The organism is Taibaiella helva (assembly GCF_003545695.1).
Taxonomy (GTDB): domain Bacteria; phylum Bacteroidota; class Bacteroidia; order Chitinophagales; family Chitinophagaceae; genus Taibaiella; species Taibaiella helva.
This window is the reverse complement of record NZ_QUZZ01000001.1, coordinates 230,687-288,357: the sequence shown is the minus strand read 5'-3', so window position 1 is coordinate 288,357 and position 57,671 is coordinate 230,687. Positions and strand designations below refer to the sequence as shown.

Genomic DNA, 57,671 nt, shown 5'->3' with positions numbered 1-57,671 from the left:
CTGTGCCAGCCAATAACCTACCTGGGCCTTCCGTAACCGGCGGTCCCATTGATGCATGCCGATGCTCCCGATAAGCTTGTCCTCACGGAAGATGCCGAAAGCGATGCTTTGCTGGTCGTACTGTTCCTGACGGGCGTTCCGGATATATTCCAGCGAGTGCATCTCCTTCAGTGTCGCATCCACCCATATCAGCCATGGTCGCAAATGGGTCCTGTTCTCTTCTACTGCGGCAAACAGCGAAGCGGCATCCTCTTCCTGGTAATTCCTTAAAACGAGACCCGGTTCTACTGTTAGTGTCATGGTGTTTGAGCAAGCTGAGCTTACCAGTCGAGCCAGAAGTTATCGTTGTCTTTTGAATTTTCGCGTTTCTCCTGCGGATGCGCCTGCTTTTCCTGCGGATGGCTATGCCTTTCCTTAGAAGTGCCATGCTTGGGCTTGTGCGCTGCAGGTTTTTCCTTTGACAGGTGCGGCTCTTTTGCGGGGGCCTGCTTTTCTTTTGCAGCAGGCGCAGGTTGGTTCCGGGAACTTTCGGCTTGCCGCTCATCCCTGGCCGGCGCCTTCTTCTTGTTGTGACGGGAATGGCGGTCCCGGTCGCCTTGCGGTGCGGGCACAGAATTGGCCGGGGCTACCGTTGCTTTGTTCTTCGGCGCGCGGAATTGTACCATCTCCGATGCCGCCGGCAGGAAGGGATGCGCCTCCACCACCGGGATGGCAAAGCCGATCAGCTTCTGGATAGCCTTCAGGTTATCTTTTTCTTCCTCGTCGCAGAAAGCGATGGCAATACCGCTGTTGCCTGCACGACCGGTACGGCCGATACGGTGCACATAAGTTTCGGGCACATCACCCAGGTCGAAGTTGATCACGTGGGTAAGATCGTCGATATCAATACCACGGGCGGCAATGTCCGTAGCGATCAGCACGCGGGTGTGGAACGATTTGAAATTACTCAGCGCCCTTTGCCGCGCATTCTGCGATTTGTTGCCATGTATGGCCTCTGCGGCAATACCGGCCTTGTGCAGGTCTTTTACCAGCTTATCGGCGCCGTGCTTGGTACGAATAAATACCAGCACCCTTTCTATCGACTTATCCTGCAACAGGTGGATCAGCAGCTTTTTCTTTTCTTTCTGATCGACAAAGTACAGGGATTGACCGATGGTCTCGGCGGTTGAAGAGACCGGAGTCACCTCTACTTTTTCCGGCTTCACCAATATGGTATTGGCCAGCTTCTGTATCTCGGGAGGCATGGTTGCTGAGAAGAAGAGGCTTTGTCTTTGTGCGGGCAACTTCGCTACCACCTTCTTTACATCATGAATGAAACCCATGTCCAGCATGCGGTCTGCTTCATCGAGCACGAAGATGCCGATGTCCTGGAGCGAAATAAAATTCTGCCCTATCAGGTCGAGCAAGCGGCCGGGAGTAGCCACCAGCACGTCGATACCGGCCTTCAGGGCCTTGACTTGAGGCCCCTGCGGCACACCTCCGAAGATAACGAGGTTGCTTACTTTAAGGTGTTTGCCATAAGTCGAGAAGCTTTCGCCAATCTGTATGGCCAGTTCGCGTGTAGGCGTGAGCACCAGCACTTTTATTTTGGGCACGCCGGGCTGCCGGGCTTGCGCCGACATGAGCTGGAGAATGGGAATGGCAAAAGCAGCGGTCTTACCGGTGCCGGTCTGCGCGCAGCCCAACAGGTCTTTTTGCCGCAGCACTATAGGTATGGCCTGCTCCTGTATCGGTGTCGGGTGGGTGTACCCTTCTTCGGATACGGCTTGCAGGATGGGGGCGATAACGCCCAGCTGATCAAATGTCGTCTTAGTCATTTTGTGGGGCGGCGGAATACTCCGGCGCCATATTATGGATTAAAAGAATAGCGCCGCGCACCGGAGCTCCGGGCGCAGCAGGGAGCAAAGGTAGGCTAAATACCAGGGATATTCTTTTTACAGTGGCAAGAGCCTATTTGAACATCTTCTGGATCACGCCGAACAAGGTGCGTACCACCGACCGCTGCACCTGCTTGCCGGCCGAGCTGTTGATGGCCCTTTCCAGCCAGGATTTTTCTTCTTTGGCTGCGGGTGTGCGCCGGGCGGTCGTTCCTGCCGGTGGCGCTACAGGAGCAGGCTCCTGCGCAGCCGAAGCTTCCATTTTCCTGTTCAGCATTTCATAAGCGCTTTCCCTGTCGGTGCTTTCATTGTATTTAGGAATAAGCTTTGACTCCCGGGTGAGGTTGTCGATCTCAGCTGTGCTGAGCACATCCATTCTTGAGCGGGGAGAGACCAGGAAGGTATGTGCCAGGGGCGTAGGCACACCTTTCTCGTTCAGCAGCGTAACAAGCGCCTCACCAATGCCCAGCTGGGTGATCAGGTCTTCCGTTTTATAAAAAGTGCTCTCCGGGTAGTTTTCGGCGGTCTGCTTAATGTCTTTGCGGTCGTTGGCGGTAAAAGCCCTCAGGGCATGCTGCAGCTTGAAGCCCAGCTGGCTCAGCACCGCGGCTGGTATGTCCTGCGGGTTCTGAGTACAAAAGAAAACGCCGACGCCTTTACTCCGGATCAGCTTCACGATCGTTTCGATCTGGGAAAGCAGCACTTTGGTCGCTTCCTTGAAGATCAGGTGGGCCTCATCAATAAACAGCACCAGCTTCGGCTTGTCCATATCCCCTTCTTCGGGCAGCGTAGCATACAGCTCGGCCAGCATCTGGAGCATAAAGGTAGAAAACAGCTTGGGCCGGTCCTGCATATCGGTAACCCTGAGCACGTGGACCATACCCCGGCCATCGGGCGCTGTACGGATCAGGTCCCGCACCTCGAAGGAGAGCTCCCCGAAAAACTGGTCGGCGCCCTGCTGCTGCAGCTCGATCACTTTACGCAGGATGGTTCCGGCAGAGGTGGTAGAGATCTTACCATAGTCTTTTTCCATATCTGCCTTTCCTTCGTCGCTGGCGTACTGGAGCACACGGCTCAGGTCTTTGAGATCCAGCAGCGGCAGGCCTTTGTCATCACAATATTTGAACAGCATGGACAGCAGGCCGGACTGGGTGTCGTTCAGGTCGAGCACCTTGGCCAGCAACACCGGGCCGAACTCGGAGACCGTGGCCCTCAGGCGGGCGCCTTTTTCCTGGCTCAGCGACAGCAGCTCCACGGGATAGGCCGCCGGCTGGTAGGTTTCCTTCAGCAGCTGGTAACGCTCCCTGATCTTATCATTTTCAACGCCGGCAGCGGCAATGCCGCTCAGGTCGCCCTTGATGTCCATCAGCAGCACCGGCACACCGGCATCGCTCAGGGCCTCGGCGATCACCTGCAGGGTCTTGGTTTTCCCTGTGCCTGTGGCGCCGGCGATCAACCCGTGGCGGTTCATCATGCCCAGCGGAAGATGCACATCAGCACCGTCAATGACAACACCGTCCAGTATGGCAACGCCTATTTTGATATGTGCTCCTTTGAAGGTATAACCGTTTTGAATAGCAGCGAGAAAAGCCTCCTGATTGGCCATAGTTCAGAAATTGATCCGTTAAAACTGGTGAGATAACCCGTCAAATTTAGAATTTATCGTTTAAACCTGCGTTAAGAATCCGGCCTTCCTTCTGCCCGCCTGCGGCAAAAAATAGCAAGAATGAACAATTTTAGCGGCCATTAGCGCGTTTATCTCCCATTCGTTAAGCCACCGGAGCAATTGAAGCGCATATGAATCATCCCTACGTAATCTTTCGTAGCAGATCATAACGCTATTTTTGTAACTTTGCCCACTTTTGTAATGACGAAAGCCTGAAATGGACAGCAAATCTTTAATAGATACTACATACCTGCCGCAGCACATTGCCATCATTATGGACGGCAACGGGCGTTGGGCCAAAGAAAAGGGTGAAGACCGTATCCATGGCCATCAGCAGGGCGTAATAAGTGTAAGGGAAGTGGTGGAAGGCTGCGGTGAGATCGGTGTGCAGTACCTTACTTTATATGCTTTCTCCACCGAAAACTGGAACCGGCCCAAATACGAAGTCGACGCGCTTATGGAATTGCTGGTCAGCACGATAAGGAAGGAAGTAGATGACCTGAAGAGGAACAATGTGCGGCTCCGCGTGATCGGCGATTTTGCTTCGCTGCCCGAGATCTGCCAGCAGGAGCTGACGGAAGGCATGGAGATCACCGCCGGATGCACCGGGCTCAATCTTATCCTGGCACTCAGCTACAGCTCCCGGTGGGAGATACTGAATGCGGTACGGCAGGTAGCCGACGCAGTGGCCGGGGGCAGCCTTACGCCGGATGGCATCGATGCCGGTACCTTCTCCCAATTCCTTTGCACCAGGGACTATCCTGATCCTGAATTGATGATCAGAACAGGAGGAGAGCACCGTATCAGCAATTTCCTCCTCTACCAGATGGCCTATACCGAACTGTACTTCAGTGATGTTCACTGGCCCGATTTTCGCAAGACCCACCTGTTCGACGCCATTTTGAACTACCAGCAGCGGGAAAGGAGATTTGGCAAAACGAGCGAGCAGGTGAAGCCCTCCTGAACCGGCAAGATCATTCAATACTTACACACCCAACGATAAAATAGCTTAACGATCTCAATGCACACTTTCAAATTCCGCTATTTCCTCAGCGTCCTTATCCTGCTTCAGTGTACCGCTTTTGTGACCATAGCGCAGATAGGAGGTGTCAGCTCTTCCAAAAATGCAGACCTGGTGATCGGGGACATCAGCGTGTCCGGCGCCAAGTATATGGATGCAGAGCTGCTGAAGACCGTTACCGGCCTGGCTCCCGGCGACAAGATCAAGCTTACGGATGACCCGGCTATCGCCAAAGCCATCCGCAATCTCTGGAACCAGCAGCTGTTCTCCGACGTATCGATCAATATTACCAAGGTGGTGGACAACAAAGCTTCGCTTGAGATCGTAGTGGCCGAGCGTCCCCGTCTCAGCCGCTTTACCTTCCGGGGCATTTCGAAGTCGCAGGAATCGGAGCTGAAAGAGAAGATAAACCTGGTGCAGAACAGGATGGTAACCGAAGCAATGAAGAAGGATATCGAGGAAAAGGTCAGGAAATTCTTTTCCGATAAAGGCTTCGTGTCAGTTAAAACAACCATCAGGGAAATAAGGGATACCGGCGCTGTACATTCGGTTGCCTTGATCATAGATATCAACAAAGGCAGCAAGATCCATATCAACCAGATCATGTTCAGCGGTAATGAGCATGTGACCGATGCAAAGCTGAAAGGCAATATGAAAGGCACCAAGGAAATGCCCCGTATCTCGCTTAAAGCCGCCGATGATAATTCGGTCTATAATGCCAACGAAAAGCGTTCCTTCAAGAACTACCTCAGGAACCAGGGCTACCTTTCCCTGAGCAAAACACTGGACGCCCTGAACCCCTATTTCCGCTGGAATATCTTTGCCGGCTCCAAATTCAATCCCAAGAAATTTGAAGAGGACAAGAGCAGCATCCTCGCTTACTACAACTCCCAGGGTTATCGCGATGCGCAAATCGTAGCGGATACCACCTATACTGTGAGCAACGGCAGCCTCAATGTGGAGCTGAAGCTGAAAGAAGGACGCAAGTACTACTTCGGCGACATTACCTGGAGCGGCAACACCAAGTATTCCGATTCGGTGCTTACGACGCTCCTGGGCATTAAAAAGGGCGATGTATTCGACCAGGAAAAGCTGGATAACCGGCTGGGCGGTATGCCCAGCATGGATGGCAGCCAGGATATCGGCAGCCTTTACATGGATGACGGCTATCTTTTCTTCCGTGTAGAGCCCACCGAGAAATCGATCGTAGGGGATACGATCAATTACCAGGTGCATATCCAGGAAGGTCCTCAGGCCACGATCAAGAATATCGGCATTTTCGGCAACGACCGTACCAACGATCACGTATTGCGGAGGGAGTTGTTTACCCTGCCCGGTTATAAATTCTCCCGTACCGACATCATCCGTTCGATACGCCAGATCTCCAACCTCGGCTTTATCGATCCTGAAAAAGTAAATCCCGTACCCAAGCCTAATCCTGCTGATGGTACGGTGGATATCGATTATAATGTAGTAGAGAAATCCAGCGACCAGCTGGAGCTCTCTGCCGGCTTCGGCGGCGGTATTGGCTTCACCGGTACCATTGGTATCGTGTTCAACAACTTCTCACTGCGCAATATCCTGAAGTTTAAAGAGTGGGATCCCCTGCCGATGGGCGATGGTCAGAAGCTGTCGATCCGTTACCAGTCCAATGGTAAGTTCTTCAACTCGGCCAACCTGTCCTTCACAGAACCCTGGCTGGGCGGCAAAAGGCCTACAGCACTTACAGTGAGTGCTGTGTACGGGCGCCAGTCCTATTCCGACGGCGGCTACTACTCAGGCGACCCCAACGATCACTACTTACGCAACTTCGGCGGTGGTGTTACCCTGAGCAAACGTTTGAAATGGCCCGACGACAACTTCGTCTTTTCCTATGGCATCAACTACCAGAACTACCTGCTGAAGGATTACGACTATTTCGTAAGTGACTTCCGCAATGGTACTGCCAACAATTTGTTTTTCCGCCTTACCCTGGCGCGTAATTCAGTAGACCAGCCGATCTATCCCAGGAGCGGTTCCAACATTAATTTCACGTTCCAGTTCACGCCGCCCTATTCACTGTTCAGCAGCACGGATTACGCCGATGCAGCGCCGTCGACAAAATACAGATGGGTAGAATACCACAAATATCGTTTCACCGCAGAATGGTACCAACGTATTGTGGGTGATCTCGTATTCAAGTTCGCAGCCAAATACGGCTTCCTGGGTTATTACAACAAGGATATCGGCTACTCGCCCTTCGAGCGTTTCAACGTGGGTGGCGATGGCCTTTCCGGCTTCAACTATTACGTGGGCCGCGACATCATTTCGCAACGTGGCTACGAATCGGGATACCCCACAGCATCGGGCTATACACCCGGGAACAACGCGGTTATCTTTAACAAGTACACCGCCGAGATCCGTTATCCCTTCTCGCTCAACCCCAGCGCAACCATTTTCGGCCTGGCTTTCGTAGAAGGTGCGAATGGCTGGCAAAGCTTTAAGGAATACAATCCCTTCAAGCTGTATCGTTCCGCCGGTGTGGGTGTGCGCGTGTACCTTCCGATGTTCGGCCTGCTGGGTCTCGACTATGGTCTTGGCTTCGATCGCCTGGGTGACGGGGTGAAATTCGGCGGCGCTACCAAGTTTACCTTTATGTTAGGTTTTGAACCGGATTAGCAGGTACGGATCCTTCCCGAAAAACGAAAAAGAAGGATTCCCTCTTAAGGAAGTACTAAGATTTTGAACTGTGCTGAGCGATCCATTAAACTTGATCTAACTTCGTCGATCTAACAAAACCATTAAATTACGAGAACCTATGAAGAAAATACTGTTGGCTATGTCGCTGGTGCTGGTAACCGGCCTGGCCGCCAAAGCGCAACGTTACTGCGTGATCGATTCGAAATATATCCTCGAAAAGATACCGGAATATACCAATGCCCAGAAACAGCTGGATGCTGCTTCCCAGGGTTGGCAGAAAGAGGTGGATGCCAAAATGCAGAACATCGACCAGATGTACAAAAGCTACCAGGCCGAGCGTCCTATGCTGTCGGAAGACGCCCGCAAAAAGCGCGAGGACGAGATCGTAGCCAAAGAGAAGGAGGCTAAAGACCTGCAGAAGAAATATTTCGGCTATGAAGGCGAGGTGTTCAAAAAACGCCAAACCCTGGTGAAGCCCATCCAGGACAAAGTATACAATGCCGTGCAGCAGTATGCCCAATCACGCAGCTTCGATATGGTATACGATAAGGCCGGCGGTATCACCATCTTTTACGCGGACCCCAAGCTGGATAAAAGCGATGAGATCCTGAAATTGATTCCGGGTGTAAAATAATTAGTGTAACTTCGCTGCAATTTTTAAAAATTCAATATAACAAAAACCACGTTCCACCCCCGGGGGTAAAAGGAACAGTACACAAAAACAAGAGATTACAAAATGAAGAAAATCATTTTTTTGCTTGCTCTCGGAATGACTATTGGTTTTGGAGCCAGTGCACAGAAAAAAACAGGCTACATTAACTCTCGTGAACTGCTGGAAACGATGCCTGAAGCCCGTAAAGCCGACTCCAGCCTGACCAAATACGGCAAGGAGCTGGAAGATCAGCTGAAAGCCATGGCAGCGGATGCACAAAATAAATTCAAGGCCTACCAGGACGGGGCAAAGACCATGTCTGACGCCGTAAAAGAAGTGAAGGAAAAAGAGCTGACCGATCTGCAGAACAGGATCGAAGAGTTCAGGCAGGGCGCCGACGAAAAAATGGGCAAGAAAAGAGAAGACCTGTTCAAACCTATTCTCGATAAAGCCCAAAAGGCAATTAAAGACGTGGGCAGCGAAGGCGGCTACGACTATATCTTCGACGGCACACAGCTGCTGTACGCCAAAGAAAGCGAAAACATTATGCCCCAGGTAAAAGCTAAGCTGGGTATCAAGTAATCACCTGTTTTTTTAGAAATAAAAGAAGTCAAGTTTTCATGAAAACTTGACTTCTTTTATTTTCAGTAATTCCCGATTGTGAAATAACTTTTCCTGATTTTGATATTCTTTACAATCTCGTGACATTAGTTTTGTGGCAATAGTTTAAATCGAAAAATATTGCCATGCTTCGTAAGCTCTTCTCTCTCGGTCTGCTTTCCATTACCTTATACTCCTGCACCTCTGCAACCGGCGAGCAAGCCGGCAAAGAGAAAGAAGCAACCGGTACATCCAACGTACGCATTGTTTCCCTGAGCGGCGCCGTATCCGAAACACTGGCCGCCCTGGGTATGGAAAATAACCTGGCCGGTATCGATGTTACCAGCACCTACCCTGCTTCTATCCAATCCAAACCTAAGGTCGGTAATACCCACAACCTGAATGTTGAATCCATCCTGGCGCTTAAGCCCGATTATGTGATCGGCATGAAAGAGAGGGGTATTAAGCCCGAACAGGCTACGCAGCTGCAGCAGGCGGGTATCAAGGTATGGGTCATCGAGCAGGAATATTCTGTAGCCGGTACCAAAAAATTCATTACCCAGCTGGCCGACTCTTTCCATCGGGAAGACGCCGGTAAAAAGCTGCTTGCTGCAATTGATTCTGCATACGCCGTACTGCCCGCCTATACTGCAAAGCCATCCGTGATGTTTATTTATGCCCGTGGCGCCGGCGCTTTGTCGGTTTGCGGCCGCAATATGCCGATGGCCACTATGATCGAGCTGGCAGGTGGTACCAATGCCGCCGGCGATGTAGAAGGATTCAAGCCGCTTACTGCCGAGTCGGTGGTTAAAGCGGATCCCGATGCGATCCTGCTGTTCAGCTCGGGCATGCAAAGCCTGGACGGTCCCGAAGGTATGCTGAAAGTTCCCGGCGTTGCCCAGACAAAAGCCGGCAAGAACAAACATTTTATCGTGATGGATGGAGAGCTCCTTTCCGGCTTCGGCCCCAGGGTCGTGGATGCCATCAGGGAGCTGGGCGAAAAAATACATGCTGCCGGGGCAGTGCAAAAAGTGGCTGCGAAGTAAGCAGGCATACATCTTGGATTCAGAAATAGTATTTGTTGAAAGGGTTCTTTGTTTTATTGACCGTATTGCTGATCGGCGCTATGCTCTGGGCTATCGGCGCAGGTGCCTTAAGCATCAGCCCGGCCGAGATCTTCAGCATCCTTTGCCATAAAGCAGGCTGGGAAACCGGTATCCCCTTTACGGAGCAGCAGGAGAATGTGCTATGGATCATCAGGCTGCCAAGAGTGATCATGGCCTTGCTTATCGGTGGTACCCTATCCATCTGCGGCGCAGCAATGCAAGGCTTGTACCGTAATCCTATGGCCGATCCCAGCCTTATCGGCATCAGCGCCAGTGGCGCCACCGCTGCGGTGATCATGATCGTGCTGGGCGGCAAGCTCTTTTCGGGCTTCCAGTCGGTGCCGGGACAGTACAGCCTTAACCTGGCCACCTTTGCCGGCGCTTTGCTGGCCACAGTGCTGATCTACCGCCTGTCGCGGATCCAGGGCAAGACCAATGTCGGCATTATGCTGCTGGCAGGCGTAGCGCTGAATGCTATATCCGGCGCGATCACAGGCTTTGTGACCTTTCTGGCCAACGATCAGCAGCTGCGCAGCGTTACCTTCTGGATGATGGGCAGCCTGGGCGGTGCGACCTGGATCAATGTAGCGGGCATATTGCCTTTCTGCGCCTTGGCCATTATCGGCCTGCCGTTGATGGCCAAGGCGCTCAATGCCTTCAGCCTGGGCGAAAGCGATGCTGCCTATTTAGGCATCCGTACCGAAAGGCTGAAGACGACGGCCATGCTGCTCTGCGCTATGGGTGTAGGCGCTTCGGTGGCAGTGGCCGGCATTATCGGCTTTGTAGGATTGGTGGTGCCGCATATCGTGCGGATGGCCATAGGGCCTGAGCACAGGAGGCTGCTGACAGCATCGGCTTTGTGCGGGGCAGCGCTGCTGACCCTGGCCGATCTTATGAGCCGCACCATCGCACCACCGGTAGAGATACCGATAGGGATCATCAGCTCCCTTTGCGGGGGACCCTTTTTCCTCTACCTCCTGATGAAGGAAAAGAAGAAAAACTCATTATTATAAAAACGAGCATGCTCCAGGTAAATCATATATCGTACCAGGTACAGGGCCGCCCCCTGCTGACGGAAGTATCGGCCGCCATCAGGCCCGGTGCGCTTACAGCCCTGATGGGTAGCAACGGCGCCGGCAAATCCACGCTGCTCAAGCTTATCAGCGGCGCCTTGCAGCCTTCTGCCGGCCATATTACCTGGCAAGGTAAAGCGATGAAGGACTGGGATCAGCGCGCGCTGGCCAGGACCCGGGCAGTGCTGCGGCAGCAATACAGCGTGCAATTGCCCTTCAGCGTGTTTGACATTATTGCTATGGGCCGCTACCCGCACTTCCGCAGCAAGCTGACGGAGCAATGCCGCAATGTGATTGCCAAGGTAGCTGCCTATACCGGTACGGAACAGCTGCTCAACCGGAATTACCTTACCCTCTCGGGCGGCGAGCAGCAACGTGTTCAGCTGGCCAGGGTACTGGCGCAGGTATGGGATACGCCCTCCGATCAGAAACTGGTGCTGCTCGACGAGCCGGTGAGCGCGCTGGATATCCAGTACCAGCATCAGCTGCTGGCCCTGGTAAAAGGGTTGACCCAGGCGCAGTTCACCGTTATTGCCGTACTGCACGATCTCAACCTGGCCATGCAGTATGCCGATGACGTGCTGCTGCTGAAAGCGGGGCGTACCGTTCGTTTCGCAGCCAAAGAAGAAGCCCTGGATGCCCCGCATATTTATGAAACCTTTGGCGTTAAAGCCGCATTGCACCAGGCAGAAGATTACCCGCATCCGTTCATTACCGTATGCCCCGTACACCAGCAATACCAGCAATGGTAGCTGGGAAGTATCAGGAAACCAAATATCAAGAACCAAGTACCCGATCTTACAATATCTAACATCTAATATCTAACGTCTAATATCTAATATTCTGAATAATGAGTACAGCAACAATCTCTCTGAAAGAACAATGGGAACAGCTGAAGGCCGAAAACCCCAAGCTGCGGATACGCGATGCGGCCAAACAACTGGGCGTAAGCGAAGCGGAGCTGCTGGCTACCGGTACATCAGTTACACGCCTGGAAGGCGACTGGAAAGCCTTCCTGGTTGAAGTCGCTGTCCTGGGTAAGGTGATGGCGCTAACCCGCAACGATGATGCCGTACATGAGCGCAAAGGCGTGTACAATAACATTACCTTCCAGGGACCTGTAGGCACAGCCCTGAATGAAGATATCGACCTGCGCCTGTTCACGATGCACTGGAGCAGCGGTTTTGCCGTAGCAGAAAACGATCGCTTCAGCTTCCAGTTCTTCGACAAGAGCGGCGAAGCCGTCCATAAGATCTATTGTACCGCCGATTCTGATATAGAGGCTTACCATGCGCTGGCTGCGAAATATAAAGCAGCCGATCAGGAAGCCGCCCTGGAACTGGCTCCCTACCCCGCTGCCGCTCCTGAGAAAGCCGACAGCGAGATCGACGTACCCGCCTTTCATGAAGCCTGGAAAGGCATTAAAGACACACACGAGTTCTTCGGACTGCTGGGCAAGCATGGTGTAAGCCGCCTGCAAGCCATGCGCCTGGCGCCTGAAGAATATGTGAAGGCAGTAGCCAACGATACCGCCCGCAAAGTGCTGGCAGCCGCAGCCGAAAGGAATGTACCCATCATGGTATTTGTAGGCAACCGCGGCTGTATCCAGATCCATACCGGCGAAGTGAAAAAGGTAATGGAAGCCGGCCCCTGGTACAATGTTATGGACCCCGACTTTAACCTGCACCTTCGGGAAACGTCGATTGCGCATACCTATGCGGTAAGGAAGCCTTCTGTAGATGGTATGATCACTTCCATCGAAGTGTACGATCAGCGCGGCGAGATGATCGTTCAATTCTTTGGCAAGCGCAAGCCCGGTATTCCCGAGCTTACTGAATGGCGCCAGCTGGTACAAGACCTTACTCAATTTTAAAAAACAAGCAAGATGATTGTAATGACCATATTAAGTGCAGCCACCCTGCTGGTTTTCATAGGCGCCGGTGTGCTGGGCGACAAGCTGCTCCGCTTCAGGAGCAGGAACTGATCATCGGTAAGTCGATGAAGAGCTGTTCGCAGGCCTGTGGCCTTCGGGCAGCTCTTTTTTATGGTGTCACCTGTTGCGCCCGCCGACAAAAAAGCGCGCTCATGGCGTGATATCGATTCTTTCAGGAGAAGGGGCAATTATAGTTTACCAGATCCGGGAAGAGAACGGTATTGGCGCTTTCAGGCGATGCAAGGATGATGACAGCTTCGCAATAAACTGCTTTTGCTTCAGGTTGATGAGGTCTGCAGGCACATACCTGCAGGCCTTTTTATTGCCCAGGTCAGTCCTCAAATTTCGAGGGGATGTGGCTGCCATCACAATACGGCTTGTTATGCGACTGGCCGCAGCGGCAAAAGGCCGTGACCTTGCTCCGGTGGGACTCGTGGCCATCTTTGTCCTTCACCGTAATGTTACCATAGACCAGCAGGGGGCCGTTGGATGAGACCTCTATCCGGGTTTCCTGGCTTACCGTTGTTTCTTCGGCCCGCTGCTCATTATAAAAAGCGCTCAGGGCGCCGCTGGGGCATTTCTCCACCTGCGCTGCGATACGGGCAGAATCGGCGCCTTCGATATGGATCCAGGGCTTTTCCCTGGGGTTGAATACATCGGGCAAACCTGTTGCCTGCTTCCAGCATACGGTTGAATGAATGCACATTGCCGGCTTCCATACGACGGTAAGCTCACCATTGGTATACTGCTTTATAATTTCCTTTTCCATAACCCTTTAGAAAAACACTGCCTTAAAATTAAGCAATATCGGGCTAAGTAAATATATACGTATTTCTACCCGTTTTTGGCAGTAAATCCCCCTATTATGTATAATAATTAAAAATTTGAGAATATCTTTAACAGGAAATGTTAGCGCATTTCTGACAAAAGCCAAACCAGCGGGCGCCCAACCCGCCTTTTTATGAAATAAAACCATCGCTTATGAAGCATCATTACTTCAGGCTCCTTCTTGTCCTATCGGGTCTATTCCCCTGCATTAAAACAACAACAGCACAGGTCAGTATAACGGCAACAGCCGGCGCTACCGGTCCTACTGCGTATACGACCTTAAAAGGCGCTTTTGATGCGGTCAATACCGGAACCCATCGTGGTGTGGTCACCATTGTCATCAACGGCAATACTGCCGAAACCGCAACGGCAAGCCTCAACGCCAGCGGCAGCGGCAGCGCCAACTATACCTCCGTAACCGTAAAACCCGGAACCGGCGCTACACCGACTGTAAGCGGCAGCATCAGCAGCGGGCCGCTTCTCCGGTGCAATGGCTCCAGCAACCTGACCATCGACGGCTCCAACAACAACAGCACTTCCCGAAACCTGACGTTAACCAATACCAGCGGCACATCGAGCAATGTAATACAATTGGGCTCTGCGGGTACCACACCGATAAGCAATGTGGTGATAAAAAATACGATACTGATCAACGGCACCAATACCAGTACCACCGTTATCGTCGGCGATGCGGGTGTTGTGGGCAGCCCGGGTTACTTCAACAATATCACTTTCCGGAACAATGATATCCGGAAAGGCTATATCGGCTTGTATCTCTATGCGACAGCAGCTCCAGGCAATGGCAACAATACGCTCGTTACCGAAAATAACCTGGATGCTACCGGTACTGATGCGCTGCGCCTGGTAGGTATTTATGGGCAAGGGCTTACCGGCCTTACCATCAGCGACAATACCATAGGCAACTTCGACCCAGCCTCTGCAGAATTCGACCGGGCCATCTGGCTGGCCACAGGGACCATCAATACGACGATCTCCGGCAATACGATCACGGGATTGAACTATTCAGGTACCAGCTCCTATGCGCCCATCGGCATCAATGTATCGAGCGGGGTAACCAATGCCAGCATTACGGTAAGCGACAATATCGTCAGCAACCTGAGCTCGTCGGGCACCGGTACTGCTATGGGTATGTTCCTGTATAGCGCTATGTCGGGTGTTACCGTCAAAGCCAATAAGGTAAGCAATATCAGGAATACCAACACCGGGGGCTACGGCGCCGCCGGTATGCTGATGGCGACCACCATTAACTCGTCTGCCATAAAGATCAACAATAACTTCATATGGGATATAGCAGCTTACGGTTCCAACAACTATTCCTCGGGCGACAATGGCAATGGCATCGTCGTCGATGGCGGCGGCGGTATCGATATCGATTTCAATACTGTAGTGCTGAACACGGAACAGACGCTTACAGGCGGCCACCGGGCCTCCTGCCTGCTGATCACTGGTAATGTAGCCGCTTCAGGAAGCATTAACGTAAGGAACAATATCCTGGCCAACCTGCAGACGGTAGGCAACAGCGACAGCCGCCTGGCCCTGTCCAACCTGGCCACTTCGGGTTCCGGTGTTTTCGGAACGATCAATTACAACAATTACTACAGCACCAGCACCAACCTCAGCAGCACGGGCACCAATGCTTCGATCACCAATACCCTGGCACAGCTGCAGACCAGCCTGGGCGACAATGCCAACTCTTCTGTAGTGCAGCCGGTGTTCCTGGGCGGCAACAACCTGCACCTGAGTCCGGCCAATCCCGGCCTGAGCAACAATGGTAATCCTGTAAGCAGCATCACTACCGATATCGACGGCCAGACCCGTAGCGCTACCACCCCCGATAAAGGCGCCGACGAATTTACCCCCTGCCAAACCGTGACTTTCAGCACCCAGCCGGCCAATGCGGCGGTTTGTGCCGGCAGCGATACGAGCTTCCGCGTGGTCTCGGGCAATGGCACAGTGTACCAATGGCAGGTCAATACCGGTTCCGGCTTTACCAATATTACCAACAACACGATCTATGGAGGCGCCACTACCGCTACCCTTACCCTGACCGGCGTTCCGGCCGGCTATGATGGCTATACCTACCGTTGTGTGGTTAATTATTTTACGGGCTGTACCGCCAGCAACTCCAACCCGGCAACCATGACCATTATTGCGCCGCCCACGGCGACGATAACACCCGGCGCAGCAGCTTTTTGTCCCGGGGGATCGGTTACCCTGAATGCCAACAGCGGCGCCTTTACCTATCAATGGCAACGGAACGGCGCCAATATTGCGCCACCCGCTACCGGTGCTTCCTACAGCGCCAGCAGTGTGGGCGATTATACGGTAGTGATCCGCAGCAACAGCACGGGTTGCCGTGATACCTCCAGCCCCGTAACAGTAACGGCCAACCCTGCACTTGCTGCGACCCAGAATGTCACCGTTTGCGCCAACCAATTGCCCTATACCTGGAACGGCCAGAGCATACCCGCCGCAGGTACGGCCGCAGCCACATATACCACGCCCTCGCTGGCGACGGGCTGCGACAGCACCACAACGCTGAACCTGACGGTTAATGCGGTTGTCGCTGTGACACAGAACCTAACGATCTGTGCAAACCTCCTACCTTATACCTGGAACGGGAAGATCATTCTTGCTGGCGGTACCGCGGTCGCCAGGGATACGAGCCTCAATGCTGCGGGCTGCGACAGCATTACCACGCTGAACCTTACGGTAAATCCCCTGCTGACGGCCACGCAAAGCCTTACCATTTGTCAAAGCCAGCTGCCCTATACCTGGAACGGAATACCCGTTGCTGCAGGCGGCACTGCAGCAGCGACCTACACCCGTTCGTCGCAGGTAACCGGCTGCGACAGCACCACAACCCTGAACCTGACGGTTACGCCTAACCCTAATGTCAGCGCCAGCCCTATGCCACAATCGATCTGCAGCGGTAGCGGCACAGCTATTACCGCCTCATCTACGACAAGCGGCGCCAGCCTGGCCTGGACCGTAACGCAAACCGGTGTGAGCGGCGCCAGCGCCGGCAGCGGCGGCAGCATTGCACAAACACTGACCACGGCCGGGCCCGCTATCGGGCAGGCGATCTATGCGATCACGGCTACTGCCAGCGGCTGCAGTACGACGATAAGGGATACCGTAACCGTGAGGCCTTTACCGGCAACGACGATCACCCCCTCTTCGCAGAACCTTTGCAGCGGCGCAGCAACCAGCCTGGCGCTGAGCTCTCCCGTTAGCGGAGCCACCTTCATCTGGACCGTTACACAAACCAATGTAAGCGGCGCCACGGCAGGCAATGGTGCAACCATAGCACAGAACCTGACGGCAACCACCAGCGCCAACGGTACGGCCACCTATACGGTAAAAGCCGCTGCCAACGGCTGCAATGGGGCCAATGCCACTGCTACCGTAACGGTAACGCCCATACCCGCCAATCCGGGAATGATTGCCGGGCCCGAGTCTCCCTGCGCAGGCAGCACACAGACCTATTCTATTACCACGACCACCGGCGCGACCAGCTATTCCTGGACCCTTCCCTCCGGCTGGACCGGGACCTCAACAACGAACGCTATAACAGTAACGGTAGGCAGCAGCAATGGCAACGTAAGCGTTGCTGCGGTGAATACCTGCGGCTCATCGGCGACTCCTGCTACCAAGGCCGTCATTTCAACGCCGGTACTGACACCTACAATCAATATCAGCAGCAACGCACCGGCTCTGCTATGCTCCGGTGTACCCGTTACCTATACGGCCACAACGACCAATGGCGGCACGACACCGGCTTATGAATGGCAGGTCAATGGCAGCACGGTGCCCGGTACCGGCAATACACTTGTCTACGCACCCGACGATGGAGACACGGTACGCTGTGTGCTGATCAGCAATTATCCCTGCGTATCTGCCAATAGCATTGTCAGCAATTTGCTGATCATGCAGGTTACGCCTTCTGTAACTGCGACGCTGAATATCTATGTGCCCGAGAACAATGTATGCTCAGATATACCAGTACACTTTGTCGCCACACCCGGCGGCACCGGCTTAGCGCCCGTCTATCAATGGAAGGTGAACAATACCAGCCAGGGTACCAACAACGTGAACTTTACCTATACACCGGCAGACAACGATGTGGTTACCTGCGAGATGACCAGCAGCGCGCTTTGCGTTACGCCGGCCAAGGTACTCAGCAATGCCGTACCCATGTCTGTAGAACGGGTTACACACCCGGCCCTCAGCATCTCCAGCTCACTCCTCAATGCCGTTACCGGCCAGCCAGTAACCTTTACCGCTTCCATAACCGACGGCGGCCCCGGCGCCCAGGTAACCTGGTACAAGAACGATGTCTATATCACTACTGCTTCGGGCCCGACCTGGACTGGCGTTGCCGGCACCGACTTCACCAGCAGCAGCCGCATACAGGCGCTGCTGCGCAGCTTCTCGCCCTGCGCCGATCCCGATACGGCCTGGAGCAATACGGTTAAAGTAAATGTCGGTACCAGCGGTATCGGCAATACCCATCTTCCCGACAACTTCAAGCTCTATCCCAACCCCACGTACAGTACCGTCAGCATCGAAGGCCTGTCGGCCGGAGACGCGCTAAGCGTCTATGATATGCTGGGGCACCGCATGATGCAGGAAACCATAAAGCGCAACGGTACCCATAAAGTAGATCTGTCGGCGCTGGCACAGGGCATGTATTGGTTCCGCTTTGAAAATGGCAAGGGAAAGCAGTGGCAGGTTAAAGTGACAAAGCAATAAAGAGGAATTCATCCGGTAAATAACCCACCCTAAAAAGGTATATTTTTTTCCATGATCATCCGTAGTAAATGCTGCAGATGATCTTTTATAGACATGTTCAATAGGGATATAATAGTGCCTCGTGCGCTTCTGTTTTGATCCGTCTTTTCCGTATCTTTGCGAACGGTTCTTTGAAAACCTTATACGTTTCTCAATTCCCATACGGGGCCGCCCGGTTTTGACAGCACCATGGCGGGGAAGGTGTAAGCATGCAGCGCGTTGTGTAATTAGCGCTTTAATCTGAATACTCAAACTTCAAATGGCAATACTCAGTATGCCATGGCTGCCTAATTAGTAATTAGATAGTCATTAGGGCCGCCCGGGCGGGTTTATCTGCTACCCAGCCCCGCCGCCGACTCAAAAAGAAAGCAGGTTGCTGTTGCAGAAGGCTGTGCCTGCAACTTAAGCCTATTCAGCTAAGCGATGGTTTGGTTTGTCCGCTCCCTGATCATCGCCTACAAGCAATAACGGAATAAGCATGTAGAAGACTTTTTCAACCGGTGTTTGGACGCGGGTTCGATTCCCGCCGGCTCCACCCAAACGGAAGCCGCTCCCAGAGCGGCTTCCATTTTTTTAAAAAAGGCCATATTTGATGTCTAAAAAGTGAAACACGCGCTGGCAAAGGGTTTCACCAGTTCGATTCCGCTCGGATTAAACCCCGTTTTTCAGTGATTTTACCCTTGTTTTTGCTGAAATGAACAATGGTGTCGAACCTTCCAATTTTCATAGTTTTACTATCCTTTTAGATTATTGGCTTCTATATAATTGTTGATTGCTGCCAGACTGCTCATAAAACGCTTCGAGGATTTATAGAACGTCTTTTCCGGCAAACTCTCAATGTTCAGATCAGATCGGTTCTTCAAGGATAGCTTTTTATACCAATCGGAGATATAGAAAATGGCTTCATTTACTCTGGGTATTCTATACTTATCGGTCTTTCGATCATAGTATAGCCCCTCTGGGAAAACTAAGAATTGGAGGCCTAGCCTTTTTCTGTAATTACTAAAATTCCATATCGTATTGAGTTTAGCTGAAAAGTCAATTGCGTTTCGCATCATTATACTTGAAGAGGGTAAGTCAGATTCTATCTGGTCCCACTCATTTTGTAGCTCTTCACCACATCCTGGAGGATTAATTCGGATATCGGTTACTTGTCCGCTTATGACGTCTTCTATTCCTTTATCTCTTGCGCCCAACTCATAATCATTCAGTACTGTTTTAAACATTTGAAGCAACTCATCCGCCCGTTTATTACAATGACAACCACGGGTGTTGCATTTGTAATAGTATTGCTGATTTTTCTTTGCTTTATATGCCCGGAGAAATTGCCCACATTGATCACATTTAATAAACCGTTTTAATGGTGTTTCTTCATTTGAAAGAGTGACGGAATACTTAGGCTTCTGTTTACCTAGTAAAATACTGGTCACCTTTAAAAATAAGTCTTTCGATACTGCTGGTTCCTGAATCCCTTCTATGATTTTTCCTTCAAGTGCTTTGTGAACGATCAAACCACAATAAAAGGGATTACGAAACATATCTGATATGCGTTGGCTGGACAGGTTAAATCCTTTCTTTGATAATTGCCTCCTTACCTCTTCATTGGTCAAACCAGCGAGCCTCAATTCAAAAGCATAACTGACAAGCTTACCCTTCCAGTTTAAGGTTATTTGTTTGGGCAGACCATGTCTACGTAGAATATCGTACCCAATAGGAACTCTGGTACACCAGATACCAGTGAGTAATTTTTCTCTTACTCCGGCCATACACTTCTCCCGACGAAGTTGGTTGTCGTACTCAGAAAAGATGAATTGAATGTTTTGTTGGAAGCTGCCGTTAGGTGTAGACGCATCTGTTGGTTGTGTCACCGCAAAGACGGCAATCCCCTGTCGTTTTAATTGATCTGCTATATAAACCGCATTGGCTCCTGAACGGCTGAATCGATCAACGCTGTAAACAATGATGATAGAAATTTTCTCCTTGCTCTTTTTAACAAATGCCAACATACGATTAAACTCTTTCCTTTCATCTGTTTTTGCACTTTCGTATGTTCCTCCAAAGTATCCTAGTACAGTTCTTTTATCATGTATTGCATACGCTTCGCAAGCTTTCAGCTGTATTTCCAAACTCATACCTTTTGTTTGCTCTTTGCTAGATACACGCGTGTATATAACACAATTAACGTTCTTGTCTTTTTTTGCAATTTTCCCTTTAGCAAATACTGTAAAAGCATCAAGTTCATTAAGAGCTGCATGTTTCATATTTCCTCCTTCGGTTAAGTGAAAAAATATCTTCGTAAAATCTTGCTTGGCTATTGACGCGATTAAAGGAATGGAAAATAGTTTGAGGCATTTGCAGAGTATACTTACAGAATTTTGTGCAACTAGTGGCTGCACAACTAGAGGAACAAAAAAACGACTTTAGAAATTTTAATGCACTCTTTAAAATGGATATTTCCAGAATTAAAAAACTTTTATCGTTTTGTTTATCATGCGAAAAGTAGTAGACTTAAAGCGAGTAAAAGCGTTTACTAAATTGGCATTTATATTTCTTGACCTGCTTTAATAGAAGTTTAATTGTTTCTTCAATTTTGTCGCTCTCAATTTTAGCACTATGATAGATAGTACTGTTCTTAGAAAACACAAGAAAATTTGTCGAAGTGAAATCTTGTACAGAAAACAAAAGGAACTCATCAACTACTTTCTTTGTATCCATTACAACACTTATACCGAGTGCATTGTCATATCTACGTGTCTTTTCTGAAATCAAAAAGCACCATTGGCAAAGAAATTCGTCCTCAATTTTGACACTAAAAATTATCGGCAGTTCCAATATTATTTCCTGAGCTTCAAATTCCGTTAAACCTTTTTCCGTTAACCATTTAAAAATGTCATTGCGAATGTTTTTTCTTGCCCTTTTGATCGCATTGATTCCTTTACGCCAATTACTCGGGAATATCCAATAAAGTCTTTCCTGTGCTTCTTTAAAGGTTTTCTCGTCAATAATAGCCTCAAAAGCATTGGGGACTATGATCCATTCCGAACGCGGGTTCCTGCGCGATTTTTGCTTTAACCTACCCCATGTTCTGTTATATATCCGGGTACCGATATAGGTTTCATCGGTTAGAATTTTTATAATCTTAGATTTATCCCACAACTTGTCATTTGCCGATAGTATTCCTTTTTGGTTGATGCTTGTAACAATATCAGGTATTGAGTAACGCTCTTTGACAAACAGAGAAAATATTTCTTTGACCATTTCTGTCGTTTCATCATTTCTTGGTGTGAAACTAACCCGCTCATTGGCAATTTGTTTATGCTCCCCCGTTTGTAGGATACGGATTGGCTCCTTCTTTACGTCTAACAACTGACGTGCCATTCCATAAACTGCTGTTCCACCAGCTGAATAGCCTTGCTCCGAAACTTTTACGCATCCGTTAAACACTTTTTCACTTAACTGGCGGCTATATTCTGCCGCCATATAACGCTGTATGGAAGTTTCCAGGCTTGAAATAAGTGGGTGTGTCTCATCGGGAAATCCCTTTGAAACATAAATTACTTCCTTGCCGCGTTTCTTACACAAATAGGTATAATATGCAGCTTCGTCGGGGTCTTGAAAACGTCCCCAGCGCGAAACGTCATAAACAAATACATACCTGAAGGGTGGTGCTTCAGGGTTTTCTATCCAATTTTTAAAGAGCCGCTCAAATGCCGGACGGTTAGCAAGTAATCCACTCTTACCTTCATCAGATTCTTCATGAATTATCTCAACGTTATTTCTACGAGCAAGCTGCTGGGCAAATTGTCGTTGAATGGCAACCGAGTTTTCCTGCTTATCTTCTGCCGAATGACGGTAATATGATACCGCCCTTTCATCGGTCTGTTGAGAAATATTCAGCATTGTTTACATGAAATTTTCCATAAGCTTATAGAGCTCGCCAAAGACCTGTTGCTCCTTTTCCGTCAATTTTACATTCCCGTTTTTCTTTGAACTTAATTCGTTAATTAAAAACTTGATTTGCGTTGAAAGCCCCGACAGCAGCGTCATCTCATACAATTCTGTTACGGATAGTTTGAGTTCTGTGAGGAAATATGTTAGTTCTTCTTCATGAAGTGAGGCATCTGAAAAAACTTTGGAGAGGGCAGTAAAATCACCCCTTCTATAAAGCAGTCCATCATTCATCTTTTTAAAAAGGATTTTCACAATGTCGTCAACTTCGTATTGCTTAATTTTTCGTAGCCTTGGTAACAGGTCAATAAATCCCATGCGTTGTGAATCCTTCAAATGGTATTCTGCCATTAGCTCGAGATAATCCAACCTGGTATTTCTTAACTCCTCAAAATGGAATATAACCTTTTGTCTTATTCCTATTAAATCAGCAATATCCCTTATACTCGCATTGCTGTATTCGGTCTTTATTTTATGGACGGCATTCGCTTTTTCAATCGGCCTCCATTCCCTGCGATTATTTTGCATTTCATACCTGCGCGCCTCAAATTCTCCTAAATTCATTTTTGGGTATATACGGCAGGGGGCAGTTTTAAACTTCAACTCCTTTGCACATGCAAATCTTCTGTGCCCGTCCATAATGACATAGCGACCTTCTTGAAGTTCGCATACTTTTAACGGGTCTTCAATTCCATAATGCGAAATTGATTTTAAAAGGCGGTCATAATCGCCACCCGCCCTGAGTCCAAATGCTTTCCGGGGTTGGTTAGGATCTCCTTCAATTAAGTCAATGGGCAGTTCTGCAAACCTAAAGGGATAAGGCTTTAACGAATTTATCAGACCGTTTTGCTCTTTCTCATTCATTGTGAATAAGTTTTAGGATTAATATTGACAATATGCTTATCAAACGATAGAATTATTATAAATGTGAGAAATTGATATAACTCAATGTGAAATCTTACAGAATATACAAAAGGGTAATAAAGAACTTCATTTTCTACAAGCGTAGACCCACTTCGAGACAAGACAAGATGAATTGAGAGAGCAAGAAATATTATACAATGTATTTTCGAAATTGACCTGCTACACGGCAGCCATTATTACCTAAAAATAATAATTCTCGCACCAGTGGTGCGAGATTGCAGGTAAGCATAATAAGCCATGAAAAGATATGAAAAATACTGACTAATCAAGATGGGAAGCACTAAAATAGCTCTGAACCCCAGGGAACTTCCTTTGCCCATTTTAAATTGCTCCGTATATCCTAATTGGTCTTAGCAATTACGAAGACCACTTTATAGTTGAAGTAAAAACTCTCAACATTGTTGAGAGTTTTGCAATTTATTCATAAATCAAAAGTAATTTCAGCAAACTTTATTTGCGCGATAACAGTACCAATCGTTCAACACATTTTTCACAGAGCTATTAGGGGGGATGATGTACAATAATTTCCCTACCTGTAAAACGCACTTTCATTTTTTCTATGCTACAGCGTTACGTAAACGGAATAGAAGTAGATTTCGTGGTCAGAAATTGACTAAATCTATAGAAAATCAAAAAAATAAAAACGGTGAAGTATTAGATAGGTATAAGCATCCTGTAAAAAACGAAACCCGCTAGCTTGAATTACTTCAGGGACTAACGGGAATAAGCTATCACAAATGTAAAGTAATTATCTAAAAAGAGTTGCAAAATGAGAATTCTCTCACCAATGGTGAGAGAATTAGAGAACGAAAGCAAATTTGCTATATCATAATTGCAATTTCTTTAAGAATTTTAAAAAATTCTGTTCTTGCATTGTCCTCGATATCCAAAGCTGCTATTGCCAATTCACCATAATACAGTGACTATTTACACTCTCTGCTAGTGTATTTTACTATATTTGACACTTTAAATTTAATTAGGCTTCAAATGAACCGAATTAAGGATGTTTTAAAGGAAAAAGGTATCTCTCAAGCTTGGCTTGCGAAAAAATTAGAAAAAAGTTATAATACGATTAATGAGTACGTTCGAAATGTAAGACAGCCTCGCATAGAAGACTTATATCGAATTGCGAAAATTTTGGACGTTAATGCTAAAGACTTATTGAACGAAGAATAATGAGCAAAGAAAATCAGATAGAAGAGGCCCTTATTGAGCAATTAAAAGGGTTGAAATATGTCCATCGACCGGACATTGTTGACAGGAACACGCTAGAGCAAAACTTCAAAACCAAGTTTGAAGCGCTTAACCGTGTTCGTCTATCCGAGAGTGAGTTTTTGAGGCTTAGAGAAGAAATAATTAACGCTGACGTTTTCACAGCGTCTAAATTTCTGCGTGAACGACAATACTTTCAGCGTGAAGATGATACCCCCTTGTATTATACCTTAGTAAACATCAAGGACTGGTGCAAAAATGACTACGAAGTTATCAGCCAGTTACGCATCAATACCGAAAACAGCCACCAACGCTACGACATTATTTTGTTGATTAACGGCTTGCCTATTGTCCAGATCGAATTGAAAAGAGGCGATATATCACATCGCAAAGCCATGCAGCAAATTGTGGATTATAAGAATGAGCCAGGCAATGGGTATAGTAGCTCTTTACTTTGCTTTATGCAATTGTTTATTACCAGCAATGTAGGGAGGACGCTTTATTTCGCTAATAACAAAAATCAACACTTTGCTTTTAATGCAGATGAGCAATTTCTGCCGGTGTATGAATTAGCTGACATTGACAACAAAAAGATCAATAATCTCCACGATTTCGCTGATAAGTTTCTGGATAAATGCACACTTGGTGAAATGATTAGCAAGTATATGGTGTTGGTGGAAAGCGAGCAGAAACTGCTTGTAATGCGCCCTTATCAGATATACGCAGTAAAGGCAATTGACGAATGCGTTAAACAAAACCGCGGGAACGGTTATATCTGGCATACCACAGGAAGCGGTAAAACCTTGACCTCTTTTAAAGCATCCACGCTGCTAAAGGATAACCGGGAAATCGAAAAGTGTTTGTTTGTTGTGGATCGTAAAGACCTTGACCGGCAAACGCGTGAAGAGTTCAACAAATTTCAGGAAGGCAGTGTCGAAGAAAATACGAATACCGAAACGTTGGTAAGGCGTTTGCTTTCTACAGATTACTCTGATAAAGTCATTGTTACCACCATTCAAAAGCTGGGACTGGCACTGGATGGCGCTAATAAGAGGAATTATAAAGAACGTTTAGAGCCCTTGAGCGATAAACGTATCGTGTTCATTTTTGACGAATGCCACCGTTCGCAATTTGGGGACAACCACAAAGCAATCAAAGAATTTTTCCCGAATGCGCAATTATTTGGTTTTACTGGTACGCCAATTTTTAGAGACAATGCAACCTATGTTGTGCGGGAGGGTGAAGAGGCTAAATACAAAGAAACAAAGGACATTTTTGAACATGAACTGCATAAATACACCATTACACACGCAATTGAAGACAAAAACGTACTACGTTTCCATATAGATTTTTTTAAGGGTAATGATGGGCAGAATGCCAGACCAGGCGAAGCCGTCACTCGGCAGGCGGTGGTTGAGGCTATATTGGAAAAACACGATGCAGCTACCAGCCAGCGAAAATTCAATGCGGTATTAGCAACAGCTTCGATCAATAATGCGATTGAATATTATCAGTCATTCAAAGAAAATCAGGATAAGCGCAAAACCGAAAATCCTGATTACAATCCCTTAAATATTGCTTGTGTGTTTTCGCCTCCTGCCCAATTGATAGCCAAAGAGGGCGACCAGCAAAGTCAGAAAAATGCGGCTGATGTAAAACAATTGCAGGAAGATTTACAGCAGGAAAAACTGGACAATCAAACCAATCCCGAAGAGAAGAAGAAGGCCCTAATAGACATCATTGTGGACTATAATCAGCAGTTTGGCACCAATCACAGCATCAACGAATTTGATTTGTACTATCAGGATGTACAAAGGCGTATCAAAGACCAGAAATACAGCAATAAAGACTACGCGCACAAAAACAAAATTGATATTACTATCGTTGTAGATATGCTGCTTACAGGTTTTGACAGCAAATATCTGAACACCTTATACGTGGATAAAAACCTGAAATACCATGGACTGATCCAGGCATTTTCGCGCACCAACCGTGTACTGAACGATACCAAGCCTTACGGTAATATTTTGGATTTCCGTTCACAACAGGAAGCTGTGAACCAGGCCATTGCTCTTTTCTCTGGTGAAAATAGTGGAAACGCAAGAGAGATTTGGTTAGTTGATCCTGCACCGTTAGTTATTGACAAGTTTAAAGTGGCGGTTGAGAAACTAGGCAATTTTATGCAGGAGCAGAGCCTTGTGAGCGAACCCGAAGAAGTGTATAATCTAAAGGGTGATGCAGCTAGGATATCATTCATTGAAAATTTTAAAGAAGTGCAGCGGTTTAAATTGCAACTAGACCAGTTCACTGATCTGAACGAAGCGCAAAAGGCAACAATCGAAGCTATTTTGTCCAAGGACACTTTTCAGGAATTTCGTAGCTCCTATATTGAAACAGCAAAGCAATTTCAGAAACGGCAACAGAAGGAGGGTGAAAATGCGCCACCTGAAATACAACAGCTGGACTTTGAATTTATCTTGTTTGCTTCTGCCTTGATAGATTATGATTACATCATGAATCTTACGGCAGAAAACCTGGGTAAAAAACCAGGCAAACAGAAAATGACTAAGGATCAAATAAAAAGTTTGCTCAAGTCAAACTCTAACTTAATGGCTGAAGAAGAAGATTTAAGTGATTTTATTGACCAACTGGATTGGACTGTTGGACAAACAGCTAGTGAGCTAAAACATAATTTTGAAAAATTTATTGACGACAAATACAACAAAGAGTTAGCGGGGATTGCGCAAAGAAGCGGACTGCAAACGGCGAACTTGAAAACCTTTGTGGAAAACATAATGAGCAGGATGATTTTTGACGGTGAGAAACTGACGGACTTATTAGAGCCTTTGGAATTGAGCTGGAAAGAACGCAGGGTAAAGGAACTGGCATTAATGGATGAACTTGTACCGCATTTAAAAAAATTAGCCCAAGGGCGTGAAATATCAGGATTAGCCGCTTATGAATAAGACAAAAAAAATGATCCCTAAGTTGCGTTTTCCTGAATTTTCGAACGATGAGGAATGGCAAAAAACAACAATTGACAAAATAGCAAAGGTCAGTGCAGGAGGAACGCCCGAAAGTACCAACCCTGAATATTGGAATGGAAATATACCTTGGATGAATTCAGGAGAATTAAATAATAAGAGAATTTATTCTGTATCAAATTATATTACTTCTAAAGGTCTAAAGGAATCAAGTACTAAATTAATACCGCCTAATTGTGTTTTGATTGGTTTAGCTGGTCAAGGAAAAACCAGAGGAACAGCAGCAATTAATTATATAGAATTGTGCACTAATCAATCTATAGGTTCAATTCATCCAAATGAAGATGTTTTTGATAGTGAATTTCTTTATCAAAAAGTTGATTCGATGTATGAAAAGCTAAGATATTTGTCAGCAGGAGATGGCGGAAGAGGTGGACTTAATTTGCAAATAATTAAGGAAATAGAATTATCGCTCCCGAAGTTAAAAGAACAACAAAAAGTCGCTGCCTGCCTTTCTTCTTTAGATGAAGTAATTGTCAGCCATAACCAAAAGTTGCAGCTTCTCAGAGATCACAAAAAAGGCTTGATGCAAACTTTTTTCCCCCGAGAAGGAGAGAAAGTGCCGAAGTATCGGTTCAAGGAATTTAAAGGAGAATGGGTGAAGAAGAAATTGGGAGAAGTGGCGACATTTATCAATGGTAGAGCATATAAACAAGAAGAACTTTTGGACGGTGGAAAATATCGTGTTTTGAGGGTTGGGAATTTCTTCACAAACAATAATTGGTATTATTCCAACCTTGAACTGGAGGAAGATAAATATTGTGACAATGGAGATTTACTCTATGCTTGGTCGGCCTCATTCGGTCCAAGAATTTGGAAAGGCGAGAAAGTAATTTATCACTATCACATTTGGAAAGTTGTTCCAAGCCAAAGCATAGACAAAGGCTTTCTTTTCATTTTATTGGATAATGAAACCGAAAGAATGAAAACACAAAACGCAAATGGTTTCGCATTGCTTCATATTACAAAAGGGACAATTGAAAGTTGGAAATGTTGTATTCCGAAATCCAAAGATGAACAACAAAAAATTGCTTCTTGTCTTTCTGACTTGGATGAATTAATAAATGCACAAGCAGAAAAAATAGAACAATTGAAATTGCATAAAAAAGGATTGATGCAGAGCTTGTTTCCACAAATGAAAGATTAGCAAATGGCAACAATAAATGAAATAGCTAAGCAACTGAAAGCCGGTAAACAGCCAATAATGCTGATTTATGCATTTAACTCCACAGGCAAGACGAAATTATCGGTCGAATATAAAAACATAACAAAGCAAGAAAGCGGCAAGCATTCAGGGGTATATTACAATGCTTATAGCGAAGATTTGTTTAGGTGGGATAATGATGAGGAGAATGGAAATGAGAACATGAGGCTTGAGATCCTCAAGAGCAGCTTAAATCCGTATTTCAGCTCCATCATTGAAAATCCCGATTTGCTTGATGTGAAGCTCGCACCCTATTTACCAAAATATACCTATGCATTTGATAGTAATTCCGATCCAGAAATTGGGATTGATGCCGTTCGCTTTTCACGAGAGGAAGCAAGCAATATAAAAATCTCAAGAGGGGAGGAGCGGATTTTTATTTGGTGCTTTTTCTTGGCATTATTTGAAGCTGATGCCTGGACAGGAGAACAAGATGCTCACTTTTTTATAGATGACCCTGTGTCTAGTATGGATGATCATAACATCTTCCTTACAGCTAACTCTATAATCAAGCTAATTGACGATAAAGTCACCGCAAAATCTGAAAAGCGTATCATTATTACAACGCACCATGTCGGCCTGTTTTCCATTTTGTCTGAAAGACTAAAGTACAGTACTCATGGCAATAACACAAAACGAAATATTTTAAGTTTCCGCGACAATGAATTGACGCTGAAGAATCACGATAAAGATGTATTTCTATATCACTTGCACTTGATACAGGTTTTAAAAGAATGCATAGATGAAAAAAAAGTGATGGGCTACCACTTTATCTTGTTGCGCCAACTTTTGGAGATTATTTCTTCATTTTTAGGAACCGGGGGAATCCAAACAGCATTGAAGGAAATTGGATATAAGGAGGACTTAGAGATGGTGAGTAACAGGGTCAATTCTTTGTCGCACAAAGATGGAAGAACGCAACCAGCAGAGTTGGAAAGAAGCGATGCTGAATTACTTGAAGAGATCTATCGAGAAATTCAATCGCATTATAATTTCATAACACATTAGTCATGGCACAAAAAGATCAATATAAAGAGTTAGGAGATACGCTTTGGGACATAGCGAACGATTTAAGAGGGGCGATGAACGCGGACGATTTCCGGGATTACATGCTTTCGTTTCTATTCCTTAGGTATTTGTCTTTTAATTATGAAGAAGCCGCAAAAAAAGAACTGGGTAGGGACTACCCAATGAGTCCTTCTAAAGATAGCAGAGCGGACTTTATTGTTCCGCCACCTCTGGAACTTTGGTATAGACAAAACAAAGGTGATGTTGAAGAGTTTGAGGAACAAATGCGCAAAAAAGTGCATTATGTTGTCAAGCCAAAATATTTATGGAGCAATATCACAGAGCTGGCGCGTACACAGGATGGCGAACTGCTTAAAACGCTGCAAAGGGGATTTCGATATATTGAAGACGAATCGTTCAAAAGCTCCTTTAAAGGCTTGTTTTCTGAAATCAACCTGAACTCAGAGAAACTGGGTAAAACACCCAAAGAGAAAAATGATACCCTTTGTAAGATCATCCGGAAAATTGCAGAAGGTATTGCTGACTTTTCAACAGGCACTGATACGCTCGGCGATGCTTACGAATATCTAATTGGAAAGTTTGCAGCCGGCTCAGGCAAGAAGGCCGGAGAATTTTATACGCCTCAACAAATTTCAACGATTCTTTCAAGGATTGTTATTTTAGATTCCCAGGACCCCACTACAGGGCCTAAACCTAAGCTTGATAAAGTTTTGGATTTTGCCTGTGGCTCAGGCTCGCTTTTACTTAATGTTCGTACACAGTTAAAGGAGAAAACAAAAGGAAATGGAACAATTGGTAAAATTTACGGGCAGGAAAAGAATGTAACTACGTACAACCTTGCCCGTATGAACATGCTGCTGCATGGCATGAAAGATACTGAGTTTGACATTTTTCATGGAGATACTTTACTCAATCAATGGGATATACTCAATGAACCTAACCCTAGTAAAAAGGTCGAGTTTGATGCCATTGTAGCCAATCCGCCTTTCAGCTTGCGTTGGGAGCCTAACGATACATTGTCAGAAGATTTTCGTTTCAAGAGTCACGGTATGGCACCGAAGTCGGCTGCTGATTTTGCTTTTTTATTACATGGTTTTCACTTTCTGAAAGACAATGGAACCATGGCAATCATCTTACCGCACGGCGTTTTATTTCGTGGCGGTGCAGAGGACAGGATTCGCACTAAATTGCTAAAGGATAATCATATTGATACAGTTATTGGTTTACCTTCCAATTTATTTTACTCAACGGGGATTCCTGTCTGCATCTTAGTCTTGAAAAAATGTAAACGGCACGAAGATGTCTTATTCATCAACGCAGCAGAACAGTATAAGCCAGGCAAAAGGCAAAATTCTTTAGAACCAGAGCACATCAACAGAATTGTAGAAACGTATCAGTCCAGACCAGATAATATAGAGAAATATGCACGCCGAGTTTCTATGGATGAAATTGTAAAGAATGGCTACAACCTGAATATCTCAAGGTATGTGAGCACATCCGTTGACGAAGTGCAGATTGATTTAAAAGAGGTGAACAAAAAATTGACTATCATAAATAAAAGCATAACGAGTAGTACTGATAAACATAATATGTTTTTAAAGGAATTGGGACTAGAACCAATTTAAGAAAGCGTTCAATGTTTGCGGGAAGCCTGCAAATTGGCTAAAATGAATGATTTTGTGTCAAGTATTATTTGATTTTGCTACATCTTGCAACAAATGGCGACAAGTATTTAGCATGCTGTAGCACGGTTGCAAATTGAAAATCAATTCTTTATTGTTTGCTACAATTGCTACAAGATAGAATGCAGAAAAAGTGTGTTTATAGTTTCAAAAGGAAAATTGATTTTCAGCATAAAAAAGAGGCTGTCATTTAGACAGCCCCTTTTACAATTCTACAGAATGTCTATCATACCGACATGAAATTATATGATTTTACAAACTCATTGATTTCCAATAAATTATTAACAAAAAAGTTCGACGATTCCCCGCTCGGCTCCACAAACAAAAGCAGGTAAGATTCAACTTACCTGCTTTTGTTTTTTTAGCTCAGGCCTGCAACAGTAACACGGTATCTCCTTTTCAATAGCAACGTTACGGATGAGACCTTTTCAAAAGCAATTTTGCCAATAAGGGTAAACGGGGATCGGCATTGTGTTCTTAACGGTAATCCGCGATTTTTATCAGCCGGCCTACATCATGAATAATAATTTTTCTGCCCCTGGTTTCCAGGATACCTTCCTGCTTAAATTCGGTCAGAACCCTCACCGCATTTTCCTTCGTCGTACCGACTAAGCTTGCCAGGTCATCGCGACTCATATTGATCGCTACCGGCGTTCCCGGCTGGACATCCTGTTTATACTTTTCCCTGAGCACTACCAATTGAAGCGCCAGCCTTTCCCGCACCGATTTCTGAGCGAAAAGCGTAAGCCCGTTCTCCAGCACGCCAAATTCATGACTGAGCATTTTCAGCAATCTCCTCATCAGCACAGGGGAGCGATCAAGCACTTCGAGAAAATCTTCTCTGGGAATAAAGGCGATCCTGCTTTCTCCCAGCGCAGCGGCAGAATCGGGGTAGCGTTCGCCCGAGAGCACAGCATGATAGCCGATCAGCTCGCCTGTATTCGCTACGTAGATAATATGCTCCCTGCCGGTATTGTCCACTTTGTATTTCTTCACCTTTCCCTCTGTGATATAAAAGATACCCTGGGGATAAGCGCCCTCCCTGAAAATGAGCTCTCCTTTCCTGTAGGTCTGCTCCAGCCGGTGCGCCATAAGCAGTTCCAGGTCGTCCTGCGACAAGCCGGAAAAGATGGATTCGCTCTTAAAGTTCCATTTATCTATGGGGAAAATCCCTTGTATGCTCATTATCCCGCAAAATTACCCCTTTTAAAAATTGATAAAATGCAATTTCTGAGTTGATATGATTCAACGCAAGCAGTAAATACGCAACCTACTTTTGCAGGATTGTATGGACCCTGCCGTGATATTACGCTGTACCATGCAATACTACCCGGAAACTGCTATCACAACAGCACCGGGGAAAAATAACACTTTATGCGACGCAATCATATAACGTTTCCTAAACGGAAGCCTGTGCCAAGAAGATTTCAGGGAACGGACCAATCAGGTTATTTTCATTCCGATGAAGCGTTCAATAAGCTGTATTCTCCGTCTATTGCAGCATTGGACGCCCGGCATTGGACACCGCTTTCCGTATCACGCAGCGCTGCGCAATTCCTCGCTACAGCAGACAAGGTCCGTATACTGGACATCGGCTCCGGCGTGGGTAAGTTTTGTATTCCGGCTGCACATTTTGCGCCGCGCGCGGTATTCTATGGGGTTGAGCAAAGACAGCAGCTGGTGTACCACGCAGAACAGGCAAGGGAAAAGCTGGCGATAGAGAACGCCCACTTTATTCATGCCAATTTTACCCAGCTGGATTTCAGGGACTATGACCACTTTTATTTTTTCAATGCCTTTTTCGAAAACCTGGATGGTACAGATAAAATAGATGACAGCATTGATTACTCCGGCGAACTGTTCAACTATTACAACCGCTATTTGTACCGGCAGCTAAACCAGAAACCACCAGGTACAAGGCTGGTCACCTATCATAGCCTCGAAGATGAAATACCACCGGACTATCACATGGTAGGCAGCCAGAAAAATGACCAGCTCAGGTTTTGGGTAAAAGTATAACCTGCGCTATCTTGCTTCACTGGAAAATTAAAATACAAATATGAACACGAGGATTACCGACCTCTTAAGACAACGCTGCAATGGCACTTGTGAATTGTGCGCTACTGAAAACGCCACCATCGCTTATGCCGTCAGCCCTAAAAATAACGACAGCACAAACAATGAAGTTGCTATCTGCACTACTTGTTTGTCTTCGCTTGACGATGCCGGATCGGCGCAGCACTGGCAATGCCTGGCAGGAAGTATATGGAATACCGAACCCAGCGTCCAGGCATTGAGCTACCGGATACTTTACCGCTATAAAGACCAGGAGTGGGCCAGTGACATCATCGGCTCGGTAGAGCTGGACGAAGCAGTGGCCAGCTGGGCATTGAGCGCCTACCAGGTAAAAGAGGTACACAGGGATAGCAATGGCAATGAACTTCTGAATGGAGATACCGTTGTGCTCACACAAGGGCTGAATGTAAAGGGCGCCAATTTCATGGCGCCAAAGGGAACCATCGTGCGGAGAATAAGGCTGGTTCCCGATAATACGGATCAGATCGAAGGAAAAATAAATGAGCAAACAATTGTGATCCTGACCAAATACGTTCGTAAATCCTGAGAAAATGAAACCCGCTCTAAGAGCGGGTTTCGGCATACAGGCATCTGTGCATATTCCTTCCTGCTTACTGCTGTGCTAAGGAAGCACGCTAAAAATGGTATTGCCCGCATCGTCGGCTATCAGCATATATTGCGGGGTAAACGCTACGCCTACCGGCCGGCCGTGCACGTCGCTCGCAGCGCCTGCAACGCGAAATCCCGTAAGAAAGTCCCGGGGCTTGCCGGAAGGTTTGCCCTGGGCAAAAGGCACGAAGATGACCTTATAGCCGGAAAGCTCGGAACGGTTCCAGGAGCCATGCTGCCCGACGAAGGCCCCACCCTTGTATTCGCCGGGGAAAAGGCCCGCGTGATCGAATGCAAGTCCCAGGGAGGCCGTATGTGCGCCGATGCCCAGATCGGGCTTAATAGAGGTGCTGAGATGTTGAGGCCCTTCTTGCGCCCACCGGGGATCGACATACTTCCCCCAGTAGGTATAGGGCCAGCCGTAAAAGCCACCTTCCTTAACGCTGGTAATATAATCGGGTACCAGGTCGTCGCCCAGCTCATCGCGTTCATTAACGGCGGTCCACAGTGTGTTGGTTCCCGGAGCCCAATCCATTCCTACAGGGTTACGGATGCCACTGGCATATACCTTTTCGCCGCTGCCATCCAGGTTGACCTCGAGTATATTCGCCCTCCGGGTTTCGGCGGCCATACCCATCTCACCGGCATTGCTGGCCGATCCTACAGATACATAAAGCTTATTGCCCGAAGCATTGCGGATAATATTCCGTGTCCAGTGATTGTTGTAGCCGTTCGCTGGCAGGTCGAGTATCTTTTGTCCGGTAGCAGTCATCACAGTCTGCCCGGTTTGATAAGGATAACGGATAACACCATCGGTACAGGCGACATAGAAGCTATTACCCAGCACCAGCATGCCAAGCGGTTGTCGCAGGTTTTGCAGGAAGACGGTCTTGCTGTCGGCCACACCATCATGGTCGGTATCGCGGAACAGGCTGATCCGGTTGGCGCTGATATTTACATTGGTATTGGCTTCTGCCACAAAAATATCTCCGTTGGGCGCCACATAGATCCAACGGGGATTGCTGAGTTCGCCGGCAAATTTCTTCACAGTGAATCCCGGCGGCGCTACAGGCAGGCCGCCCGTCGGCCATCCTACAACGTTCGAAGGATTAACGGAAGAAGGGGAGGCGTAAGGTGGCGGCAATGAATCCATATCCGTAAAGATGCTGTCCGTTGGGGGCGGATCAACGATATCCGGACCCGGCTTTGAGTTACAAGCACTCAATAAGAGCAGCAAAAAGAACGGGAAAAGCGACAGATGCTTCATAGCCTTCTAAATTTTAAGAGCACAAGATACGCATTTTATATGCGTAAAGCAACTCTTAAACTGGCCTAATAAAGAAATTGTAGCATACAAAATGAATTTGTGCACATAAAACATCATGTCATTCATTCTTACGACCGCTGCGGCCCACCTGGGTTTTCTAAGGAAAAGCCGGATGTCGCGATGCCGGGAATAGGTTCATAAATGAACTTTAAACAAAGCGCATAAGGGAAGCAATACAACCGGAATGATAGCCCTCGTGATATAAAAGGTAGCTTAAAGCATCGTCGATGTCGCCTACGTGAATACCATATCCCTGCTGTATCGGGACGGAAGGTGTGTACTGCTCGAAAGCCCGGCGGTCATAGTCTTCCTGTAACCGTATTACCGAGCCGAGCAGGCCGGTCCGGATACGGGCGATTTCCTCCGGCCCCGCCTGACCTTCCGGGCGTGTTCCGGGAAGGGATGGCGCCATATACCGGTCATCGACCGGCAGGGATAACCCGGCTTTATGGTAATTGCCTGAAACACATGATCTGTTCAATTTTCCGGTTCATAGTCTGTTGCTGTCCCTGCGCAATGATGTCTGGTTGAGCGCAATTGAGGTTTCAAAGATCGGTATTTCAATCCTCATCCTGTTTTATCGGCGCAAATGACGGATTACATTCATTTTTTGCTTTTTTGTATCGTTTTCAAAATTTCAAATCTGAAAAGCTGCAATTTTGCACCCATGAAACTTGCTGCACCTCTTTTTCTCCTGCTCTGCTTCCTTACCCTGAATGTGGGAGCGCAACTGAAGCCCCTGGACCTGCCCCGTTATAGCGACAGCCTCGGCCGCCTGCTGCAGGGAACCGCTTCAGACAGCGTCAAATCCAGGGCCAGCTTTCTGCTGGCCGAGACCTGGGCAGGCATAGATACCGCTAAGCATGGGACCTACCTGAGACAAGGCATACAGCTGGCAGGCAAGAACGGTTACCTGCTTACTGCTGCAAAATATTATGCTGGTATCGGCCAGATGATGACCGGCAGGCTGGATGAAGCCGAGGCTTCCTTTCAGCAGGCAGCGAACGGCATGCAGAAGTTCGGGGCCAAAGAAGCCCGGTCGTTCAGGGCCCGGGCACTGTATAGCTATGGCGTGGTGCAGCAACTCAAGGACAACCAGAAGGAGTTTACCGAACTGCTGACCAACCAGGTGATACCCCTGGCCCAGCAATCGGGCGACAGCGTCTTTCTTGGCAAATGCTATTTTGCCCTGGGTATGGTATTTAAAAACACCCAGCAATATGCGAAGGCAGAGCAATACGGGCTACGGGCAGTCGAGCTCTTCGAGCGGCACAAGGCTGCTCCGGAGCAGTTGCTGGCCGGCTATCATGCCTTAGCAGAAGCTTATCTGCTTCAACAGAAAAGCAGCGCTGCCAGGACAGTGCTCGACAAGGCGCTATCGATCCTACGACCTTATCCCCATTCTGAGTACTTCCTTGATTATTATGCCGCCGATGCCATGTATTACACCTCCCTGAACCAGTACGCGCAGTCGTTAAGCAGTATTGACAAAGGTATTCTGCTGGCTCAGCAATTACATGAAGTACGTAAAGAACTGCGGCTTCAGGGACAGAAATTAAATGTCTACTTCAACCAGAAGAATTTTCCCAAAGCCCGGGAAGTGATGAACTATATGCTGAGCCAGCCGGCCTGGGCTGCATATGCCACCAACCGGATGATCACTTTTATGGCGATGGCAGAAGCCTATGCCGGCGAAGGGAATATGAAAATGGCTTTCGAATGGCAAAAACGTTATAGCAGCACCAGTGATAGCTTTTATCAGGGTCGCCTGCAGAATGACATCGCGGCAATGGAGGTGAAATACCAAAGCAGGGAGAAGCAGCAAAAGATTGCCGTGCTGGAGGCGCAGCAGCAGCAGAATATCCTCAAAGCTAAAAGTGCACGCCTGCTTAATGTGCTGCTGAGCGCCGGTACCATCTTTCTCCTGATCACTACAGTGCTCCTGATCATCTACTACAGGAACAAGCGTAAGCTCTCCCGCCAGCAGGAGATCAATTACCAGCAACAGCTCAGGGAGCTGCAACAGGAACAGCAGCTACGGTTCGCACAGGCGATGCTGGAGGGGGAAGAGCGCGAACGGCTGCGGGTAGCACGCGATCTGCACGACGGCCTCGGCGGTATGCTGGCCGGGATCAAGATCAACCTTTCGCAGCAGGGACCTTCAAAAGACGGGAATCTGGACGGTGTGATCCAGCGCCTGGACCAATCGCTGTCGGAACTGCGCCGTATTGCCCGGAACATGATGCCGGAAAGCCTGCTGAAGCTGGGCCTCTCTATGGCGCTTAAAGATCTTTGCGAATCTCTGATCACTCCCGAAACAGCTATCGACTTCCAGGTCTATGGTGTCGATCCCGGTATGGACCCCGCGATACAAGCCAACATCTACCGTATCGTCCAGGAAGTATTATCCAATGCCGTACGCCACGCCGGAGCCGGGCATATTATGGTACAATGCAGCCAGGACGGGCATATTTTCCTCATTACCGTGGAAGACGATGGCAAAGGCTTTGATCCGACGCAGCTCGACAAGGCTGAAGGCATTGGCATGATCAATATCCGCAACCGTGTCGACTACCTCAATGGCAAGCTGGACATCAGCTCTTCACCCGGTCAGGGCACGGTGGTCAATATTGAGCTGTTCCTGCCCCAGGCTTAGTGCTCGATCGTAATACCCAATGGCGCCAGTAAAGCCAGCACCCCCGGTATGGAGAAGCGGGCTTTCTTCAGCTTGTTGAGCGATGGGTCGATCGTATAGTTATAGGCGCTGCGCAGATCGGCCTTTTCCAGGTTCGTCTGGTCGAAACGCGCGCCCGACAGGTCACATTGCTCCAGCGCCGCCTGGCTCAGATCGGCTTCTGTAAAATCAACCGCCCGCAGCGGGCAGTCCCTGAATATCGTGTCCTTCAGCTTTACCTGGAAGAAAGAGCTATGGTCCAGGATACAGCGTTCAAATTGAAAGGCCAGGTTAAACGGGTTACATTGCTCAAAATGCAGTCCCATCAACTTGCAATCCCGAAAGACCACATTGCGGAAAGCCGCTTTTGAAAGATTCGCCATACTCAGGTCACAACGCTCAAACACACAATCGTTGAATTCATTGTGCGACAGGTCCGCTTTATTGAAGCTGCCATTGAGAAAGATACATTGCTCATACTCCGCTTTATCTCCATTAAAGAGACCGGCAGCTTTGTCAAACGTCTTTTCTTTTATCCATTCTTTGTCCATATATCCTTATTGTTTAGGAGGCATTTGCTTTACGGTTTCAATATAGCGCGTAACCTGCTCATCCAGCTTTGCAGGGTAGTGGTAGCCCAGCCCTCCCGCAATGGCCATACCCAGCTCGCGTCCCAGGGCGGCATAAGCTTCCAGCGCCCGCCAGTTGTCTTGCATATCCGCGCCGGCGAAGGTTGCTTCTACCCTTTGCCATAGCTCCGGGCTCAGGTATTGCTTAAACAGGCGGCCATACTTATTGGTCGTCACCTTCCAGCCGTGCTGCATACCGATGTACCATTCGATAATATGCTGCAGGTGCTCAAAGCGCATGACTTGCTCCGACATGAACCTTGCATAGAACAGCTCCTCCCGCCACAGGCATTTCACCACATAGGTCAGGTCCCACCAGTAATTATTCAATACCCATTGGAAATGCTCTTCCGAAGGCTTTCTGATGAGCACGGATGTGTAGGTCGGCGGCTTCAGGTGCCGGGTGAGTCCGTCTTTATCGAGCAATACCTTATAGCCTACATCCCAATCCTCGGGCAAGGCTTCGGCGAGCGTATCTTCAACAAATTTATCGACCGCATACAGCTTGAAATCGATCTTGGAATAATCGGCATAGAAGACCATACGCATGGCATGCCGGCCGTCGAAGGCCTCTTCATTCTCTACAATATAGCTGACCACTTCGCCGAAATGGCTTAGCCAACTGTCGTCCGCCAGGAAAGCCGGAAGATCTGCAATCACCCATTCTATATCCAGGTCGCTGAAATCATCTACCGGCGCGTCAGGGTTCACCATAGAGCTTGTAAGCAGCATGGCCCTGATCTGTTCATTGTCTTTCGCCCATTGCAAAGCCTTTTCAAGCTGGGCAGAACGGGCAGCAGGCATCTTGTTTGTCATATCACAGGCTATTGGCAGATAAAGATAGGAAGAGAAAAACCGTTTTGAAAAAGGGTGCCATTTCAACAGGTATCCTGCTTTCGTCGGAAAGCACCTGCTTTCTGTCGGAAACACCCCCCGCCGCCGGCAGTAATCCGCGGTAATTTTGAATGACCAAACGGCAGGTGGGGAAAGGGGCCCCGGCACTGCATTTAAGGGCACCTTATTACTGATGAGAAAGGTTATTGTATCGATGAATATCACCCTGGATGGTTATTATTCCGGGCTGAATTGTGAGCTGGACTGGCACTTCGAGCGCTGGAGCCGGGGTATGGGCGCCCGCTTACAGCAGGAGCTGATGCAGCACGACAGCGTGCTGCTCGGCCGGAAAACCTACCAGGCCATGGCCCGCTACTGGACCGCCAAGCAATCCGATCCTTTTTGCTCACGGGAAGACTTTGCCTTTGCTGCCATGCTTAACGGCTTCCCTAAGGCCGTTTTCTCCAATACACTGACCGAGCCCGAATGGCGCAATTCGACCATCCTGCCGGGCCGCCTGAAGACGGTCATGAACCGGCTACGGAAGCCGGTATCAGGCCTGCATAAAGGGATCCTTGTCCTCGGCAGCGGACAGCTGGTTACCGAGCTGATACGGCTGGGGCTTGTTGATGAGTACCAGCTGTGGATGCACCCTATATTGCTGGGCAAGGGCAAGCCCTTATTTACAGCGCCTCACACCAAACGTCCTCTCGAGCTGGTGCAGAGCGAGGTCTTCAGCTCAGGTGTGGTACTGCTACGTTACCAGGCCCAGCCCCTGGAAAAATAGCATCAGGCTTCTTTCTTCAGGATACCGCGGGCCACGCTGTCTTCGATCAGGCCGCTGGCATAGGCCCATAGCGTTGCGGAGCCCTTACGGATCTTTTCTTTTTTCTCATACACCTTGCTGTAATCTACGTCAAATTCCTTCCAGGTGCCGCCCTCGTTGGAAACATTCTGCAGCAAGGGCTCCAGGCGATCCATCGAGCGGGCGAAGCGGGCTTCCGCCGTTTCACCCGCTTCAAATTCCTCCCAGACAGCGATCAGTTCCTGCGCTTGTGCCTCGGGCAGCATACCGAAGATACGGCCGGCAGCCAGCCGCTCTTCATTCGTATTGTCGTGGCTCTTTTGCGTATCGTAGATAAAAGTGTCGCCGGCATCGATCTCCACGATATCGTGGATCAATACCATTTTCAGCACCTTCAGCACATCGATGGGCTCGTCGGCATGTTGTGCCAGCACCAGGGTCATCATGGCGAGGTGCCAGCTGTGCTCCGCATCATTTTCATGGCGGCCGCTGTGGAACAGGCGCGTACGGCGCTGTATGTATTTCACTTTGTCGATCTCCTTGATAAAGGAGATCTGGCGTTCCAGGTCCTGCATGGCTTTATAATTATTGGAAGGATGCAGGGCAAAGGTAAACCCGGATAGCGGCATACACTGTACCCGCGGAGAAGAATATTGTTAATTTCGTACCTTCCTTTTTCCACTATGCCCTCGATCCCTTATATCGCGCTTTTCCGCAGGCACAGCAGCCGCATCCTTCTGGCCGCGCTGTTGTTCTGGCTGCTGCTGGGCTTTTTTGTCTATGCGACCGAGCTGATTGCCACACGCTATTTCGGGATGAAAGCACTGGACCTGATCGAGCAGCGGCAATACCTGCTGCGATGGGTACTGTGGCTGCTGCTGACACCCGCGATCATCCTGCTGGCACTCAAAATAAACATCGGCAACTGCCGCTTGTTCTGGTTTATCCTGCTGCATATTTTCTTCGGCACTGCGCTGCTGGCCCTGGAGTTCCTGATCGAGCTGGCCGTCATCAAACCGATGGCCGAGGCTTTCTACCACCGCAAGGTCCAGCTGGGGGAACTGATGATCCCTTTCCTGCAAAAGTATTTTGCCTATATCATCAACTACTTTCTTATCGTGGGCATGGTGAACATGTACATTTACCTTCACTCCCTGCAGACTACGCAAAAAGAGCTGCTGCAAACCGAGCTGCAGAACAAGGAGCTGAAGTACCGGCTCACGCTGGCTCAGCTGCAGACGCTGAAAATGCAGATCCAGCCGCATTTCCTGTTCAATGCCCACCAATCCATTACGGCGTTGATCCTTAAAAAGGAAAACGACAAGGCAGTACGTATGCTGACAACGCTCAGCGACCTGCTGCGGCGGTCGCTGGAGCACCAGGAGCAGGAGCTGGTACCGCTCGAGGAAGAGCTGCAGATCGCCGACCTTTATTTATCGCTGCAGCAAACACGCTTCGGCGACCGCCTGGCTTATACCAAACACATAGAACCGGAAGCTGCAGCCATAGCCGTTCCTTTTTTTATCTTGCAGCCGGTAGTGGAGAATGCGGTGATCCACGGTGTCGAGCAAACAGATGAAGCCGCGGAAATTCGCATCTGCGCCACATTGGATGAAAAGGTGCTGCGGCTTAGCGTAAGCAATACCGGCAATACCGATGTGCACAGCACTGCAAAGGGCTTCGGCATCGGGCAAAGCAATGTGAGCGAAAGGCTCCGGCAATACTTCGGAGAACAAGCCAGCTACCGGCGCTATAGTGAAGCCAATGGCAGCACCACCGCAGAATTGATTATACCTCTTGTATGAAAGCCAGAATAACCGCCATTATCGTAGACGACGAGCTGCTGCCGGCAGATGTGATTGAGGAATACCTGAAAGATTTCCCCGAGATCGCACTGGCAGGCCGTTTCACCAAAAGCAGGCAAGCGGCAGAAAAGATACTGGCACTGCAGCCGGATCTGGTGTTCCTCGATGTACAGATGCCGGTGATGAATGGCTTTGAGCTGCTGGACGCCATAGCCGGCAAGCACGATCCTTATGTTATTTTTACCACCGCTTATGATCAGTATGCAATACGGGCATTTGAGGTGAATGCCGTGGGCTATCTGCTGAAACCTTTTGACCGGGATAAATTCGGCCAGGCGGTACGCCGGTTCCTGGAACGCCATAGCAGCGGCAGGGAACAGCATCTTTATGACGACCTGCTGCGCATACTACGTGAGCGGCAGACACCAGCCACTTATCTCGACCGCATTGCCATTAAAGAAGCGCAAAGGATATTTTACCTCCCGGTAGCAGATATCCTCTATTTCGAAGCAGCCGGCGACTATATCAAAGTGATCACTGCACAAGGCTACCACCTTATCAACGACAGCCTCGGCGCCCTGGAGCAAAAGCTCGACCCGCAGCAATTTATCCGTATCCACCGCTCGCATATTATCCAGGCAGGCCAGGTGCAGGAGTTCATTCCTTATTTTAACGGGGAGTATAAAGTGGTCATGCGCAATAAGGACACGCTGAAAATGAGCCGGAATTACAAGCAAAATCTCAGCCGCGTCTTCCGCGACCTGTAGCCCCCACCTCCCGGCGACCGGATCCTTCAGCTCAACCCCTGTTTCCTGCAGCTTACAGAAATCACTAGTGCCGGTCGCTTGCTTTTTCCCATTTTTAAGGGAACAAAAACAAGCGCGACATGGCTACCGGCAAAGTTCCTGCAGGGATTAAATACATTATCGGCAATGAGGCAGCAGAACGTTTCAGCTATTACGGACTCAGGGCCATTCTTACCGTCTACCTGGCGACACATTTTTTCAATCCTTCAGGTGATCCGGCCCTGCAGGTGGCAGCTGAAGCACGGGCTAACGAAGCCACCCATTTCTTTATCACGCTCAATTACCTCATGCCCATCGCCGGTGCGCTGCTAGCCGACTGGTTCCTGGGTAAGTATGCGATTATCCTATGGCTATCGCTGGTCTATTGCCTGGGCAACTTTATTATGGCCGGCTTCACCGACCATTATCCGATGTTCATGTCGGGCCTCGTGTTGATTGCCGTGGGATCGGGCGGCATCAAGCCTTGTGTATCGGCCAATGTGGGCGACCAGTTCGACGATAGCAACCGGTATTTGCTGGGCAAGGCCTTCAGCTGGTTTTACCTTAGTATCAACTTCGGCTCTTTTTTCTCCACGCTTTTCATTCCTTACCTCCTCACGCATTATGGCGCCAGGATTGCGTTTGGCGTACCGGGCCTGCTGATGCTGCTGGCGACGCTGGTCTTTTTCCTCGGCAGGAAAAAATATGTGCGGGTAAAGCCGGCTGGTTTTCCGAAAGAGCATTTCCTCGGCGTTAATTTCTATGTGCTGCAGCAGGCGCCGCAGCTGCTGCGCGGCATGAGGCCCAAGGCTATCGCCGCACAACGCTATCGTCCTGAGACTGTCAATGCCGTGCATTCGGTATGGAAGGTGATCGTACTCTTTGCTTTTATCCCCGCTTACTGGATGCTGAGCGACCAGAGTACTTCCGAATGGGTGATCCAGGCCACCAAGCTCGATTTGCATTTGCTTGGCCTCACCTTGCTGCCGCAGCAGGTGCAGGCAGCCAATCCCGTCTTTATTCTGCTGCTGACTCCGCTGCTCACGAGTGTTATTTATCCTTACCTGAAAAGAAAAGGATTCGACTTTAATGAGCATCGAAAAATACTGGCGGGCTTTCTGCTGCTGATCGGATCCTTTGGCATTATCTATATGCTGCAGCTGGGTATCGACGCCGGGCGGCATCCTTCGGTGGCCTGGCAGATCCTTGCTTATTTCCTGCAAACCGCAGCGGAGATACTCGTTTATCTTACCGGCCTGGAATATGCTTATGCGCAGGCGCCGGCTTCGATGAAGAGCACCATCATGTCCTTCTGGCTGCTGACGATCTCCCTGGGCAATTACCTCGTATCGCTCATCAACAGCAATATCAGCAACAACGGTATCCTCAGCCGCCTGTCGGGCGCCAGCTACTATGGCTTCTTCATTATTCTTATGGGTTCAGTATCCCTGTTATATATAATCGCTTATGGCCGCACGCTTTTCCGCCGCAGTAGCCCGACGGAAGCAACGGCCGGTTAAGCCATCAGTACTGCAATACCTTACGTTCCATTGTACGGGTATCGATCAGCAGGTAGCGGTGTTCGAAGGATGGCTGTTCCAGCAGGATATGGATCGCTGCCTGCGCCATGATGGTACCGATGATACCAGGGACCGTACCCAGGACACCGTTCTCCGAGCAGGAAGGCACCTCGCCGGGATCGGGCGGTTCGGGAAAGATATCGCGCAGCTGCCCGCTGCCGCTACGGTTGAAGACAGTGACCTGCCCTTCAAAGCCGAGGATGCTGCCATAGACCAATGGCTTGCCCTGCTGTACACAAGCATCGTTCACCGCATAGCGTGTTGCGAAGTTATCGCAGCCGTCGACGACGATATCGTAAGCTGCTACCAATGCTGAGGCATTAGCAGCATCCACCTTCAGGTCGTGGTGCACAAGCTGCGTATAAGGATTCTGTTCATGAAGGGTTTCAATGGCTGCAAGAGCCTTCTTGCGGCCAACATCAGAAGGCTTATAAAGTACCTGGCGATGGAGATTGGTCGCTTCGACAGTATCATACTCAGCGATGCCGATGGTGCCCACACCCACGGCATTCAGGTATTGCAGCACCGGGCAACCGAGGCCGCCAGCGCCGATCACCAGTACTTTGCCTGCCTTGATCCGTCGCTGGCCTTCAGGCCCCACATCATCGAGGATGATCTGCCTGCTGTATCGTATCACTTCCTGTGTCGTAAACATGTTTCGTCTGCGCGATTATTGTATCCAGGCAGGATGCCAATCCTTCCATACCGGCTCATAGCCTTTGGACCTGATGACCGCAGCTATCGCTTCCGGGCTGCGTTCATCGGATATTTCAAATTGTTCCAGCGATTGGAGCGCTACCGCATAGCCCCCGGGGTTGGTGCGGGAGCCGGCGCTCATGCTCGTGATGCCTAAGGGTATGACATGATCCCGAAAACCCTCCTCTTCACGTGTCGACAAAGAAAGCTCCAGCTCCTCATCCAGCAGGCGGTAGGCGCAGATAAGCTGGACCAGCTCCCGGTCGCTCATATAGCGTTCAAAATCCTTGTGCCCGTCTGAGCCGGCCTGTGCAATCGGACGCAGCCGCGGAAAAGAGAGCGAGTACTTCGTACGCCAGTAGGTCTTTTCCAGGTACTGCAGGTGCAGCGCCGTGAAGAAAGCCTCTGTACGCCAGTCTTCCAGCCCGATCAAAGTGCCGAGGCCGATCTTGTGTATGCCGGCTTTGCCCAGCCGGTCCGGCGTTTCGAGGCGGTAACGGAAATTGGCCTTCTTTCCCCTGGTATGGTATTGTTTATAGTTGTCTTTGCGATACGTCTCCTGGTATACCAGCACCGCATACAGGCCCTCTTCGCGCAGCAAGCGGTAATCGTCCTCGTTCAGGGGTTGCACTTCTATCGATATGTTGGCAAAATGCGGTCGTATGATCCGGATGGCCTCCCGCAGGTAATCCACACCTACCGTTCTCGCGGCTTCGCCCGTCACCAGCAACACATGATCATAGCCCATTTGTTTCAGCACGGCCACTTCCTGCAGTATTTCGGCGCCGTTCAGGGTCCGGCGCGGAATAGCATTGTCCAGGCTGAAGGCGCAGTAGGTACAGATATTCTGACATTCGTTACTCAGGTACAGTGGCACATACATCTGCATCGTTTTGCCGAAACGTTTTTGCGTCAGCTGATGGCTCAGCTGCGCCATCGGTTCCAGGAAAGGCGCTGCCGCCGGGGAGACCAGCGCCTTAAAGTCTTCCAGGCTGCGTCTCTTCTTTTGCAGCGCCATCCTGACCTCCTGTTGGGTCTTGCTTTCGATCTGGTTCGTAACTGTGTCCCAATCGTAGGCTTCGAAAATAGCTGTGAACATAAAGGTCTATTTGATATCATCCAGGAAAGCCGTCAGCGGACTACTGGCCGCAGCATGATCACGTACACCACCCAACCCGGCTTCATAGGCAGTCCGGCCGGCGACAACGGCCAGCTTGAAGGCAGCAGCCATTGCTACCGGATCGCCGCTTACGGCAATCGCGGTATTGACCAGTACGGCATCGGCGCCCAGCTCCATGGCCTGCGCAGCATGCGAAGGCGCACCGATCCCGGCGTCGACGATCACCGGCACCTTGCTTTGCCCGATAATGATCTCGAGAAAATCCAGTGTCTTCAGTCCTTTATTGGTCCCTATCGGTGCGCCCAGCGGCATCACCGCAGCCGTGCCGGCTTCTTCCAGCTGTTTGCACAGCACGGGATCGGCATGGATATAGGGCAGTACCACGAAACCCAACCGGGCCAGGGCTTCCGTGGCCTTTAAGGTTTCCAGGGCATCGGGTAGCAGGTACCTGGGATCGGGATGTATCTCGAGCTTCAGCCAATTGGTCTCCAGCGCCTCGCGGGCCAGCTCTGCGGCAAATACTGCTTCTTTAGCATTGCGTGCGCCCGAGGTGTTGGGCAATAAATGCACTCCGGGCAGCTGCAGCTGTTCCAGCAAAGCATCCGTTTCTGTTTCAGCGTCGATCCGCTTCAGCGCTACCGTTACCAGCTCCGAACCTGAAGCCTTTACCGCTTCGCCCATCAGCTGTGGCGAGCCAAATTTGCCTGTTCCCAGGAATAAGCGGGAGCTGAATGTTCTGTCGGCAATCTTTAAATGATTCATCTGCTATATTTCTTATTAAATATCCAGGCATAGGAAACAAGCGTAGTAGATATCTTCCAGCTCCCAATGACTCTTGGTTCCTGTTACAACCGGAACTGTTCTGACTTTCATTTTTTGAGATACTTCACTGCGTTAAAGCTCCGTTCAGTATGACAATTTGATGTCTTTGTTTGGAGACAGCTCTACCTGTAAACACCCCATTTGTCATACTGAGGTCTGCGCAGCAACCGAAGTATCTTAACTGTTATCCGATCTAGTTTATTCTCAATTGAGCTATGACTATATTAAAGTATTGGCTTACATGAAGGCACAAAACAGGAGAAACGGCCATGGCAAAGGTTCTCAGGGGCCCATCAATGATCCATCATGTATCTATTATTGCATGATCGATTCGACTCTTTCCGGTGTCTGTATCAATAGGCCAGAAGCCGCGATACCATATACACCCACCTTCAACAAGGGAGCAATATCTTCTTTAAGTATACCACCAATAGCGTAGACCGGTACCCTTTGCTCTTCTTCATTAAGCGCCGACAGTAATTGACGATAACCTTCCAGGCCTAACACGGGACTCAGCTTTTCCTTTGTTGTGGTGAAACGATAGGGGCCGAGACCGATGTAGTCGCAGCCCTCTGTGATCCGGCGACGTACATCTTCCAGGGTATTGGCGGTACCGCCGATGATCTTCTCCACCCCCAACGCATCGCGGGCAACTGCTATTGCTGTATCAGACAAGCCTAGGTGTACGCCATCTGCAGCTATTGCCTTGGCTATGGCAACATGATCATTGACAATGAGCAAAGCTCCGTACCGGTCGCAAAGCAGCCTTACTTTTTCCGCCAGGTCCAGCACGGCGTGCTCCTCCTGATTCTTGAAGCGCACTTGCACCCAGATGCAACCTATATCGAGCACCTTCCGGATATGCTCCAGCTGCTGCTGCGCCGTCGCGCCTTGTGAGATGTATTGTAGTTTAGGTAGCATGATAAGCCAGTAATTGTGTATTGCTGCGCAACACTTGTTCTACGTATTGTTTGCCTTTAACGCAGGCCGCTTCCAGGATCAGCCCATGTGCGAGATTAGCAGTAATGGCAGCGGATAAAATGCAGCCCGAGCCATGCTTCGCATAGACCTGCTTCCCGGTGGGCGGAATGTCCCTTCGCGCTCCTGCGATCCACAACCGATCCATACCCGGAGTGCTTTCGGAGTGGCCGCCTTTCAGCAGCACACGGGTATACCGGGACAGAGTAAGCGCCGCCGCTTCGTCATCTGCACATCTGCTCAGCAGCAAGGCTTCCGGCACATTGGGCGTAACCAGGTACACCTGCTCCAGGATAGCCGCCAGGAAAGGCTCCCGTACTTCTGCTACAAAGGCATACCCCGCTGTGGCAGACAATACCGGGTCCCAGATCACTTTTACTCCCGGTGACAAGCGCTTCAGCCCCTGCAATAAAGCCAGCAGGCCTTCGGGCCCGGGACACAAGCCGATCTTGATCCATTCTATAGGATAGCGTTCCAGCAAGGGCTGTACCTGCGCCAGCACCTGTTCCGTGCCCACAGGGCACCAGTGAAGGAAAGCCTCTTCTGTTTGCACTGTCCAGGCCGTAACCGCGGCCATGCCCAGGCAATGATGCTGCTCAAAGGTTTTGACATCGGCCAGCACACCTGCGCCGCCGCAGGGATCATAGCCCGCTATGCTGAGGACTACCGGCCGTTCATAAGACATTGCTGCATTTTTTTAAATTGTTCCAGAGGATCTTTGCTCTGCCATACGGCGCCCAGCACTGCCACGCCATCAAAACCAAAAGCCAGGGCTTCGCTGCAGTTGTACTCATCAATTCCGCCCAGGCCAAATACTTTTGTCTTGCTGCTCACAGGCAGTGAGGCCAGCATAGCCCGGTCCATGGCAGCGTAGCCCGGCTTGGAGATGCTGTCGAAAACGGGCCCCAGGAAGGTATAGGCAAATGCCGGCGATAAGGTTGCTATTGATGTTACCTCATGTACGGAAGTAGACAAAGTATATCCCCTAGCCTGCAAGGTCCCGAAATATTCAGGCTTCGTCCTTTCGCGCAGTTGTTCGAAAAAATGAACTTTGCTGTATTCCGGAAAAGGCAAACGCCTGTCGCCCGCCAGCGAAAAAGGCAATACAATCCGCCCGTGATAGACCGGATTGATGGCGTTCAACAGGCTGTACAGCTCATCCGGCTTATGTTCCGGCTTGCGCAGGTGCAGCAGGGACAGCCCTTCTGCGAACATACGGTTCAGCAGCAGCGCTTCATCAGGCGGATGCCCCGGATCCGAGATCAGGATCAACCGGTCCATAGCTTTAGCTGTAGAGCTCATTACCTTTCAGCCTGAATTCTTCTGCCTTATCAAACATACCGCTGGCAGCCGTTTCCCGTATCTCCTGCGTGATCTTCATCGAGCAGAATTTAGGACCGCACATCGAGCAGAAGTGCGCCACCTTCGCGCCATCGGCCGGCAGTGTTTCATCATGGTATTCCCGTGCCGTATCGGGGTCCAGCGACAGGTTGAACTGGTCCTCCCAACGGAACTCGAAACGCGCCTTGCTCAAGGCATTGTCCCTGTATTGCGCGCCGGGATGGCCTTTCGCCAGGTCTGCTGCATGGGCAGCCAGCTTATAGGTGATCACACCGTCCTTGACATCCTTCTTATTGGGCAGGCCCAGGTGCTCTTTGGGTGTTACATAGCAGAGCATAGCCGTACCATACCAGCCGATCATAGCGGCGCCGATCGCCGAAGTGATGTGATCGTAACCGGGCGCAATATCGGTAGTCAATGGGCCCAGGGTGTAAAAGGGTGCCTCGCCGCAGACCTGCAGCTGCTTCTCCATATTCTCCTTGATCAGGTGCATGGGTACGTGGCCGGGACCTTCGATCATGGTCTGCACATCGTGCTTCCAGGCGATCTTCGTCAGCTCGCCCAACGTTTCCAGCTCGGCAAACTGCGCTGCATCGTTGGCATCGGCTATGGAGCCGGGCCTTAAACCGTCGCCCAGGGAGAAGGCCACGTCATAAGCTTTCATGATCTCGCATATCTCTTCAAAATGCGTGTACAGGAAATTTTCCTTGTGGTGCGCAAGGCACCATTTAGCCATAATGCTGCCGCCGCGGGACACAATGCCCGTCATGCGTTTGGCGGTAAGCGGGATATAACGGAGCAGTACCCCGGCATGGATCGTAAAGTAGGATACCCCTTGCTCGGCCTGCTCGATCAAGGTATCGCGGAAGAGCTCCCAGGTGAGCTCTTCAGCTTTACCGTTCACTTTCTCCAGCGCCTGATAAATAGGCACCGTACCGATCGGCACCGGCGAATTGCGGATGATCCACTCCCGGGTCTCGTGAATATGCTTCCCGGTAGACAGGTCCATAATAGTATCGGCGCCCCAGCGGCAGGCCCATACTGCTTTTTCCACTTCTTCCTCTATGCTGGAGGTCACGGCGCTGTTGCCGATATTGGCATTGATCTTCACCAGGAAATTGCGCCCGATGATCATCGGCTCGGCTTCGGGATGGTTGATATTGCTGGGTATGATCGCCCTTCCCGCGGCGATCTCCGAACGCACAAATTCAGGAGTAATGTGGCTTTGCGGCGTATTGGCTCCGAAGCTGTTGCCTTTTTGCTGCGCTGCCAGGCCTTCATAGCTACCGTTCAGCTGCTCGTGACGTTGGTTCTCGCGGATAGCGACATATTCCATTTCAGGAGTAATGATACCCTGCCGGGCATAGTGCATCTGGCTGACATTATGACCCGGCTTGGCTTTCATCGGATTTTGTATCAGTTGAAAACGCAGCTCGTCCAAGCGTTTATCGGCATGCCTTTCCCTGCCATAAGCAGAGCTGACCTCCGGCAGAACGGCAACATCGCCGCGCTGCAGAATCCAGCGTTCCCGCAGCCGGGGCAGTCCGCTGCGGATATCGATCGTCGCATCGTTGTCCGTATAAGCGCCGCCGGTATCGTAGACTGTTACCGGTGCATTGATTTCTGTCTGGCCCCCGGCCAGCTTTGTAGGCGATAGCGTGATCTCCCGCATCGCCACGTGTATGTCGTGCAGCACCCCGGGAACATATATCTTCGCCGAGCCGCTGATGGCTCCGGTGGTAATGGCATGGCCCTGGGCCACGGTTTCTTTTTGCATGGTTATCCTCCTTGTGTTGCTTTTATGATCAGGATATGATCGCCGGGCTGCAACAGGAAGCCATCCCGTTCCTGCCGGGCAATCACTTTGTTGTTGACGGCCACAGCAGTCCCCTTTTGCTTTACGCCAAGATGACTGAAGACAATATGCGCCAGGGTCGCTTCTTCAGCAACTTCATGCGGCTCGTCGTTGATAAATATTTTCATTCCCAAACAGGTTGACTTCAGGAATGACAATTACTGTGCGTAGAAAATATACCATAAAGGCATACCGGCACATGGAACGGTCTTACTTTTCCCTTCGGCAGTACTAGCTGCATCAGGTTCGTAGGGTATTATCTCAGCACAATGGCACCCCTAAAGTGAAGCGAAGGTAGTTATTAAATCGGGACGGCCAAATTACGCCCCGTCCTTTAACAAGCGCATACCTTATCTTTAGCCTGTTCTTATGAAAAAGCGTATTCCCTATCTTATCCTTGTTGCTGCGGTTATTGCACTGGGTTTGTTGTCCAGGCGTATCGCCTTTATCCCCGCAGCTACAGGCGATGCGCTCTATGCGTTCATGATGTTTTTCCTCGTCCGTTCCTGCTTCCTGCATCAACGTAGCCGGTCGGTAGCCCTTATAAGTCTTGCCCTTTGTTTCGCTATCGAGTTCAGCCAGGCGATACACACGCCCCCGCTCGATGCCTTGCGCGCTACCCTGCCCGGCCGGCTGGTATTGGGACAGGGTTTCCTGTGGACCGACCTGCTGGCCTACGTTGCAGGCGTATCTGCCGGATGGGCTATAGATAAATTGTTGCTTAAAAAAGATTAAATCTATAGCACCGCAATTTGCCGTTTCCATTTTTGCTTTATTTTTGCCCGCGATATTGAGTGTGTTGACCCTCTAATGCACAATAGCCAATGACTTACTGTCTCTACATATCATCCCTTATCATTGCTGCCTGACCAGGCGGGCATGGCTTTTTCTTTACGGAAGAAAGAAAAAGACGCTGCGACCGGCAGCGGATACGCTATGCCTGCCCCTGAGCCAACGGTCATTTCCTGTTGTGCCCCATTGATCATGCCCCTTTGCTGATCTTTTCGTATGCCTGGCATACCTGCAGTCCTGATGCCCCGAGGGATATATCCTTTGCGCAAGGACGAACGGATATCCACCTTTTTAATCAACGGATCAAACCCCTGTTATGGACACACATGACAGCTCGTTTGAACCAGGTTGCTATAGGCTACGCACCGCAAGGCAAAGAAAACGGTCGCAGAAAAAAGATCACGACAAACAGCTGATCCGCATGCATCACCGGCAGAGCGAGCTCTGTATGGCCAGGCGACAGCTGCCGCTGACACCGCTGCAAACGCCCTACCAGCGCGGCTGGAGAAGGACCTTCGTCCTCAGGGAAGATGTGGCCCGCAGCGCTGCCGCAGCCTTTTACAACAACCTGCTGAGCAAGATCAATACAATAGATTATGCCGCCGACCGCTCTTTCAGGAGAAGGGTCGGGCGGAAAAAGAACAGGAAAAAACTTTATGAAGTAAAGCCTCAGTACCTGCGCGCCTTCTACTGCTATGAGTGGAGCCGTGCCCCGCTGAGTCCTGAAGAAAGAGTTCTTTTCTACCCGAAGGAAGAAACCCGGAAGGATGGCACAACTTATATCCAATATGTTTTTGCCGAACCCTGGCGCTTCGTACTACAGGTAAAGCCCAATATGATCACCCATGTAAGGACCGTCGATGAAGTGCTGGAACAAGAGCTGCAACAGATCGACAACCGGATTACCCGGGAGCATCTCGGGCCCCGGCTGAACAGGCTGGTATGGGGTTCCAGGTGGCGGAGCAGATGGGACAGACGACCGGAGCGGGAAAAGAGCCCCTTATATAACAAACCGCTGCAGCGCATTATTGCAGAAGCAGCAAGCGATGAAGACCATGAGCAATTTTATTAAAACAAAAGAGCTGAGCCGGCTGGGCTATACCAATGATATCGCCCGCAGCCTCGCCGCTACAATTATACCCAGGCATTTTAAGCACGAAAGCAAAGCCGCCTGGATCTCTTTACTTACTAACATCAAAAACCAACCGGAAGCTTATGTAAACGACGACGTACTCGGAAAGCTCGCTGCCACTTTCATTACCGAAGAGCAGCCTTGCCACTATCAGACTTTTCCCCTGCTGGAGCAAAGCGGGCGGCTGAAGGTCTACGGCGGCAAAGAAGTAGAGCATAGCGCCAAAAAACAGATGGAGCTGGCGATGTCGCTGCCGGTAACCGTGCAGGGCGCCCTGATGCCGGATGCCCATACGGGCTATGGCCTGCCTATAGGCGGCGTGCTGGCCGCCCGGAAAGCCGTGATCCCCTACGCCGTAGGTGTGGATATCGGTTGCCGCATGTCCCTCTCCATCCTGAGCGAAGGACCGGCGTTCTTCAAAAGCCATGCCTACCAGATGAAGTGCGCGCTGAAAGAGCAGACGCATTTCGGCATAGAAGGCGGCCTGGCGCAGGCGCAGGAACATCAGGTGCTGGACGACGACGCCTTTGCTGCCACGCCGCTCCTGAAGCGGCTGCAGATCAAGGCGGCCCGGCAATTGGGCAGCTCGGGTAGCGGCAATCACTTCGTGGAATTCGGGCTCATCGAGCTGCAGGAAGATAATGTGCTGGGTCTCCCGGCGCAAAGCTACGTGGCCCTGCTCTCGCACTCCGGCAGCCGCGGACTAGGCGCCAACATTGCGCAGCATTACACCCGCATCGCGATGGACACCTGCAAGCTACCCCGTGAAGCGCAGCAGCTGGCCTGGCTCGATATGGACAGCGAAGCAGGGCAGGAATACTGGCTCAGCATGAACCTGGCCGGCGACTATGCCAAAGCCTGTCACGACCGCATCCACGCCAATGTGCTCAAAGCCCTGGGCCTCGAGGTGCTGGCCAGGGTGGAAAACCATCACAACTTCGCCTGGAAAGACACCCTGGCCGATGGCAGCGAGGTGATCCTGCACCGAAAAGGCGCTACGCCCGCCCATGAAGGGGAGCTGGGCATCATCCCCGGCAGCATGGCTACCTCCGCTTATCTCGTGGCCGGCAAAGGACAGGCTGACGCGCTGTATTCCGCCTCCCACGGGGCCGGCAGGGCTATGAGCCGGAAGCGGGCCAGGGAAAACATGACGGCTTCCGCACTGAAAAAGATGCTGGCCCAGGCAGGCGTAACCCTTATAGGCGGCAGCGTGGAAGAAAACCCGCAAGCCTACAAGGATATTGAACACGTGATGGCCGCCCAGCAGGAGCTGGTGAGCATACAAGGAAAATTTACACCCCGTATCGTAAGAATGAACAAAGAATAATTGAACCGCTAAAAACAACTTCATGGAAAAGATCATTATACAAATCAGCTCCGGCCGCGGCCCCGCCGAATGTTGCCGCGTCGTAGCCAAAGTGCAGGAGCTTATGCTGCAGCATGCCCGGAACACCGGCATCTGCATCGAAGTGCTGGACAATAAAAAGGGTGGCCTCCGCGGCACACTGCTCTCAGCCACCTTAATGGCCGAAGGCCCTTCGCTGCAGGACTTTGTAGCCGAATGGAAAGGTTCGCTGCAGTGGATCGCCCAGAGCCCCTACCGTAAAATGTACCGCCGGCGCAACTGGTTTGTCGGCATCGCTATTTTTCCCGTACACATGCCCGGGAGCTGGCAAAACAAGGACATCTACTTCGAGACCCTCAGGGCTTCCGGCCCCGGCGGACAGAACGTAAATAAGGTAGAGACCGCTGTGCGCGGTGTACACCGGCCTTCGGGGCTGCAGGCGACTGCCAGCGATACCCGCTCCCAGCTTCAAAACCGGAAGCTATGCGAAGAAAGGCTCAAACGGAAAGTAGAAGCCTGGCAGACCGACCGGCTGATGCAGCAGCAGATGGAGCAGTGGCAGGAGCACAACAACCTGGAAAGAGGAAACGCCGCCAAAACGATCGTGGCCTCCCTCAATTGATCACCGCGTTTGTTCTATGACAGGCGCACAAAGCCATTCCTATAGCACACCGTGATCTATCAATATGAATGAACCGGCCTTAAAGCCCGCACCAAACAGGGTGCGGGCTTTTTTAACATTTTATAGCAGTTTCCGGGGAGGAGGGAAAAGCAGGACCTTGTTTATCTTCGCAGCAAATTCCGGCGAGCGGAAATCCATTTTCCGGCGCTTTGCCCCCCTATACCATGTGGAATAAACATAAAACCCTGCTGCTCCTGCTGTGCCTGCCTTTCTTATTTTCTTCCTGCTTCGAGATCATAGAAGAGATCAGCATGAATGCCGACGGCAGCGGCGCCATGACCCTTACGCTTAATCTCAGCCAGAGCAGGAACAAGGTCGCCTCCGTTCTGATGATGGACAGCGTCAACGGCTATAAAGTACCCAGCCGCACTAAGATAAAGCAGGAAATGGATGAGGCCGTAGCCAGGCTGCGAAAGATGCCGGGCATCAGCAACGTAAAGAGCAGCCTGGACTTCAACAATTATATCGGCAGCATCAGCTTCTCCTTCCGGGAGGTCGGCAACATCAACAACATCACGCGGGAAATACTGGAGGCACAGAAGATCAAAACAAACTCGATCTCCACCTATAGCTACAATAAAGCGGCCGCTACATTCAACCGCGACTACAAATATTATACCGGCGCTAAAACGGAATACAACAAGCTGAAAAAGGAAGACAGGGACATTTTTAAAACCGCGACCTATACCGGCATCTATCGTTTCCCGGTACCCGTAGCCAGGCAAAGCAATACCAAAGCCCGTATCTCCAAAAGCGGTAAAGCCGTGATGCAGCAGTGCAGCGTGATGGACCTCATCAACGGCGGCGCCAGTGTGGCAACACAAATACAGCTCACAAAATAAATAAACCCTGAAGCCTGCCGGCGGATAATCTCCGGCATTCGAAAATAAACCTTAACATGAAAAAATTACTGCTTGCCGCCATACTCTGTTCTGGCTTTAACCTTAAAGCACAGGATCTCGCTTATAAGATACCCCAAGCGGCCGTAGCCGTGGCCTCCGTAAAAGGAGCTCAATTCCTGGAGCTATGCACTGTGGGCGAATTCAACAATTCCGTCCTGGGCAAAAAGCTGGCGGAAGGCATCAAAAAAGAAGGTAAGGGCACGCAGTATAGCGGCATAGAAGATCTCGGGTTGCAGCTGCAGGGAACCGCTTATTATTATTACCTGCCTACAGATAGCATCAGCTACAATTGCCTGCTGTTCCCCCTGGGAGATGTCAGCCGGTTTGAACATATCCTTGGCAGCGCGGCCAAAAGGATCGAAAGAAAAGGCACGACACGTTCGCTGTACGACCATAGCGAGAACACGCTGCTGCTCTGGAATGATCAGACGGCGCTCCTGGTTGTGGGTTCGCTTAAGCTTTCTTATTTCGACACCGATTCTCTGCGGGCGGCACACTACGGCATCAAAAGAGTGAACTACGGCGACTATTACCGCGATGAATACACGGCAGATGCGTTTGCTGCCGACACCGTGGTGGCCGCTGCTGCCGACAGTGCCTGGAATATAGCTGCCGGCGCTGCACCTGCCTCCGGGGAGGATGCTGTAGCCGTCGATGAAGATGTAAAAGTGGCGGAGTACATTCCCGGGCCGGTAGCTACGGATACAGCAGGGATCATAGAACCACCGGCAGCGATCGACATTGCAGCGCCGACAGTGGTGGAGGCACCCCCTATGGTAGTCGCAGAAGTGGCCCAACCCAGCTACTATGACCAGGAAGCTTATAACCGGGACTACGAAGCACAAAAGAAAATACAGGACCGCCTGACCCGGGACTGGCTGAGCCGCTATGCAGCAAGCGCCTTTGAAAAGACAAGCGGTCCCTCTGTGCTGGACAATCCCGATTTCCTGCGCAGCCAGGACAAGAATGCAGCCGCGACTTTCTACCTTTCCGGTATGCAGAACCTGTACAACAGCTTCAGCACGCCTTTATATCCTGCTTACCGCTTCAGCGGCCTGGGCAATCTGCTCCAGGGCTATGGCAGCATCAACGCCAAGTTTTACCTGGAAAAGGAGAAAGCATATATCAATACCGAAATGATGCTGGAAGAAGGGAAAGCAGCCGCTTACAAGAAAATATACGCCCATAAGCCCAACAAACAATTTGCACGCTACATCAACAGCGATAAGCTGGTAGGCTTTATGAGCTACTCTTTCGATACCGAGCATTACCTGCAGGAGCTGCCCGATCTGCTGCGCCCCGCCTTTTCACAGTACCTCGGTATCCGCTACGGTGAAGAAACCAGCATCGGCGCCGACCTGTTCTCTTTGCTGCTGGACGAAAAAGCAGTGGCTAAAGTGATCAAAGGCGATGCTGTAGTGCTCTTCACCGATATCGGCCCCAAAGAATATACTTATACGACCTACGAATATAACGACGATTACGAACGTAAGGAAGTAACGAAAACCAAGACAGAGACTGTTCCCGACTTTCTCTTTATGATGTCCTCCGACGATCCCCGCATTATCGAACGCCTGCTGAACTATGGC

At 49.8% G+C, this 57,671-nt stretch carries 48 protein-coding genes, 1 other RNA gene and 1 riboswitch (2 of these 50 running past the window's edge); of the genes, 28 read left to right on the top strand and 21 right to left on the bottom strand.

Annotation, left to right across the window (positions count from 1 at the left end; all coding sequences use genetic code 11):
- The 3 genes from DZC79_RS01235 to DZC79_RS01225 form a co-directional block, all read right to left on the bottom strand.
- Nucleotides 1-300, bottom strand: partial view of a GNAT family N-acetyltransferase gene (locus DZC79_RS01235; protein WP_118949723.1) — the 5' portion only. 243 nt of this gene lie to the left of the window's left edge; only the first 300 of its 543 coding nucleotides appear in the window; its start codon is at nucleotides 298-300; the stop codon falls past the left edge of the window.
- Nucleotides 301-320: 20 nt separating this feature from the next.
- The gene (locus tag DZC79_RS01230) at nucleotides 321-1,817 is read right to left on the bottom strand and encodes a DEAD/DEAH box helicase (protein ID WP_118949722.1); all 1,497 of its coding nucleotides are present in this window, start codon (nucleotides 1,815-1,817) and stop codon (nucleotides 321-323) included.
- Nucleotides 1,818-1,950: 133 nt separating this feature from the next.
- Nucleotides 1,951-3,483, bottom strand: a complete 1,533-nt coding sequence (locus tag DZC79_RS01225; protein WP_118949721.1) for a helicase HerA-like domain-containing protein — start codon at nucleotides 3,481-3,483, stop codon at nucleotides 1,951-1,953.
- Nucleotides 3,484-3,760: 277 nt separating this feature from the next.
- On the opposite strand from DZC79_RS01225, the gene DZC79_RS01220 reads away from it, so the two are divergent.
- The 8 genes from DZC79_RS01220 to DZC79_RS01185 all read left to right on the top strand — a co-directional run bounded on the left by DZC79_RS01220 (nucleotide 3,761) and on the right by DZC79_RS01185 (nucleotide 12,547).
- Nucleotides 3,761-4,507, top strand: a complete 747-nt coding sequence (locus DZC79_RS01220; protein WP_118949720.1) for an isoprenyl transferase — start codon at nucleotides 3,761-3,763, stop codon at nucleotides 4,505-4,507.
- 57 nt (nucleotides 4,508-4,564) lie between these two features.
- The gene (locus DZC79_RS01215; RefSeq protein ID WP_118949719.1) at nucleotides 4,565-7,222 is read left to right on the top strand and encodes a BamA/OMP85 family outer membrane protein; all 2,658 of its coding nucleotides are present in this window, start codon (nucleotides 4,565-4,567) and stop codon (nucleotides 7,220-7,222) included.
- A gap of 139 nt (nucleotides 7,223-7,361) precedes the next feature.
- Nucleotides 7,362-7,877 carry an OmpH family outer membrane protein gene (locus DZC79_RS01210; RefSeq protein ID WP_118949718.1) on the top strand — a complete coding sequence of 172 codons (516 nt, stop codon included), beginning with the start codon at nucleotides 7,362-7,364 and terminating at the stop codon, nucleotides 7,875-7,877.
- A gap of 102 nt (nucleotides 7,878-7,979) precedes the next feature.
- Nucleotides 7,980-8,477, top strand: a complete 498-nt coding sequence (locus DZC79_RS01205) for an OmpH family outer membrane protein (protein WP_118949717.1) — start codon at nucleotides 7,980-7,982, stop codon at nucleotides 8,475-8,477.
- Between the two features lie 164 nt (nucleotides 8,478-8,641).
- Nucleotides 8,642-9,541 (top strand): heme/hemin ABC transporter substrate-binding protein, encoded by a 900-nt coding sequence (locus tag DZC79_RS01200; RefSeq protein ID WP_118949716.1) that lies wholly within the window; start codon nucleotides 8,642-8,644, stop codon nucleotides 9,539-9,541.
- Nucleotides 9,542-9,576: 35 nt separating this feature from the next.
- A complete protein-coding gene (locus tag DZC79_RS01195) occupies nucleotides 9,577-10,614 on the top strand; it encodes a FecCD family ABC transporter permease (protein WP_232831729.1) in 1,038 nt (345 codons plus the stop codon).
- A gap of 8 nt (nucleotides 10,615-10,622) precedes the next feature.
- Complete coding sequence (locus DZC79_RS01190) at nucleotides 10,623-11,426, top strand: heme ABC transporter ATP-binding protein (protein WP_118949715.1); 804 nt, start codon at nucleotides 10,623-10,625, stop codon at nucleotides 11,424-11,426.
- A 98-nt stretch (nucleotides 11,427-11,524) separates the two neighbouring features.
- Entirely contained in the window at nucleotides 11,525-12,547 is a 1,023-nt protein-coding gene (locus tag DZC79_RS01185; protein WP_118949714.1) for a hemin-degrading factor, read from the top strand.
- Nucleotides 12,548-12,938: 391 nt separating this feature from the next.
- On the opposite strand, the gene DZC79_RS21595 is transcribed toward DZC79_RS01185, so the two are convergent.
- Nucleotides 12,939-13,376: a (4Fe-4S)-binding protein gene (locus DZC79_RS21595; RefSeq protein WP_118949713.1), complete on the bottom strand. Its 438-nt coding sequence runs from the start codon at nucleotides 13,374-13,376 to the stop codon at nucleotides 12,939-12,941.
- A gap of 212 nt (nucleotides 13,377-13,588) precedes the next feature.
- On the opposite strand from DZC79_RS21595, the gene DZC79_RS01175 reads away from it, so the two are divergent.
- Both DZC79_RS01175 and ssrA read left to right on the top strand, forming a co-directional pair.
- Nucleotides 13,589-18,211, top strand: a complete 4,623-nt coding sequence (locus DZC79_RS01175) for a T9SS type A sorting domain-containing protein (protein ID WP_118949712.1) — start codon at nucleotides 13,589-13,591, stop codon at nucleotides 18,209-18,211.
- 203 nt (nucleotides 18,212-18,414) lie between these two features.
- Nucleotides 18,415-18,788, top strand: a transfer-messenger RNA (tmRNA) gene (ssrA, locus tag DZC79_RS01170).
- 196 nt (nucleotides 18,789-18,984) lie between these two features.
- Here ssrA and DZC79_RS01165 read toward each other — a convergent pair.
- The 3 genes from DZC79_RS01165 to DZC79_RS01155 all read right to left on the bottom strand — a co-directional run bounded on the left by DZC79_RS01165 (nucleotide 18,985) and on the right by DZC79_RS01155 (nucleotide 23,062).
- Nucleotides 18,985-20,511, bottom strand: coding sequence for a recombinase family protein (locus tag DZC79_RS01165; protein WP_118949711.1), 1,527 nt, complete (start codon nucleotides 20,509-20,511; stop codon nucleotides 18,985-18,987).
- A gap of 247 nt (nucleotides 20,512-20,758) precedes the next feature.
- Entirely contained in the window at nucleotides 20,759-22,150 is a 1,392-nt protein-coding gene (locus DZC79_RS01160; protein ID WP_118949710.1) for a recombinase family protein, read from the bottom strand.
- 3 nt (nucleotides 22,151-22,153) lie between these two features.
- Nucleotides 22,154-23,062, bottom strand: a complete 909-nt coding sequence (locus DZC79_RS01155; RefSeq protein ID WP_118949709.1) for a ParB/RepB/Spo0J family partition protein — start codon at nucleotides 23,060-23,062, stop codon at nucleotides 22,154-22,156.
- A 1,047-nt stretch (nucleotides 23,063-24,109) separates the two neighbouring features.
- Between DZC79_RS01155 and DZC79_RS01150 the strand changes: the two genes are divergently transcribed.
- The 5 genes from DZC79_RS01150 to DZC79_RS01130 are packed head-to-tail and all read left to right on the top strand — an operon-like array spanning nucleotide 24,110 to nucleotide 31,236.
- On the top strand, nucleotides 24,110-24,298 hold the full coding sequence (locus DZC79_RS01150) for a helix-turn-helix transcriptional regulator (RefSeq protein WP_118949708.1): 189 nt from the start codon (nucleotides 24,110-24,112) through the stop codon (nucleotides 24,296-24,298).
- Nucleotides 24,298-27,300 (top strand): type I restriction endonuclease subunit R, encoded by a 3,003-nt coding sequence (locus tag DZC79_RS01145; protein ID WP_118949707.1) that lies wholly within the window; start codon nucleotides 24,298-24,300, stop codon nucleotides 27,298-27,300. The genes DZC79_RS01150 and DZC79_RS01145 overlap by 1 nt, the downstream gene beginning before the upstream one ends.
- Nucleotides 27,293-28,525, top strand: a complete 1,233-nt coding sequence (locus DZC79_RS01140) for a restriction endonuclease subunit S (RefSeq protein ID WP_118949706.1) — start codon at nucleotides 27,293-27,295, stop codon at nucleotides 28,523-28,525. Before DZC79_RS01145 ends, DZC79_RS01140 begins: the two co-directional genes overlap by 8 nt.
- A gap of 3 nt (nucleotides 28,526-28,528) precedes the next feature.
- The gene (locus DZC79_RS01135; RefSeq protein WP_118949705.1) at nucleotides 28,529-29,590 is read left to right on the top strand and encodes an AAA family ATPase; all 1,062 of its coding nucleotides are present in this window, start codon (nucleotides 28,529-28,531) and stop codon (nucleotides 29,588-29,590) included.
- 2 nt (nucleotides 29,591-29,592) lie between these two features.
- Nucleotides 29,593-31,236, top strand: coding sequence for a type I restriction-modification system subunit M (locus tag DZC79_RS01130; protein WP_118949704.1), 1,644 nt, complete (start codon nucleotides 29,593-29,595; stop codon nucleotides 31,234-31,236).
- Between the two features lie 534 nt (nucleotides 31,237-31,770).
- Here DZC79_RS01130 and DZC79_RS01125 read toward each other — a convergent pair.
- Nucleotides 31,771-32,478, bottom strand: coding sequence for a Crp/Fnr family transcriptional regulator (locus DZC79_RS01125; RefSeq protein WP_118949703.1), 708 nt, complete (start codon nucleotides 32,476-32,478; stop codon nucleotides 31,771-31,773).
- A gap of 228 nt (nucleotides 32,479-32,706) precedes the next feature.
- On the opposite strand from DZC79_RS01125, the gene DZC79_RS01120 reads away from it, so the two are divergent.
- Both DZC79_RS01120 and DZC79_RS01115 read left to right on the top strand, forming a co-directional pair.
- On the top strand, nucleotides 32,707-33,312 hold the full coding sequence (locus DZC79_RS01120; protein WP_232831728.1) for a methyltransferase domain-containing protein: 606 nt from the start codon (nucleotides 32,707-32,709) through the stop codon (nucleotides 33,310-33,312).
- Between the two features lie 40 nt (nucleotides 33,313-33,352).
- Complete coding sequence (locus tag DZC79_RS01115; protein WP_118949701.1) at nucleotides 33,353-33,916, top strand: PhnA domain-containing protein; 564 nt, start codon at nucleotides 33,353-33,355, stop codon at nucleotides 33,914-33,916.
- 75 nt (nucleotides 33,917-33,991) lie between these two features.
- Here DZC79_RS01115 and DZC79_RS01110 read toward each other — a convergent pair whose 3' ends face one another.
- Both DZC79_RS01110 and DZC79_RS01105 read right to left on the bottom strand, forming a co-directional pair.
- Nucleotides 33,992-35,245, bottom strand: coding sequence for a PQQ-dependent sugar dehydrogenase (locus tag DZC79_RS01110; RefSeq protein ID WP_118949700.1), 1,254 nt, complete (start codon nucleotides 35,243-35,245; stop codon nucleotides 33,992-33,994).
- A 208-nt stretch (nucleotides 35,246-35,453) separates the two neighbouring features.
- A complete protein-coding gene (locus DZC79_RS01105; RefSeq protein ID WP_118949699.1) occupies nucleotides 35,454-35,786 on the bottom strand; it encodes a hypothetical protein in 333 nt (110 codons plus the stop codon).
- 186 nt (nucleotides 35,787-35,972) lie between these two features.
- Here DZC79_RS01105 and DZC79_RS01100 point away from each other — a divergent pair, with 186 nt between their 5' ends.
- Nucleotides 35,973-37,961, top strand: a complete 1,989-nt coding sequence (locus DZC79_RS01100) for a tetratricopeptide repeat-containing sensor histidine kinase (RefSeq protein ID WP_198666719.1) — start codon at nucleotides 35,973-35,975, stop codon at nucleotides 37,959-37,961.
- Here the strand turns inward: DZC79_RS01100 and DZC79_RS01095 are convergent.
- A complete protein-coding gene (locus tag DZC79_RS01095; RefSeq protein WP_118949697.1) occupies nucleotides 37,958-38,530 on the bottom strand; it encodes a pentapeptide repeat-containing protein in 573 nt (190 codons plus the stop codon). The genes DZC79_RS01100 and DZC79_RS01095 overlap by 4 nt on opposite strands.
- A 6-nt stretch (nucleotides 38,531-38,536) precedes the next feature.
- Nucleotides 38,537-39,424 carry an aminoglycoside 6-adenylyltransferase gene (locus DZC79_RS01090; RefSeq protein ID WP_198666718.1) on the bottom strand — a complete coding sequence of 296 codons (888 nt, stop codon included), beginning with the start codon at nucleotides 39,422-39,424 and terminating at the stop codon, nucleotides 38,537-38,539.
- Between the two features lie 211 nt (nucleotides 39,425-39,635).
- On the opposite strand from DZC79_RS01090, the gene DZC79_RS01085 reads away from it, so the two are divergent.
- A complete protein-coding gene (locus tag DZC79_RS01085) occupies nucleotides 39,636-40,229 on the top strand; it encodes a dihydrofolate reductase family protein (RefSeq protein ID WP_118949696.1) in 594 nt (197 codons plus the stop codon).
- Nucleotides 40,230-40,231: 2 nt separating this feature from the next.
- On the opposite strand, the gene DZC79_RS01080 is transcribed toward DZC79_RS01085, so the two are convergent.
- On the bottom strand, nucleotides 40,232-40,876 hold the full coding sequence (locus tag DZC79_RS01080) for an HD domain-containing protein (RefSeq protein WP_232831727.1): 645 nt from the start codon (nucleotides 40,874-40,876) through the stop codon (nucleotides 40,232-40,234).
- Nucleotides 40,877-40,930: 54 nt separating this feature from the next.
- Between DZC79_RS01080 and DZC79_RS01075 the strand changes: the two genes are divergently transcribed.
- From DZC79_RS01075 to DZC79_RS01065, 3 genes are all read left to right on the top strand, one after another.
- Nucleotides 40,931-42,052 (top strand): sensor histidine kinase, encoded by a 1,122-nt coding sequence (locus DZC79_RS01075; RefSeq protein ID WP_118949695.1) that lies wholly within the window; start codon nucleotides 40,931-40,933, stop codon nucleotides 42,050-42,052.
- A complete protein-coding gene (locus DZC79_RS01070) occupies nucleotides 42,049-42,819 on the top strand; it encodes a LytR/AlgR family response regulator transcription factor (protein WP_118949694.1) in 771 nt (256 codons plus the stop codon). The genes DZC79_RS01075 and DZC79_RS01070 overlap by 4 nt, the downstream gene beginning before the upstream one ends.
- A 119-nt stretch (nucleotides 42,820-42,938) precedes the next feature.
- Complete coding sequence (locus tag DZC79_RS01065; RefSeq protein ID WP_118949693.1) at nucleotides 42,939-44,357, top strand: POT-type proton-dependent oligopeptide transporter; 1,419 nt, start codon at nucleotides 42,939-42,941, stop codon at nucleotides 44,355-44,357.
- A 4-nt stretch (nucleotides 44,358-44,361) separates the two neighbouring features.
- Here DZC79_RS01065 and DZC79_RS01060 read toward each other — a convergent pair whose 3' ends face one another.
- From DZC79_RS01060 to thiS, 8 genes are all read right to left on the bottom strand, one after another.
- Nucleotides 44,362-45,072 carry a HesA/MoeB/ThiF family protein gene (locus tag DZC79_RS01060; RefSeq protein WP_118949692.1) on the bottom strand — a complete coding sequence of 237 codons (711 nt, stop codon included), beginning with the start codon at nucleotides 45,070-45,072 and terminating at the stop codon, nucleotides 44,362-44,364.
- Between the two features lie 15 nt (nucleotides 45,073-45,087).
- The gene (thiH, locus tag DZC79_RS01055; protein ID WP_118949691.1) at nucleotides 45,088-46,212 is read right to left on the bottom strand and encodes a 2-iminoacetate synthase ThiH; all 1,125 of its coding nucleotides are present in this window, start codon (nucleotides 46,210-46,212) and stop codon (nucleotides 45,088-45,090) included.
- Between the two features lie 6 nt (nucleotides 46,213-46,218).
- On the bottom strand, nucleotides 46,219-46,995 hold the full coding sequence (locus DZC79_RS01050; RefSeq protein ID WP_118949690.1) for a thiazole synthase: 777 nt from the start codon (nucleotides 46,993-46,995) through the stop codon (nucleotides 46,219-46,221).
- A 375-nt stretch (nucleotides 46,996-47,370) separates the two neighbouring features.
- Nucleotides 47,371-47,976 (bottom strand): thiamine phosphate synthase, encoded by a 606-nt coding sequence (locus tag DZC79_RS01045; RefSeq protein ID WP_118949689.1) that lies wholly within the window; start codon nucleotides 47,974-47,976, stop codon nucleotides 47,371-47,373.
- Nucleotides 47,966-48,718, bottom strand: a complete 753-nt coding sequence (locus tag DZC79_RS01040; RefSeq protein ID WP_118949688.1) for a hydroxymethylpyrimidine/phosphomethylpyrimidine kinase — start codon at nucleotides 48,716-48,718, stop codon at nucleotides 47,966-47,968. Before DZC79_RS01040 ends, DZC79_RS01045 begins: the two co-directional genes overlap by 11 nt.
- Nucleotides 48,697-49,335: a thiamine phosphate synthase gene (locus DZC79_RS01035; RefSeq protein WP_118949999.1), complete on the bottom strand. Its 639-nt coding sequence runs from the start codon at nucleotides 49,333-49,335 to the stop codon at nucleotides 48,697-48,699. Before DZC79_RS01035 ends, DZC79_RS01040 begins: the two co-directional genes overlap by 22 nt.
- Nucleotides 49,319-51,151, bottom strand: a complete 1,833-nt coding sequence (gene thiC, locus DZC79_RS01030; RefSeq protein WP_118949687.1) for a phosphomethylpyrimidine synthase ThiC — start codon at nucleotides 51,149-51,151, stop codon at nucleotides 49,319-49,321. Before thiC ends, DZC79_RS01035 begins: the two co-directional genes overlap by 17 nt.
- A 2-nt stretch (nucleotides 51,152-51,153) precedes the next feature.
- Complete coding sequence (gene thiS / locus DZC79_RS01025) at nucleotides 51,154-51,357, bottom strand: sulfur carrier protein ThiS (protein WP_118949686.1); 204 nt, start codon at nucleotides 51,355-51,357, stop codon at nucleotides 51,154-51,156.
- Nucleotides 51,358-51,429: 72 nt separating this feature from the next.
- Nucleotides 51,430-51,519: riboswitch (TPP riboswitch) on the bottom strand.
- Between the two features lie 79 nt (nucleotides 51,520-51,598).
- On the opposite strand from thiS, the gene DZC79_RS01020 reads away from it, so the two are divergent.
- From DZC79_RS01020 to DZC79_RS00990, 6 genes are all read left to right on the top strand, one after another.
- Nucleotides 51,599-51,964, top strand: a complete 366-nt coding sequence (locus tag DZC79_RS01020) for a ribosomal maturation YjgA family protein (RefSeq protein ID WP_118949685.1) — start codon at nucleotides 51,599-51,601, stop codon at nucleotides 51,962-51,964.
- A 373-nt stretch (nucleotides 51,965-52,337) separates the two neighbouring features.
- Nucleotides 52,338-53,093 carry a hypothetical protein gene (locus tag DZC79_RS01010; RefSeq protein ID WP_118949683.1) on the top strand — a complete coding sequence of 252 codons (756 nt, stop codon included), beginning with the start codon at nucleotides 52,338-52,340 and terminating at the stop codon, nucleotides 53,091-53,093.
- Entirely contained in the window at nucleotides 53,050-54,480 is a 1,431-nt protein-coding gene (locus DZC79_RS01005; protein ID WP_232831726.1) for an RtcB family protein, read from the top strand. Before DZC79_RS01010 ends, DZC79_RS01005 begins: the two co-directional genes overlap by 44 nt.
- Before the next feature lie 22 nt (nucleotides 54,481-54,502).
- Nucleotides 54,503-55,120: a peptide chain release factor H gene (gene prfH / locus DZC79_RS01000; protein WP_118949681.1), complete on the top strand. Its 618-nt coding sequence runs from the start codon at nucleotides 54,503-54,505 to the stop codon at nucleotides 55,118-55,120.
- Between the two features lie 224 nt (nucleotides 55,121-55,344).
- Complete coding sequence (locus tag DZC79_RS00995) at nucleotides 55,345-56,022, top strand: hypothetical protein (protein WP_118949680.1); 678 nt, start codon at nucleotides 55,345-55,347, stop codon at nucleotides 56,020-56,022.
- A 56-nt stretch (nucleotides 56,023-56,078) separates the two neighbouring features.
- Nucleotides 56,079-57,671: the 5' portion of a hypothetical protein gene (locus tag DZC79_RS00990; protein ID WP_118949679.1), read on the top strand. Its footprint extends 450 nt past the window's final position; 1,593 of the gene's 2,043 nt are visible here — the first part of the coding sequence; the start codon lies at nucleotides 56,079-56,081; the stop codon falls past the right edge of the window.

Excerpts from the sequence above, each read along its gene's own strand:
- thiH (WP_118949691.1), bottom strand. The coding sequence starts at position 46,212 with ATGTTCACAGCTATTTTCGAAGCCTACGATTGGGACACAGTTACGAAC.
- DZC79_RS21595 (WP_118949713.1), bottom strand. The coding sequence starts at position 13,376 with ATGGAAAAGGAAATTATAAAGCAGTATACCAATGGTGAGCTTACCGTC.
- DZC79_RS01165 (WP_118949711.1), bottom strand. The coding sequence starts at position 20,511 with ATGAAACATGCAGCTCTTAATGAACTTGATGCTTTTACAGTATTTGCT.
- DZC79_RS01075 (WP_118949695.1), top strand. The coding sequence starts at position 40,931 with ATGCCCTCGATCCCTTATATCGCGCTTTTCCGCAGGCACAGCAGCCGC.
- DZC79_RS01130 (WP_118949704.1), top strand. The coding sequence starts at position 29,593 with ATGGCACAAAAAGATCAATATAAAGAGTTAGGAGATACGCTTTGGGAC.
- DZC79_RS01040 (WP_118949688.1), bottom strand. The coding sequence starts at position 48,718 with ATGTCTTATGAACGGCCGGTAGTCCTCAGCATAGCGGGCTATGATCCC.
- DZC79_RS01200 (WP_118949716.1), top strand. The coding sequence starts at position 8,642 with ATGCTTCGTAAGCTCTTCTCTCTCGGTCTGCTTTCCATTACCTTATAC.
- DZC79_RS01095 (WP_118949697.1), bottom strand. The coding sequence starts at position 38,530 with ATGGACAAAGAATGGATAAAAGAAAAGACGTTTGACAAAGCTGCCGGT.
- DZC79_RS01065 (WP_118949693.1), top strand. The coding sequence starts at position 42,939 with ATGGCTACCGGCAAAGTTCCTGCAGGGATTAAATACATTATCGGCAAT.
- DZC79_RS01155 (WP_118949709.1), bottom strand. The coding sequence starts at position 23,062 with ATGAATGAGAAAGAGCAAAACGGTCTGATAAATTCGTTAAAGCCTTAT.
- prfH (WP_118949681.1), top strand. The coding sequence starts at position 54,503 with ATGGAAAAGATCATTATACAAATCAGCTCCGGCCGCGGCCCCGCCGAA.
- DZC79_RS01070 (WP_118949694.1), top strand. The coding sequence starts at position 42,049 with ATGAAAGCCAGAATAACCGCCATTATCGTAGACGACGAGCTGCTGCCG.
- DZC79_RS01125 (WP_118949703.1), bottom strand. The coding sequence starts at position 32,478 with ATGAGCATACAAGGGATTTTCCCCATAGATAAATGGAACTTTAAGAGC.
- DZC79_RS01115 (WP_118949701.1), top strand. The coding sequence starts at position 33,353 with ATGAACACGAGGATTACCGACCTCTTAAGACAACGCTGCAATGGCACT.
- DZC79_RS01035 (WP_118949999.1), bottom strand. The coding sequence starts at position 49,335 with ATGAGCTCTACAGCTAAAGCTATGGACCGGTTGATCCTGATCTCGGAT.
- DZC79_RS01150 (WP_118949708.1), top strand. The coding sequence starts at position 24,110 with ATGAACCGAATTAAGGATGTTTTAAAGGAAAAAGGTATCTCTCAAGCT.
- DZC79_RS01190 (WP_118949715.1), top strand. The coding sequence starts at position 10,623 with ATGCTCCAGGTAAATCATATATCGTACCAGGTACAGGGCCGCCCCCTG.
- thiS (WP_118949686.1), bottom strand. The coding sequence starts at position 51,357 with ATGAAAATATTTATCAACGACGAGCCGCATGAAGTTGCTGAAGAAGCG.
- DZC79_RS01185 (WP_118949714.1), top strand. The coding sequence starts at position 11,525 with ATGAGTACAGCAACAATCTCTCTGAAAGAACAATGGGAACAGCTGAAG.
- DZC79_RS01085 (WP_118949696.1), top strand. The coding sequence starts at position 39,636 with ATGAGAAAGGTTATTGTATCGATGAATATCACCCTGGATGGTTATTAT.
- thiC (WP_118949687.1), bottom strand. The coding sequence starts at position 51,151 with ATGCAAAAAGAAACCGTGGCCCAGGGCCATGCCATTACCACCGGAGCC.
- DZC79_RS01205 (WP_118949717.1), top strand. The coding sequence starts at position 7,980 with ATGAAGAAAATCATTTTTTTGCTTGCTCTCGGAATGACTATTGGTTTT.
- DZC79_RS01215 (WP_118949719.1), top strand. The coding sequence starts at position 4,565 with ATGCACACTTTCAAATTCCGCTATTTCCTCAGCGTCCTTATCCTGCTT.
- DZC79_RS01080 (WP_232831727.1), bottom strand. The coding sequence starts at position 40,876 with ATGCCGCTATCCGGGTTTACCTTTGCCCTGCATCCTTCCAATAATTAT.
- DZC79_RS01110 (WP_118949700.1), bottom strand. The coding sequence starts at position 35,245 with ATGAAGCATCTGTCGCTTTTCCCGTTCTTTTTGCTGCTCTTATTGAGT.
- DZC79_RS01220 (WP_118949720.1), top strand. The coding sequence starts at position 3,761 with ATGGACAGCAAATCTTTAATAGATACTACATACCTGCCGCAGCACATT.
- DZC79_RS01090 (WP_198666718.1), bottom strand. The coding sequence starts at position 39,424 with ATGACAAACAAGATGCCTGCTGCCCGTTCTGCCCAGCTTGAAAAGGCT.
- DZC79_RS01060 (WP_118949692.1), bottom strand. The coding sequence starts at position 45,072 with ATGTTTACGACACAGGAAGTGATACGATACAGCAGGCAGATCATCCTC.
- DZC79_RS01020 (WP_118949685.1), top strand. The coding sequence starts at position 51,599 with ATGAAAAAGCGTATTCCCTATCTTATCCTTGTTGCTGCGGTTATTGCA.
- DZC79_RS01100 (WP_198666719.1), top strand. The coding sequence starts at position 35,973 with ATGAAACTTGCTGCACCTCTTTTTCTCCTGCTCTGCTTCCTTACCCTG.
- DZC79_RS01145 (WP_118949707.1), top strand. The coding sequence starts at position 24,298 with ATGAGCAAAGAAAATCAGATAGAAGAGGCCCTTATTGAGCAATTAAAA.
- DZC79_RS01050 (WP_118949690.1), bottom strand. The coding sequence starts at position 46,995 with ATGAATCATTTAAAGATTGCCGACAGAACATTCAGCTCCCGCTTATTC.
- DZC79_RS01175 (WP_118949712.1), top strand. The coding sequence starts at position 13,589 with ATGAAGCATCATTACTTCAGGCTCCTTCTTGTCCTATCGGGTCTATTC.
- DZC79_RS01210 (WP_118949718.1), top strand. The coding sequence starts at position 7,362 with ATGAAGAAAATACTGTTGGCTATGTCGCTGGTGCTGGTAACCGGCCTG.
- DZC79_RS01140 (WP_118949706.1), top strand. The coding sequence starts at position 27,293 with ATGAATAAGACAAAAAAAATGATCCCTAAGTTGCGTTTTCCTGAATTT.
- DZC79_RS01230 (WP_118949722.1), bottom strand. The coding sequence starts at position 1,817 with ATGACTAAGACGACATTTGATCAGCTGGGCGTTATCGCCCCCATCCTG.
- DZC79_RS01135 (WP_118949705.1), top strand. The coding sequence starts at position 28,529 with ATGGCAACAATAAATGAAATAGCTAAGCAACTGAAAGCCGGTAAACAG.
- DZC79_RS01010 (WP_118949683.1), top strand. The coding sequence starts at position 52,338 with ATGGACACACATGACAGCTCGTTTGAACCAGGTTGCTATAGGCTACGC.
- DZC79_RS01045 (WP_118949689.1), bottom strand. The coding sequence starts at position 47,976 with ATGCTACCTAAACTACAATACATCTCACAAGGCGCGACGGCGCAGCAG.
- DZC79_RS00995 (WP_118949680.1), top strand. The coding sequence starts at position 55,345 with ATGTGGAATAAACATAAAACCCTGCTGCTCCTGCTGTGCCTGCCTTTC.
- DZC79_RS01225 (WP_118949721.1), bottom strand. The coding sequence starts at position 3,483 with ATGGCCAATCAGGAGGCTTTTCTCGCTGCTATTCAAAACGGTTATACC.
- DZC79_RS01160 (WP_118949710.1), bottom strand. The coding sequence starts at position 22,150 with ATGCTGAATATTTCTCAACAGACCGATGAAAGGGCGGTATCATATTAC.